The 56933-nt window shown below is 68.4% G+C and carries 50 protein-coding genes and 1 riboswitch (1 of these 51 running past the window's edge); of the genes, 17 read left to right on the forward strand and 33 right to left on the reverse strand.

The features are described 5' to 3' along the window. Positions 1-355 precede the first annotated feature (355 nt). The gene (gene glmS, locus JHD63_RS02780) at positions 356-2284 is read right to left on the reverse strand and encodes a glutamine--fructose-6-phosphate transaminase (isomerizing) (protein WP_198969134.1); all 1929 of its coding nucleotides are present in this window, start codon (positions 2282-2284) and stop codon (positions 356-358) included. A gap of 136 nt (positions 2285-2420) precedes the next feature. On the opposite strand from glmS, the gene JHD63_RS02785 reads away from it, so the two are divergent. After that, positions 2421-2906: an Lrp/AsnC family transcriptional regulator gene (locus tag JHD63_RS02785; RefSeq protein ID WP_198969191.1), complete on the forward strand. Its 486-nt coding sequence runs from the start codon at positions 2421-2423 to the stop codon at positions 2904-2906. A 39-nt stretch (positions 2907-2945) separates the two neighbouring features. Here JHD63_RS02785 and JHD63_RS02790 read toward each other — a convergent pair whose 3' ends face one another. Then, positions 2946-3710 carry a sensor histidine kinase gene (locus JHD63_RS02790; protein ID WP_198969135.1) on the reverse strand — a complete coding sequence of 255 codons (765 nt, stop codon included), beginning with the start codon at positions 3708-3710 and terminating at the stop codon, positions 2946-2948. Further along, positions 3707-5128 (reverse strand): bifunctional UDP-N-acetylglucosamine diphosphorylase/glucosamine-1-phosphate N-acetyltransferase GlmU, encoded by a 1422-nt coding sequence (gene glmU / locus JHD63_RS02795; RefSeq protein WP_198969136.1) that lies wholly within the window; start codon positions 5126-5128, stop codon positions 3707-3709. The genes JHD63_RS02790 and glmU overlap by 4 nt, the downstream gene beginning before the upstream one ends. Between glmU and JHD63_RS02800 the strand changes: the two genes are divergently transcribed. Beyond that, positions 5127-6047, forward strand: coding sequence for a DUF6279 family lipoprotein (locus JHD63_RS02800; RefSeq protein ID WP_198969137.1), 921 nt, complete (start codon positions 5127-5129; stop codon positions 6045-6047). The genes glmU and JHD63_RS02800 overlap by 2 nt on opposite strands. 21 nt (positions 6048-6068) lie before the next feature. On the opposite strand, the gene JHD63_RS02805 is transcribed toward JHD63_RS02800, so the two are convergent. Then, positions 6069-6365, reverse strand: coding sequence for a hypothetical protein (locus JHD63_RS02805; RefSeq protein WP_198969138.1), 297 nt, complete (start codon positions 6363-6365; stop codon positions 6069-6071). A 129-nt stretch (positions 6366-6494) separates the two neighbouring features. After that, positions 6495-6920: a DUF2917 domain-containing protein gene (locus tag JHD63_RS02810; RefSeq protein WP_198969139.1), complete on the reverse strand. Its 426-nt coding sequence runs from the start codon at positions 6918-6920 to the stop codon at positions 6495-6497. 126 nt (positions 6921-7046) lie between these two features. On the opposite strand from JHD63_RS02810, the gene JHD63_RS02815 reads away from it, so the two are divergent. After that, positions 7047-8030, forward strand: a complete 984-nt coding sequence (locus JHD63_RS02815) for a LysR substrate-binding domain-containing protein (RefSeq protein WP_198969140.1) — start codon at positions 7047-7049, stop codon at positions 8028-8030. An 84-nt stretch (positions 8031-8114) separates the two neighbouring features. Here JHD63_RS02815 and tyrS read toward each other — a convergent pair whose 3' ends face one another. Then, entirely contained in the window at positions 8115-9347 is a 1233-nt protein-coding gene (gene tyrS / locus JHD63_RS02820) for a tyrosine--tRNA ligase (RefSeq protein ID WP_198969141.1), read from the reverse strand. Positions 9348-9553: 206 nt separating this feature from the next. Here tyrS and JHD63_RS02825 point away from each other — a divergent pair, with 206 nt between their 5' ends. Continuing rightward, positions 9554-10888: a M23 family metallopeptidase gene (locus JHD63_RS02825; protein ID WP_198969142.1), complete on the forward strand. Its 1335-nt coding sequence runs from the start codon at positions 9554-9556 to the stop codon at positions 10886-10888. A gap of 46 nt (positions 10889-10934) precedes the next feature. Next, positions 10935-12056, forward strand: coding sequence for an anhydro-N-acetylmuramic acid kinase (locus JHD63_RS02830; RefSeq protein ID WP_198969143.1), 1122 nt, complete (start codon positions 10935-10937; stop codon positions 12054-12056). Between the two features lie 69 nt (positions 12057-12125). Here the strand turns inward: JHD63_RS02830 and mdtD are convergent, their stop codons facing one another. From mdtD to rplM, 4 genes are all read right to left on the reverse strand, one after another. Then, the gene (gene mdtD / locus JHD63_RS02835) at positions 12126-13565 is read right to left on the reverse strand and encodes a multidrug transporter subunit MdtD (protein ID WP_198969144.1); all 1440 of its coding nucleotides are present in this window, start codon (positions 13563-13565) and stop codon (positions 12126-12128) included. A 101-nt stretch (positions 13566-13666) separates the two neighbouring features. Continuing rightward, positions 13667-14035, reverse strand: a complete 369-nt coding sequence (gene erpA, locus JHD63_RS02840; protein ID WP_198969145.1) for an iron-sulfur cluster insertion protein ErpA — start codon at positions 14033-14035, stop codon at positions 13667-13669. 196 nt (positions 14036-14231) lie between these two features. Further along, a complete protein-coding gene (rpsI, locus tag JHD63_RS02845; protein WP_198969146.1) occupies positions 14232-14624 on the reverse strand; it encodes a 30S ribosomal protein S9 in 393 nt (130 codons plus the stop codon). A 10-nt stretch (positions 14625-14634) separates the two neighbouring features. After that, positions 14635-15063, reverse strand: coding sequence for a 50S ribosomal protein L13 (gene rplM, locus JHD63_RS02850; protein WP_198969147.1), 429 nt, complete (start codon positions 15061-15063; stop codon positions 14635-14637). A 169-nt stretch (positions 15064-15232) separates the two neighbouring features. Between rplM and JHD63_RS02855 the strand changes: the two genes are divergently transcribed. Next, positions 15233-16126: a 23S rRNA (adenine(2030)-N(6))-methyltransferase RlmJ gene (locus JHD63_RS02855; RefSeq protein ID WP_198969148.1), complete on the forward strand. Its 894-nt coding sequence runs from the start codon at positions 15233-15235 to the stop codon at positions 16124-16126. 67 nt (positions 16127-16193) lie between these two features. Here JHD63_RS02855 and JHD63_RS02860 read toward each other — a convergent pair whose 3' ends face one another. From JHD63_RS02860 to JHD63_RS02885, 6 genes are all read right to left on the reverse strand, one after another. Next, a complete protein-coding gene (locus JHD63_RS02860; RefSeq protein WP_198969149.1) occupies positions 16194-17237 on the reverse strand; it encodes a porin in 1044 nt (347 codons plus the stop codon). A 99-nt stretch (positions 17238-17336) separates the two neighbouring features. Further along, positions 17337-17894, reverse strand: a complete 558-nt coding sequence (locus JHD63_RS02865; RefSeq protein WP_233167523.1) for a septal ring lytic transglycosylase RlpA family protein — start codon at positions 17892-17894, stop codon at positions 17337-17339. Continuing rightward, positions 17894-18739 carry a methylenetetrahydrofolate reductase [NAD(P)H] gene (gene metF, locus JHD63_RS02870; protein WP_198969150.1) on the reverse strand — a complete coding sequence of 282 codons (846 nt, stop codon included), beginning with the start codon at positions 18737-18739 and terminating at the stop codon, positions 17894-17896. Before metF ends, JHD63_RS02865 begins: the two co-directional genes overlap by 1 nt. After that, positions 18736-19539 carry a TlyA family RNA methyltransferase gene (locus tag JHD63_RS02875; protein WP_198969151.1) on the reverse strand — a complete coding sequence of 268 codons (804 nt, stop codon included), beginning with the start codon at positions 19537-19539 and terminating at the stop codon, positions 18736-18738. The genes metF and JHD63_RS02875 overlap by 4 nt, the downstream gene beginning before the upstream one ends. Before the next feature lie 14 nt (positions 19540-19553). After that, on the reverse strand, positions 19554-20987 hold the full coding sequence (gene ahcY, locus JHD63_RS02880) for an adenosylhomocysteinase (RefSeq protein WP_198969152.1): 1434 nt from the start codon (positions 20985-20987) through the stop codon (positions 19554-19556). A 71-nt stretch (positions 20988-21058) separates the two neighbouring features. Next, positions 21059-21132: riboswitch (S-adenosyl-L-homocysteine riboswitch) on the reverse strand. Positions 21133-21175: 43 nt separating this feature from the next. Beyond that, complete coding sequence (locus JHD63_RS02885) at positions 21176-22243, reverse strand: acyltransferase family protein (protein WP_198969153.1); 1068 nt, start codon at positions 22241-22243, stop codon at positions 21176-21178. A 227-nt stretch (positions 22244-22470) separates the two neighbouring features. On the opposite strand from JHD63_RS02885, the gene JHD63_RS02890 reads away from it, so the two are divergent. From JHD63_RS02890 to JHD63_RS02910, 5 genes are all read left to right on the forward strand, one after another. Next, positions 22471-24099, forward strand: a complete 1629-nt coding sequence (locus JHD63_RS02890) for a peptide chain release factor 3 (protein ID WP_198969154.1) — start codon at positions 22471-22473, stop codon at positions 24097-24099. 177 nt (positions 24100-24276) lie between these two features. Continuing rightward, a complete protein-coding gene (locus JHD63_RS02895; protein ID WP_198969155.1) occupies positions 24277-24681 on the forward strand; it encodes a GtrA family protein in 405 nt (134 codons plus the stop codon). Positions 24682-24688: 7 nt separating this feature from the next. After that, positions 24689-25657 carry a glycosyltransferase family 2 protein gene (locus JHD63_RS02900; protein ID WP_198969156.1) on the forward strand — a complete coding sequence of 323 codons (969 nt, stop codon included), beginning with the start codon at positions 24689-24691 and terminating at the stop codon, positions 25655-25657. Between the two features lie 125 nt (positions 25658-25782). Then, positions 25783-27297, forward strand: coding sequence for a glycosyltransferase family 39 protein (locus tag JHD63_RS02905; protein WP_198969157.1), 1515 nt, complete (start codon positions 25783-25785; stop codon positions 27295-27297). A 63-nt stretch (positions 27298-27360) separates the two neighbouring features. Further along, on the forward strand, positions 27361-29187 hold the full coding sequence (locus JHD63_RS02910; protein ID WP_198969158.1) for a hypothetical protein: 1827 nt from the start codon (positions 27361-27363) through the stop codon (positions 29185-29187). A 15-nt stretch (positions 29188-29202) separates the two neighbouring features. Here JHD63_RS02910 and JHD63_RS02915 read toward each other — a convergent pair whose 3' ends face one another. After that, a complete protein-coding gene (locus tag JHD63_RS02915; protein WP_198969159.1) occupies positions 29203-30561 on the reverse strand; it encodes a DUF6056 family protein in 1359 nt (452 codons plus the stop codon). A gap of 2 nt (positions 30562-30563) precedes the next feature. Then, entirely contained in the window at positions 30564-31001 is a 438-nt protein-coding gene (locus JHD63_RS02920; RefSeq protein ID WP_198969160.1) for a hypothetical protein, read from the reverse strand. Positions 31002-31413: 412 nt separating this feature from the next. Here JHD63_RS02920 and JHD63_RS02925 point away from each other — a divergent pair, with 412 nt between their 5' ends. Both JHD63_RS02925 and JHD63_RS02930 read left to right on the forward strand, forming a co-directional pair. Beyond that, positions 31414-32775 (forward strand): hypothetical protein, encoded by a 1362-nt coding sequence (locus JHD63_RS02925; protein WP_198969161.1) that lies wholly within the window; start codon positions 31414-31416, stop codon positions 32773-32775. A 23-nt stretch (positions 32776-32798) separates the two neighbouring features. Next, on the forward strand, positions 32799-33653 hold the full coding sequence (locus JHD63_RS02930; RefSeq protein WP_198969193.1) for an HAD-IIB family hydrolase: 855 nt from the start codon (positions 32799-32801) through the stop codon (positions 33651-33653). On the opposite strand, the gene JHD63_RS02935 is transcribed toward JHD63_RS02930, so the two are convergent. The 8 genes from JHD63_RS02935 to JHD63_RS02970 all read right to left on the reverse strand — a co-directional run bounded on the left by JHD63_RS02935 (position 33631) and on the right by JHD63_RS02970 (position 40621). After that, positions 33631-33960, reverse strand: coding sequence for an I78 family peptidase inhibitor (locus JHD63_RS02935; protein ID WP_233167524.1), 330 nt, complete (start codon positions 33958-33960; stop codon positions 33631-33633). The two genes, JHD63_RS02930 and JHD63_RS02935, sit on opposite strands and share 23 nt — an antisense overlap. A 25-nt stretch (positions 33961-33985) precedes the next feature. Beyond that, positions 33986-35179 (reverse strand): Yip1 family protein, encoded by a 1194-nt coding sequence (locus JHD63_RS02940; RefSeq protein WP_198969162.1) that lies wholly within the window; start codon positions 35177-35179, stop codon positions 33986-33988. A gap of 149 nt (positions 35180-35328) precedes the next feature. Beyond that, on the reverse strand, positions 35329-36063 hold the full coding sequence (locus tag JHD63_RS02945) for a lysophospholipid acyltransferase family protein (RefSeq protein WP_370590382.1): 735 nt from the start codon (positions 36061-36063) through the stop codon (positions 35329-35331). A 466-nt stretch (positions 36064-36529) separates the two neighbouring features. Further along, a complete protein-coding gene (locus JHD63_RS02950; protein ID WP_198969164.1) occupies positions 36530-37834 on the reverse strand; it encodes a dihydroorotase in 1305 nt (434 codons plus the stop codon). A gap of 142 nt (positions 37835-37976) precedes the next feature. After that, entirely contained in the window at positions 37977-38939 is a 963-nt protein-coding gene (locus JHD63_RS02955) for an aspartate carbamoyltransferase catalytic subunit (RefSeq protein WP_198969165.1), read from the reverse strand. A 13-nt stretch (positions 38940-38952) separates the two neighbouring features. Next, on the reverse strand, positions 38953-39483 hold the full coding sequence (gene pyrR / locus JHD63_RS02960) for a bifunctional pyr operon transcriptional regulator/uracil phosphoribosyltransferase PyrR (RefSeq protein WP_198969166.1): 531 nt from the start codon (positions 39481-39483) through the stop codon (positions 38953-38955). Between the two features lie 105 nt (positions 39484-39588). After that, positions 39589-39999: a Holliday junction resolvase RuvX gene (ruvX, locus tag JHD63_RS02965; RefSeq protein WP_198969167.1), complete on the reverse strand. Its 411-nt coding sequence runs from the start codon at positions 39997-39999 to the stop codon at positions 39589-39591. Between the two features lie 22 nt (positions 40000-40021). Then, positions 40022-40621, reverse strand: coding sequence for a YqgE/AlgH family protein (locus JHD63_RS02970; RefSeq protein ID WP_198969168.1), 600 nt, complete (start codon positions 40619-40621; stop codon positions 40022-40024). A 111-nt stretch (positions 40622-40732) separates the two neighbouring features. On the opposite strand from JHD63_RS02970, the gene JHD63_RS02975 reads away from it, so the two are divergent. Both JHD63_RS02975 and JHD63_RS02980 read left to right on the forward strand, forming a co-directional pair. Next, positions 40733-42244 (forward strand): cryptochrome/photolyase family protein, encoded by a 1512-nt coding sequence (locus tag JHD63_RS02975; RefSeq protein WP_198969169.1) that lies wholly within the window; start codon positions 40733-40735, stop codon positions 42242-42244. Between the two features lie 239 nt (positions 42245-42483). Beyond that, positions 42484-44148 carry a sulfatase-like hydrolase/transferase gene (locus tag JHD63_RS02980; protein WP_198969170.1) on the forward strand — a complete coding sequence of 555 codons (1665 nt, stop codon included), beginning with the start codon at positions 42484-42486 and terminating at the stop codon, positions 44146-44148. Here JHD63_RS02980 and JHD63_RS02985 read toward each other — a convergent pair. From JHD63_RS02985 to JHD63_RS03015, 7 genes are all read right to left on the reverse strand, one after another. Beyond that, a complete protein-coding gene (locus JHD63_RS02985; RefSeq protein WP_198969171.1) occupies positions 44142-44636 on the reverse strand; it encodes an AAA family ATPase in 495 nt (164 codons plus the stop codon). The two genes, JHD63_RS02980 and JHD63_RS02985, sit on opposite strands and share 7 nt — an antisense overlap. A 164-nt stretch (positions 44637-44800) precedes the next feature. Beyond that, positions 44801-50680: an Hpt domain-containing protein gene (locus tag JHD63_RS02990; protein ID WP_198969172.1), complete on the reverse strand. Its 5880-nt coding sequence runs from the start codon at positions 50678-50680 to the stop codon at positions 44801-44803. Positions 50681-50710: 30 nt separating this feature from the next. Next, positions 50711-53002, reverse strand: a complete 2292-nt coding sequence (locus JHD63_RS02995) for a methyl-accepting chemotaxis protein (protein ID WP_198969173.1) — start codon at positions 53000-53002, stop codon at positions 50711-50713. 23 nt (positions 53003-53025) lie between these two features. Beyond that, positions 53026-53580: a chemotaxis protein CheW gene (locus JHD63_RS03000; protein WP_198969174.1), complete on the reverse strand. Its 555-nt coding sequence runs from the start codon at positions 53578-53580 to the stop codon at positions 53026-53028. Positions 53581-53593: 13 nt separating this feature from the next. Beyond that, positions 53594-53959, reverse strand: a complete 366-nt coding sequence (locus tag JHD63_RS03005) for a response regulator (RefSeq protein WP_198969175.1) — start codon at positions 53957-53959, stop codon at positions 53594-53596. Further along, the gene (locus JHD63_RS03010) at positions 53959-54357 is read right to left on the reverse strand and encodes a response regulator (RefSeq protein ID WP_198969176.1); all 399 of its coding nucleotides are present in this window, start codon (positions 54355-54357) and stop codon (positions 53959-53961) included. The genes JHD63_RS03005 and JHD63_RS03010 overlap by 1 nt, the downstream gene beginning before the upstream one ends. A gap of 63 nt (positions 54358-54420) precedes the next feature. Then, the gene (locus JHD63_RS03015) at positions 54421-54594 is read right to left on the reverse strand and encodes a rubredoxin (RefSeq protein ID WP_198969177.1); all 174 of its coding nucleotides are present in this window, start codon (positions 54592-54594) and stop codon (positions 54421-54423) included. A gap of 157 nt (positions 54595-54751) precedes the next feature. Between JHD63_RS03015 and thiD the strand changes: the two genes are divergently transcribed. Both thiD and hemL read left to right on the forward strand, forming a co-directional pair. Then, on the forward strand, positions 54752-55702 hold the full coding sequence (gene thiD, locus JHD63_RS03020; protein ID WP_198969178.1) for a bifunctional hydroxymethylpyrimidine kinase/phosphomethylpyrimidine kinase: 951 nt from the start codon (positions 54752-54754) through the stop codon (positions 55700-55702). Beyond that, on the forward strand, positions 55686-56933 hold the 5' portion of the coding sequence (hemL, locus tag JHD63_RS03025; RefSeq protein WP_198969179.1) for a glutamate-1-semialdehyde 2,1-aminomutase. Its footprint extends 78 nt past the window's final position; only the first 1248 of its 1326 coding nucleotides appear in the window; the start codon lies at positions 55686-55688; its stop codon lies off the right edge, out of view. The genes thiD and hemL overlap by 17 nt, the downstream gene beginning before the upstream one ends.

The raw sequence follows: 56933 nt of genomic DNA on the forward strand, positions 1-56933 counted from the left end.
GCAGTAACCGCGAAGGCCCGCATGCCGGTCCACGTGACCCAGGCCTTCGCTCAGGTGCTCCAGATAGCTATCGAAGCGCTCGGCTGCATTCATCGATCCTCCAAATCGAAGTCCGGAAGATCGAATTATGAAATTTATGACACAGTAAGATTAGATGGGAGCCTCATCAGCGAATGCCATCAGGGCCAGCGGGCATACCAGCCTGCACAACAGGCCGGATATAAGACTGCAGCCCTGCCCCCTGATTCTTCACGCACAAAGGTTACTTGTAATCCGAGAGGCTTCCATATAAGCCGCTCATAAAAATGACCACATCTATTGTGACTTTATGACGCCGCGGACCAGTGCCCTCCCCTCACTCCACCGTCACACTCTTCGCCAGGTTCCGCGGCTTGTCCACGTCCGTGCCGCGCGCGCAGGCGGTGTGGTAGGCCAGCAGTTGCAGCGGGACCACGTGCAGCAGCGGGCTGAGCGGGCCGTAGTGTTCGGGCATGCGGATCACGTGCATGCCTTCTGCGCGCTCGATGTGGGTGTCGGCGTCGGCCAGCACGTAGAGCACGCCGCCGCGGGCGCGGACTTCCTGCAGGTTGCTCTTGAGCTTTTCCAGCAGCGCGTCGTTGGGCGCGACCGTGACCACCGGCATGTCGCTGGTGACCAGCGCCAGCGGGCCGTGCTTGAGTTCGCCGGCGGCGTAGGCCTCGGCGTGGATGTAGGTGATCTCCTTGAGCTTCAACGCGCCTTCCAGGGCGATCGGGTAGTGCAGGCCGCGGCCCAGGAACAGGGCGTGGTCCTTGGCGGCGAAGGCCTCGGCCCAGCCGATGATCTGCGGCTCCAGCGCCAGCACGGCCTGCAGCGCGGCGGGCAGGTGGCGCATGGCCTTGAGGTGCCGGGCCTCGGCCTCGGCGTCCAGATGCCCGCGCACCTGCGCCAGCGTGAGCGTGAGCAGGAACAGGCCGGCGAGCTGGGTGGTGAAGGCCTTGGTGGAGGCCACGCCGATCTCGACGCCGGCGCGCGTGATGTAGGCCAGCTTGCATTCGCGCACCATGGCGCTGGTGGCGACGTTGCAGATGGTCAGGGTCTGTTCCATGCCCAGGCTGCGCGCATGCTGCAGCGCGGCCAGGGTGTCGGCGGTCTCGCCGGACTGGCTGATGGTGACGACCAGCGTGCGCGGGTCGGGCACGGAACTGCGGTAGCGGTACTCGCTGGCGATCTCGACCTGGGTCGGGATCCTGGCGATGCCTTCGAGCCAGTACTTGGCGGTGCAGCCGCTGTAGTAGCTGGTGCCGCAGGCCAGGATCAGCACGCGGTCGATGTCCTGGAACACGCGCCAGGCGCTGGCGCCGGTGCCGCCGTGCGGGGCGACGCCGTCGAACAGCTCGGGCACGATGCCTTCTATGCCTTCGAGCGTGTCGGCGATGGCGCGCGGCTGCTCGAAGATTTCCTTCTGCATGTAGTGGCGGTAGGGGCCCAGCTCGGCCGCGCCGCTGTGGGCGAGCACGGTGCGCACCGGGCGCGCGGCGGCGTCGAGCGGGCGCAGCACGCCGTCCTTGCCGCGCTGCACGATCCAGTACCGGCCCAGCTGCAGGTCGACCACGTCGCCCTCTTCCAGGTAGACGATCTGGTCGGTCACGCCGGCCAGGGCCATGGCGTCGCTGGCCAGGAAATGCTCGCCGCCCTGCGGGCCCACGCCCAGGATCAGCGGCGAGCCGGCGCGCGCGCCGACCACGCGGTGCGGCTCGTCGCGGCAGAACACGGCAATGGCGTAGGCGCCGCGCAGTTGCAGGATGGCCGCCTGCACCGCCTCGAACAGGTCGCCGTCGTACAGGCTGTCGATCAGGTGGGCGATGACTTCCGTGTCGGTCTGGCTGGCGAACACATAGCCGCGCGCCTCCAGCCGGCTGCGCAGCGCGTCGTGGTTCTCGATGATGCCGTTGTGCACCAGCGCGATGCGGCCGGGGCGCGCGGCGGAGCCATCGACCGCGCCCGGGCCATGGCTGAAGTGCGGATGCGCGTTGTGCACCGCGGGCGCGCCGTGCGTGGCCCAGCGGGTGTGGGCGATGCCGGTCGTGCCCTGCACCGCGCCGGCATTGACCTGCGCTAGCAGTTCGGCCACGCGCGCGGTGCTGCGCGCGCGCATCAGCGGCCCCTGTGACGAGAGCGCCGCGGCCGTGTCGTACACCGCCACGCCGCAGGAGTCATAGCCGCGGTACTCCAGCCGCTGCAGGCCCTGCACGAGGATGGGAACGATGTTGCGCGTGGAAACCGCGCCGACGATGCCGCACATGGAGTGGCCTTGTTGACTGATGAATACGCAATGCTAGGGCCGCCCAAAGGAAATTAATCAATAAAACTCGCATGAATATGACCTAGGATTTCACCATCCACACCCCAGGCAATATTCATTCATGCAATCTCCACAGATGAACGAAATCACGCTTGATGCGACCGACTGGCGGTTGCTGGAATTGCTGCAGGAAGACGCCTCGCGCAGCAACCAGGCGCTGGCCGAGGCGGCGCACGTGTCGCCGCCGACCTGCCTGCGCCGCGTGCGCCGGCTGGTGGAGGCCGGCCTGATCGCGCGCCAGGTGGCGCTGCTGGACGGCGACCGGCTGGCGCCGCTGCTGGGCCACGGGCTGACGGCGCTGGTGGAGATCACGCTGGACGGCCAGGACGCCGCCCGGCTCGACGCCTTCGAGGCGCGCGCGGTGGCCGAGCCGGCGGTGCAGCAGTGCTACCGCGTGTCGCCCGGGCCGGACTTCGTGCTGGTGGTGCGCAGCCGCGACATGCCGGACTACCTGGCGCTGGCGCAGCGCCTGTTCCATGCCGACGCGCACGTGCGCAACGTCAAGGCCTTTTTCAGCCTGAAATGCGCAAAATTCAAGCCAAAAATGCCTCTAGCCCATTAAATACCTGGGCTATTAGCTATTATTAATATAGCAATCCACTCATGCCGGAACGCCCAGCCGGACGTAGACCGTGCAGCCCGCGTCCGGCGCCGCCTCGGCCCGCGCACTGCCGCCGTGGCGCTCGGCGATGCGCCGCACCGCCGCCAGGCCCACGCCCAGGCCCTCGAACTCCGCCGCGCCGTGCAGGCGCTCGAACACGCCGAAGAGCCGCCCCGCGGCTGCGGGATTGAAGCCCACGCCGTTGTCGCGCATGAAGAACTCCACCGCGCCCCCCGCGACGTACTGCCCGCCGACCGCGATCCGCGCCACCGGCTGGCGGCGCGTGAACTTGAGCGCATTGCCCAGCAGGTGCTGCAGCAGTTGCCGCACCAGGGCCGGGTCACCGTGGCAGGCCGGCAGGTCGGGCGCGATCTGCCATTCCACGCTGCGGCCGGCGGCTTCGGCGTGGAGGTCGTCGCGCACCTCGGCCGCGAGCGCGGCCAGGTCCAGCGGCAGCACGGTGAGCGGAGCTCGGCCGATGCGCGAGAGCATCAGCAGCCCGTCCACCATGCGCCCCATGAGCGCGGTGGACTGGTCCATGGTGGCCAGGAACTCCAGCGCCTCGGCATCCCCGCCCAGGTCCTGCAAGCGCTCGCGCAGCAGGCCGCCGAAGGCCTTCAGATGGCGCAGCGGCGCGCGCAGGTCGTGCGAGGCGACGCGGAAGAAATCCTCCAGCTCCGCCCGCGCGGCGGCCAGTTCGGCCTCGCGCGCGGCCAGTGCGGACTGCAGCGCGGCCACGTCCCGCAGCGGGGGCGCGGCGCTCATCGGCCTTGCGCCGTGCGCACCGGGCGCTTCCAGTGCTCGATGCTCACCTGCCGCCCGCGCGCGACGGCCAGCGCGCCGGCCGGCGTGTCCTTGGTGATGGTGGAGCCGCCCGCCACGGTGCTGCCGGCGCCCAGCGTGACCGGCGCCACCAGCACGCAGTTGCTGCCGACCTGCACGTCGTCGCCGATCACGGTGCGGTGTTTGTGCACGCCGTCGTAGTTGGCGGTGATGCTGCCCGCGCCGTAGTTGACCCGCGCGCCCACCGTGGCGTCGCCCAGGTAGGCCAGGTGGTTGGCCTTGGCGCCCTCGGCCAGGGTGGAATTCTTGACCTCGACGAAGTTGCCGATGTGCACCTGCGCGCCCAGCCGGGCGCCGGGGCGCAGCCGCGCGAACGGGCCGACCAGCGCGCCCTCGCCCACTTCCACGGCACCGCCCTTGTCCACCGCACCGCCGGCGACGTGGCTGAACGGGTGGATCACCGCGCCGGCGGCGATGCGCGCATCGGCGATCACGCAGTGCGCACCGATGCGCACGCCCTCGCCCAGGCTCACCTCGCCCTCGAAGACGCAGCCGACGTCGATCTCCACGTCCGCGCCGCACTGCAGCGTGCCGCGCAGGTCGAAGCGCGCCGGGTCGGCCAGGCGCACGCCGGCTTCCATCAGCCGCTCGGCCTGGCGGCGCTGGAAGGCGCGCTCCAGCGCCGCCAGTTGCGCCGGGCTGTTGACGCCGGCGACTTCCACCGCGTCCTCGGTGGTCACGGCGCGCACCGGCACGCCGTCGGCCACGGCCAGGGCCACGATGTCGGTGAGGTAGTACTCGCCCTGGGCGTTGCGGTTGTGCAGGCGCGCCAGCCAGCCGCGCAGGCGCGCGCCCGGCACGGCCATCATGCCGGCGTTGGTCTCGCGGATGGCGCGCTCGGCCGCGCTCGCATCCTTGTGCTCGACGATGGCGCGCACGGCGCCCCGGGCGTCGCGCACGATGCGGCCATAGCCGCTCGGGTCGTCCAGCGCGATGGTGAGCACGGCCAGCGCGCCGTCGGCCGCGGCAGCGGCCAGCGCCCGCAGCGTGGCGGCGGTGATCAGCGGCACGTCGCCGTTGAGCACCAGCACCGTGCCATCTTCCGGCAGAAGCGGCGCGGCCTGCTGCACGGCATGGCCGGTGCCCAGTTGCGGCTCCTGGCGGGCGAAGTCCAGCGCAAACGGCAGGGCCTGGCCGGCCCCCGGGCGCAGCGCGGCCTCGACCGCCTCGGCGCCGTGGCCGGTGACGAGCACCACGCGGCGCGCCCCGAGCGCCGCCACCGCATCGAGCACATGGCGCACCATGGGCCGCCCGGCAAGCCGGTGTAACACTTTGGGCAGGCGGCTTTTCATCCGCGTACCCTTGCCCGCCGCCATCACCACCACGTCCAGCCCCGCCATGCCCGCTCCTTCTCGCCTGCCATCGACACCGCCCCGGCGCGCCGCCGGAGCCTGGCTGCGGATTATCGGCGCGGCCGCCGGCGCCCTGCTGGCGGTGGCGCTGCTGCAGGCCTGCAGCGCCATGCGGCTGGCCTACGACCAGTCGCCGCAACTGGCCTACTGGTGGCTCGACGGCTACGTGGATTTCGACAGCGGCCAGTCGCGCCAGGTGCGCCAGGAACTCGACGCGCTGCTGCAATGGCACCGCAGCGCCGAGCTGCCGCAGATCGACGCCCTGCTGCAGCAGGCCCAGGACGCCGCCGCGCAGGACATCACCGCCGACAGCGCCTGCCGCCTGGTGGACGAGCTGCGCGAGCGGCTGCAGGCCCTCATGCGGCGTGCCGAAGGCCCGGTGGCCGTGTCGGTACTGAACCTGCAGCCCGGGCAGATCGACAACATCCGCAGCAAGTTCGACAGCAACAACGCCAAGTACCGCAAGCAATGGATGGACGCCACGCCGGCCGACCAGCAGTCGCGGCGCGTCAAGGAAGTGCGCGAGCGCAGCGAGATGCTGTATGGCCGCCTGAACCCGGCGCAGCGCGAAGCCTTGCAGGAACGCCTCGCGCGCACCGGCTTCGACCCGCAGCGCCGCTACGCCGAGCGGCTGCAGCGGCAGCAGGAACTGCTGCAGGCCCTGGGCCGGCTGGCACAGGACAAGCCGCCGCCGGAGCAGGCGCGTGCCGAAGTGCGCGCGCTGCTCGAACGCGCCCTGGACTCGCCCGACCCCGCCTACCGCCGCTACCAGGCCGCGCTGCAGCGCGAAGGCTGCGAGACCTTCGCCCAATTGCACGCACTGGCCACGCCGGCGCAGCGCCAGACCATGGTCGAGCGCCTGCAGGGCTACCGCCACGATCTGCGGCAGCTGCAGGCGGGGCGCTAGAAGCTGACGCGCGCCCTCGTGTCAGGCGTCCTGGTTGAGGTTGGATTCTTCGACGTAGGACTTGACTTCGCGCGGATTGCGCAGGCCGCTGCCCGGGGGCTGCGCCGGCTGTTCACCGGGCGTGCCCACGGAGGTGCTACCCGGGCCGGCCGGTGCGCGCGGCACGCGGGCGGGCGGCGCCTTGCGGATGCCGCTCTGGAATTCGGTGGCACCTTGTTGCTGCTGCAGGCGGTTCAGTGTCACGGCGCCGCGCGGGGACTGCTGCTGCAGCCGCAACGCCGGGCGTGCGCTGGTGGTGGATGGCGGGGGGGTGAACATGGCGTCTCCGGAGGGTTCGGGCGGCCCGCCGGGGGCCGCCGAGTAGGCCTCCAGACTAGGGAGCGCGGCGCCCCGCGCATGTCGTCTGGGACGGGAGTTGCCCGTCAGCTCCGGCCTACAGCGGTCCGTTCACTTGCGCACCACCGCGGCCGGCCGGCCGCGCGAAGCCAGCGCATGGGCGGTCCAGCAGGCCACGCCGCGCGCCAGGGCCGCTGCGGACAGCATGCACCGCTGCAGGGCGTGCAGCGCGCCGGGCGCCATGGCGCTGGCGGGCCGCCAGTCGAAGCGGATACCCGCCGCGTCGAGCGACTCCACCACCACCCGGCGCCCGGCGGGCACGCCGAGCCGGTCGCCCTGGGCCAGGAACCAGTCCCCGCCGCGCGGCGCCACCCCGTGCCGGTGCGGCGGCGTGGCCGCACCGCCGGCGTCGATGGTGACCCACGCAGCGCCCTGACGCAGCACCAGCATGCCGCCGCCGGTGGTGCGGAACGCACCGGCGCGAGCACTGCCGACGGCGTGCGATTCTTGTTCTTTGATTGACAATGCGTGGACCATGACGGGCTCCTGCGGAGGGTGGGAGAGGCATTCATAATCAAGGCCTTCACATCCCTGGTCCAATGAAATCGCGGCGCGGCATTGATTCTTCATGCGCATCAATGACGGCCGCCCGGCTGCCACCCCATGACTCCCCATCTGCCACTGCGTACCCGCCCGATCAGTCTGGGCTGCCTGCGCGCCTTCGAGGCCGTCGCCCGCCACCTCAACTTCCGCGCCGCGGCGGAGGAGATGTCGCTGACCCAGTCCGCGGTGAGCCGGCAGATCCAGTCGCTGGAAGAGGACGTGGGCGTGCCGCTGTTCCTGCGCCACACGCGCGCGGTGGAACTGACCGGCGCGGGCGCCCAACTGCTGCGCGCGGTCCAGCCCAGCCTCTACAGCATGGACAGCGCGGTGCAGCAGATCCGCCAGACGGCGGGGCGCCGCAGCGTGTCCATCAGCACCTGGGCCTCGTTCGCGTCGATGTGGCTGATCCCCCGGCTCGAAGCCTTCCAGCGCGACCACCCGGACATCGACATCCGCATCGACGCCACCGACGTTCCGGTGGACCTGGAAACCACCGACGTCGACGTGGCGCTGCGCTACAGCGTGCCGGCGCGCATCGCCTCGGGCGCGGAGCGGCTGTTCGGCGAGCAGTTGGCCGTGGTGGCCAGCCCCTGGCTGCTGCAGGACGGCACGCCGCTGCGCGAACCGGCCGACTTGAACCGCTTCACCCTGATCGAGGCCGGCGACCTCTACCACTCGCACCACACCGAGTGGCTGAGCTGGCAGCGCTGGGCCGAGGCGCACGGCGTGGGCAGGCTGGCGCCGCGGCGCTGGCTGTACTTCAACTACGCGCACCAGATCGCGCAGGCGGCGCTGGCCGGCCAGGGCGTGGCGCTGGCCCGCATGCCGCTGGTGGCCGACAGCCTGGCCGCAGGCGACCTGGTCGAGGTGCTGCCGCAGCACAAGCTGGACTCGCCGCTGGCCTACTGGCTGCTGATCGCCCCGCGCCGCGCCGCCCGGCCCGAGGTCAAGGCCTTCCGCGACTGGCTGCGCATGCAGGCGGCCATGACGCGCCAGACCATCGGCGACGTGCCGGACCCCGATACCGAGACCGATCTGGACTGAGGACAAACGCTACAAAATATATAGCATAAAGCCCAGGAATTACCTGGGCCACAGCCATTTTTCCCTCAAAAAACCAGCGGAAAATCAGCCCAGGCTCACCCGCACGAACTTGCGCTTGCCGACCTGGACCACGTAGACGCCGGCACCGAGCTTGAGCCCCCGGTCCGACACCGGGCTGCCATCCACCCGCACGCCGCCGCCGTCGATCAGGCGGTTGGCCTCTGAGGTCGACGGCGCCAGCCCGGCCTGCTTGAGCAGCGCGGACACCGCCAGCGGCGCGCCGGACAGCGAAGCCTCCGGGATCACGTCCGGCACGCCGCCCTTGCTGCGGTTCTGGAAGTCCTGCTCGGCCGCGTCGGCCGCCGCCGCGCTGTGGAAGCGCGTGGTCAGCTCCCTGGCCAGCGCCACCTTGGCATCCTTGGGATTGCGGCCGGCCGCCACCTCGGCCTTCAGCGCGGCGATCTCGCCCAGCGAGCGGAAGCTCAGCAGCGTGTACCAGCGCCACATCAGCTCGTCGGAAATCGACAGCGTCTTGGCGAACATGCTGTTGGCGTCCTCGCTGATGCCGATGTAGTTGTTCTTGCTCTTGGACATCTTCTGCACGCCGTCCAGGCCTTCGAGCAGCGGCATGGTGAGCACGCACTGCGGCTCCATGCCGTTCTCCTGCTGCAGATGCCGCCCCATGAGCAGGTTGAACTTCTGATCGGTGCCGCCGAGTTCGAGGTCGCTCCCGAGCGCCACCGAGTCATAGCCCTGCAGCAGCGGGTACAGGAACTCGTGCAGGCTGATCGACAGGCCGCCCGTGAAGCGCTTGTGGAAATCGTCGCGCTCCATCATCCGCGCCACGGTGTACTTGGACGCCAGCTGGATCATGCCGACCGCGCCCAGCGGCGCGCACCATTCGCTGTTGTAGCGGACCTCGGTCCGGGACGGGTCGAGCACCAGGCTGGCCTGCCGGTAGTAGGTGTCGGCATTGGCCTTGATCTGCTCGGCCGTCAGCGGCGGCCGCGTCGTGTCGCGCCCGGAAGGGTCGCCGATCAGCGTCGTGAAGTCGCCGATCAGGAAGATCACCTGGTGCCCCAGGTCCTGCAGCTGGCGCATCTTGTTGAGCACGACGGTGTGGCCCAGGTGGATGTCCGGCGCGGTCGGGTCCAGCCCGAGCTTGATGCGCAGCGGCGTGCCGGTGGCTTCCGAGCGGGCCAGCTTCCGCACCCACTCGGACTGCGGCAGCAATTCGTCGGCCCCGCGCAGCGAAATCTCGAGCGCCTGTCCTACACGATCGGTGACGGGATGGCTTTTAGCGACTGGTTGGTTCATAAGGGTTTTTTCAGATGCCGCGGGTTGGGGCGTCGGTATACTTCCGGCCAGCCCGCCACGCGGATTTTAAGTGGCCCGCTTTTTGCACCCCGCTGCCGAGGCGTGCAAAGAACACCTCCCAAGAACATTGCAGGGCCGCCGGCATTGGCCTCCCGCCCCGCTACAGCGAATTCCTTCTGGGGATAGATCTTTTGAACAACGGTTTCATGGCCGTCGGGCAGGCATTCCTGACCCGCGCGGCCCACAGCATCCAGCATCCCCAACGCGTCGCCGCAGCGGTCGGCGCACTGCTGCTGTTCGGCGGCGGAGGCGCTTTTGCCGTGGCCAACCTGGCCCCCGACCCGGCCGATCTGCCTGTCAGGCAAATCCTGCAATCCGTCCAGCCCCTGCCCGCCACCGCGCCTCTGGAAGCGCTGGATGCGCACCCGATGCGCCTGTTCCGCACGGAGACCACGCGCTCGACCGACACGGCCGACTCCCTGCTGCAGCGCCTGGGCGTGAACGACCCGGCGGCGGCCACCTTCCTGCGCCGCGACGAGCGCGCCCGCCAGGCCGTGCTCGGGCGGGTCGGCCGGCTGGTGTCGGTCGAGGCCTCGGACGAGCATCAACTGCTGCGCCTGACGGTGCGCTGGAGCGCCGACGACGCCGAGCAGTTCCAGCGCCTGGTGGTGGAGAAGACCCAGGACGGCTTCGCGAGCCACATCGAGTCGGCCCCGACGACGGTGTCCAGCCGGCTCGGCAGCGGCGTGATCCAGTCCTCGCTGCTGGCCGCCACGGACGCCTCCAGCATTCCCGAGTCGGTCGGCAGCCAGATCGCCGAGATTTTCTCCAGCAGCATCGACTTCCGCCGCAGCCTGCGCAAGGGCGACCGCTTTACCGTCGTTTACGAAACGATAGAGGCGGACGGCGAAGTGCTGCGCGCCGGCCGCGTGCTGAGCGCCGAGTTCGTCAACGACGGCAAGGCACTGCAGGCCATGTGGTTCCAGCCCAAGGGAGAAAAGGGTGCGTACTACAGCCTGGACGGCCAGAGCCTGAACCGGGCCTTCCTCAGCGCACCGCTGCAGTTCACGCGCGTCTCCAGCGGTTTCTCGAACCGCTTCCACCCCATCCTGCACCAGTGGCGCGCCCACCTGGGCACCGACTTCGCCGCGCCGAGCGGCACCCCGGTGCGCACCGTGGGCGACGGCGTGGTCGAATTCGCCGGCGTGCAGAACGGCTATGGCAACGTGATCTTCGTGCGCCATCGCAACGACTACGTCACGGTCTACGCCCACCTCAGCCGCATCGGCGTCACCCGTGGCCAGAGCGTGGCCCAGGGCCAGACCATCGGCAACGTCGGCCAGACCGGCTGGGCCACCGGCCCGCATCTGCATTTCGAGTTCCGCGTCCGGGGCATGCAACAGGACCCGATGGCCATGGCGCGCCAGAGCGAGGCCACCCAGCTCAGCGCCGCCGCGCGGCCCGAGTTCGACCGCCTCGCCGCCACGATGCGCATCGAACTGCAGACCGCCAACCAGTCCACGCTGGCCAGCGCAGACTGAAGGCGCCCGCCCGCGCCAACCGGCCGTTGCGGGCACAGCGCACACTATGCAGGCGGCTTGCTACATCGGATTGATGTCCGGCACCTCGCTCGATGGCGTGGACGGCGTGCTGGCGGAGTTTCCCCAGGAGGGGTCCGGCGCGCGCGTGCTCCGGCATGCGACGGCGCCGCTTCCGGCGGACTTGCGCGCCGAACTGCTGGCCCTCAATCACAGCGGCACTGACGAATTGCACCGCGCCGCGCTCGCCGGCAATGCCCTGTCCCGGGTCTACGCAGCGGTGGTGGCGGATCTGCTCGCGGCCAGCGGCCGGCCGGCCAGTGCCGTGCAGGCCATCGGCGCCCACGGGCAGACGGTGCGGCACCGCCCGCTGGAATTCGACGGCACCGGCTATACGCTGCAGCTGCAGAACCCCGCGCTGCTGGCAGAACTCACCGGCATCGACGTGGTCGCCGATTTCCGCAGCCGCGATCTGGCGGCGGGCGGCCAGGGCGCGCCGCTGGTGCCGGCCTTCCACCAGGACTGGTTCGGCCGCGCGCAGGCCGCGGTCGCGGTCCTCAACATCGGGGGCATCGCCAACCTCAGCGTGCTTGCGGCTTGCGGCGCGGCCCCGATCGGCTTCGACTGCGGCCCCGGCAATGCGCTGCTGGACTCGTGGTGCCGGCAACACACCGGCCAGCCCTTCGATGCCGACGGCGCCTGGGGCGACACGGGCCAGGTGCTGCCCGCGCTGCTGGAGGCGCTCAGATCCGAGCCCTTCTTCGCCCGCACGCCGCCGCGCAGCACGGGCCGCGACCTGTTCAACGCCGAATGGCTGTCGGCCCACCTGGCGCGGCACGGCGCCGCCCGGGCCGAAGACGTGCAGGCGACACTCACCGCCCTGACCGTCCAGACCTGCGCCGAGGCATTGCTGCGCCACGGTGAAGCGTGCCGGCAACTCTTCGTCTGCGGCGGCGGCGCGCTCAATGGCGCCCTGATGCGAGGACTGGCCGCCGCATTGCCGGGCGTGCGGGTGCAGTCATCCGCGCAGGCGGGACTGCCGCCGCTGCAGGTCGAGGCCACGGCCTTCGCCTGGCTGGCACGCCAGGCCATGGAGCGCCGTACCGCCAGCCTGCCCTCGGTGACCGGCGCCCGCGGCGCACGCATCCTGGGCGCCGTATATCCGGCCTGAAGCCCGGGCGCGCCTCGCACTGCACCGCGCCGCAGGCTTTCGCGGGGGCGAAATGAAGGATGACACGCCCTAGACGTTGTCCACCGCATCCGTCTCCACGGGCACCAGCTTGGCAGGAATGCCCTCCGGATCGGGTGGCAGCTGCCAGAAGATGCTCGAGGCCGCCAGGGTCATGAGGCCCATGGTCGCGAACGTGGCGCGGAAGGCCGACAGGGTGTGGGCTCCTGCCGCACCGGCACCAAAGTAGTCGCCGAAGCCGGCCAACACCGCCCCGGCGGCCGCCACCCCCAGCCCCATGGCGAGCATCTGCACCATGGACAGCAAGGTGTTGCCGCTGCTGGCCATGCCGCCATCGAGATCCTTGAGCGTGACCGTGTTCATCGCCGTGAACTGCATCGAATTGACCGCGCCGAAGCAGGCCAGCTGCAGGATGCGCAGCCACAGCGGCTGCTCAGGCGACACCAGCGCGAAGCTGGTCATGACCAGTCCGACCATTGCGGTATTGCCCACCAGCATGCGCCGGTAGCCGATGCGGGACACCAGGCGCGTGACCACGGGCTTGGCTGCCATGCCGGCCAGCGCCACGGGCAGCAGCATCATGCCGGCCTGCGAGGGCGAATAGCCCATGCTCACCTGCAGCAGCAGCGGAATCAGAAAGGGCATGCAACTGCTGCCGATGCGGGCGAACAGGTTGCCCAGCAGCCCGACACGCAGCGACGGCACCGAAAACAGCTCCGGCGCAAACAAAGGATCGGGCCGGCGCAGGGCCCGCAGCCAGTAGGCCGCCAGGCTTGCCAGCCCGAAGATCAGCAGCAGCACCACGGTGGCCTGCCGCAGCCCCAGCTCCGACAACCCGTCCAGCGACAGCGAGATCGCCACCATGCCGAAGGCCAGCAGGCAATAGCCACCCAGGTCGAAGCGTGCCATCACCATGCTGCGCCCTTCGGGCATGTAGCGCAGCGTGGCGATACACCCCAGCAGCGCCACCGGCAGGTTGATCAGGAAGATCCAGTGCCAGGACGCGTACTGCACCAGCCAGCCGCCCAGCGTCGGCCCCAGCAGCGGCCCGATCAGACCCGGTATGGCGACGAAACTGATGGCGCGCAGGAACTGCTCCCGCGGAAAGGCCCGCAGCACGGCCAGCCGCCCCACCGGCAGCAGCAGCGCCCCTCCCAGGCCCTGCAACACGCGCGATGCCACGATCTGGGTCAGGTTCTGGGACAGCGCGCAAAACAGCGAACCGATGGCAAACAGCAGGATGGCGCCAAAGAACACGCGCCGGGTGCCGAAGCGGTCAGCGATCCAGCCCGAAGCCGGGATCAGCATCGCCATGGTGAGCGAGTACCCCACCACCACCGACTGCATGCGCAGCGGGCTCTCGCCCAGGCTGCTGGCCATGGCGGGCAAGGCGGTGTTGACGATGGTCGCGTCCAGCGTCTGCATGAAGAAGCCGACGGCCACCAGCCAGAGCAGCGGTGTTCCAGAAGCGGAAGTGGGAAAACGGATCATCGGATGCGGCCGGAATGGGCAGAGGGAAGGCGGCGCCAACGAAAAAGCCGCCCGGAGGCGGCTTGTGGACGGTGTGCGGAGCGACGCACCGTCACGCAGGATCAGGCGGAGAAGCTCGAGCCGCAGCCACAGGTCGTGGTGGCGTTGGGATTCTTGATCACGAACTGCGCGCCCTGCAGGTCTTCCTTGTAGTCGATCTCGGCGCCCACCAAGTACTGGTAGCTCATGGCGTCGATCAGCAGCGACACGCCATTCTTGGTCATGGTCGTGTCGTCCTCGTTGGTGATCTCGTCGAACGTGAAGCCGTACTGGAAGCCCGAGCAGCCGCCGCCCTGCACGAAAACGCGCAGCTTGAGGTCGGGGTTGCCCTCTTCCGCGATCAGCTCGGCCACCTTGGCGGCCGCGCTGTCGGTGAACAGGATCGGGGCGGGCATTTCTTCAGTGGGGACGGCTTCGGCAAGGGCGCTCATGGAAGGCTCCGGTGGAATGTGCGATGACGCTAGACGGACATGCTAGCGTAAAGCGCAAGATCAGGCCGCCCGCCGGGATTTGCCGGTACAACCAGCAGGGCGATGCGGAAAAACAAAACCGCCACGAGGGCGGTTTCGACAGCAGGCGAAATGCTGTGATCTGCACCGCGGCCCTGCAGGTCCGCAGTGGCCAGCATCAGCGCTTCGAGAATTGCTTGCGGCGGCGTGCAGAGTGCAGGCCGACCTTCTTGCGCTCGACTTCACGCGCGTCGCGGGTCACGAAGCCGGCCTGGCTCAGGACGGGCTTGAGCGTCGCGTCGTAGTCGATCAGGGCGCGGGTGATGCCGTGGCGGGTGGCGCCGGCCTGGCCGGATTCACCGCCGCCGTGCACGTTGACCTGAATGTCGAAGGTTTCGACATGGTTGGTCAGCACCAGCGGCTGCTTGGCGATCATGATCGAGGTCTCGCGGCCGAAGTACTCCTGTACGTCCTTGCCGTTGACCGTGATCTTGCCGGAGCCCTTCTTCAGAAACACGCGGGCCACGCTGGACTTGCGGCGGCCGGTGCCATTGTTCCATTCACCAATCATCGTGGGCTCCTTAGATTTCCAGCACTTGCGGCTGTTGGGCGGTGTGCGGATGCTCCGCGCCGCCGTAGACCTTGAGCTTCTTGATCATGGCGTAGCCGAGCGGGCCCTTGGGCAGCATGCCCTTGACGGCCTTCTCGAGTGCGCGGCCGGGGTGCTTGGCCTGCATGTCGCGGAAGTTGGTGGCCGTGATGCCGCCGGGGTAGCCCGAGTGACGGTAGTACACCTTGTCGAGCGACTTGGTGCCGGTGACCTTGAGCTTGGAAGCGTTGACGATGACGATGAAGTCGCCAGTATCGACGTGAGGCGTGTAAATGGCCTTGTGCTTGCCGCGCAGACGGAGGGCAACTTCGCTGGCTACCCGGCCGAGGACCTTGTCGGTCGCGTCAATCACAAACCACTCGTGCACCACGTCAGCGGGCTTTGCGCTGAATGTAGACATTGCTGATAGCTTTCGAGTGTAGAGGGCCCTTTTCCACGGTCGGTGTCTCTCTGAAGGAAACCTCTTAGGTGGGGGTGAAACCTCGCCGCGGGACCCATCGAGCGCTGCGAAGCCTTCCATTATAGGAAGTTTTCACGTCGGCCGGCAAGGCCGCTTACCATAGGCGGCTATGTTCAGCTACCGCCACGCCTTCCATGCGGGCAACCACGCCGACGTGCTCAAGCACACGACGCTGGTCGCCATCCTCGACCATCTCGTACAGAAGGACGCGGTGCTGACGGTGCTCGACACCCATGCCGGCGCCGGGTTGTACCGGCTCGATGGCGACTACGCGACCAAAAGCGGCGAGGCGCAAGAGGGCATCTTGCGCCTGTACGGCAGCCCGCCGGCCGACTGCGCGCCGGCGCTGCAGGCCTACCTCGACCTGGTGCGGGGCTTCAACGGCAGCGGCAACCCCAAGGTCTACCCCGGCTCGCCGTTCCTGCTGGAGCGGCTGCTGCGGCCCCAGGACAAGCTCAAGCTGTTCGAGCTGCACCCCACCGATGCCCGGGCGCTGGCCGGCAACATCGCCCAGCTCGATGCCGGCCGCCGGATCGCGGTGCTGAGCGAGGACGGCTTCGAGGGCGTGAAGAAATTCCTGCCGCCGCCCGCGCGGCGCGCCCTGGTGCTGTGCGACCCCAGCTACGAACTCAAGCAGGACTACGCCAGGGTGGCGGCCCTGGTGGCCGACAGCCTCAAGCGCTTCGCCACCGGCACCTATGCGGTGTGGTATCCGCTGATCGCGCGGCCCGAGGCGCACGAGCTGCCGCGGCGGCTGCGCACGCTGGCCACGCAGGCCGGCAAGCCCTGGCTGCACGCCACGCTGACGGTGAAGTCGTCGAAGATGGCCAGCGCGGCCGTCGCCGGGGAAGGCGCCAAGCGGCCCGGCCTGCCGGCCAGCGGCATGTTCGTGGTGAATCCGCCCTACACCCTGAAAGCCGCCCTGGCGCCGGCCCTGCCGCAGATGGTGGCGGCGCTGGGCCAGGACCGGCACGCGGCCTTTTCGCTCGAGTCCGGCGGCTGACGCGGAAGGGAAAAAAAAGAGGCCCCGGTCTGCCGGGGCCTCTTTTCCATGGGTGCGGCAATGCGCTTCAGAACCGGTGGCGCACGCCGATGCCGACGCTGGTGCCGCTGCTGAGGGACGTGACGCTGTCATGCATGAGCATGGCGTAGACGTCGGTGCGCTTGGAAAGGAAGTAGTCGTAGCCCACGGTGCCGGTGGTGCGGGTGCCGTTGTAGGAGCCCGACACCTCGGTACGCGCCACGCCGGCCTTGACCGAACCGCCGCCCAGGGGCACGTCCACGCCGAGCGAGGTGGTCTTGCCGGTGAAGTTGGCGATGTCGGCCTTGGACTGGCCGTAGGTCAGGAAGGCCTTGAGGAAACCTGCGTCGTAGGCACCGCCCAGCATCCAGTTCTTCTTGGTGTCGGGCACGCCGCCGGTGGTGATGACGCCCGGATTCACGGGGTTGGAGATCTGGGCGCGCTCGTAGAAGCCGACCAGGGTCACCGGGCCGCCGAAGTACAGCGCGTTGATGCCGAGGTTGCGCTTGCCGTCGTTGCCGGTGTTGCTGGACTGCTCGCCGAACTGATAGTGCAGGTTGGCCTTCAGCCCACCGAAGCTTGGCGTGCTGTAGAGGATCTGGTTGCTCCACCCGGTGTCGGACGGGGTGGTGGGGGTGGTCCAGCGGGCGGTGGTGACGTTGGCGTGCAGCACCAGCGGCGAGAAGGTGAAGGAGTCGCCGAACGGGTTGGCGATGATGGTGGGCAGGAAGTTGGGCGCCAGGCCGCGGCCCAGTTGCACGTTGCCGAAGCCGCCGCCCAGGCCGACGCTGGCGTCGCGCGAGAAGAACGGGTCGCCATTGAAGCGCCCCATGCTGCCGGTGTCGACGCGCATGAACGAGGTCAGCTTGAAGCTGGCGTTGAGCCCGCCGCCCAGGTCCTCCACGCCGGTGAAGCCGAACCAGGAGGTGGTGAGGCCGCCGCTGCCGAGCACGTTGGTGCGGCCAGGGTCGCCTGCCATGCGCATGGAGCCGGCATAGGCATCCATCAATCCAGAAATGGTCACAGAACTTTGCGCCTGTACGGTGCCGGCACACGCCAGCAAGGCACCAAAGGCGATCAAGGTCTTTTTCATAGGGTAGATTCCTCTGTTGGTTTGTGGGATGACCATTGAGTCACGCAAATCCCATGCCTGACATGAGGCCTTTCCCGGATGGCCTGCGCGGCAGCGCGCTCAGCGCACGCATTCGCCTGTGGCCGTTGGGCGGCTGAGCACCACCTGCTTGAAGCCCAGGCCGACCATGTCCAGTGCCCTGGCGGCGGCGTAGCTCAGGTCGATGATGCGCTGCGGCGACGACGGCCCGCGGTCGTTGACCCGCACCACGACCGAGCGGCCGTTGACCAGGCTGCGCACGCATACCAGGGTGCCGAAGGGCAGCGTGCGATGCGCGGCGGTGAAGGCCTCCATGTCGAAGGCCTCGCCGCTGGCGGTGCGGCGCCGGTGGAAGCGGCCGCCGTACCAGGAGGAGCCCCCACGGCCGATCTCCTGGCCCGCCTCCGGGTCTTCCTGCGGCGCGTCGGGCTCGTCCGGCGCGGGCGGCGCCATCACGAACGCAACGCCGGATGCGGGGGCATCCTCCGGGATGTCGCGCAACCGCAACAGCGGCCGCAGCGGCGTCTCGGCCTTGGCCACGGGCGCCGGGGCCGCCTGCTGCGGCGGCGGCGGGGTCGCGCAGCCCGACAGCAGGACCAGCAGCCCCGCGAGCGCCCGGGTGCGCCGCCGCGCCGTCATCAGAGCCGATCCAGCAGAGCCAGCGTCGCGGCCGACTGGTTCATGGTGTAGAAGTGCAGCGCGGGCGCGCCGCCTGCGCGCAGGCGCGCACAGAGTTCGGCCACCACGTCCAGGCCGAAGGCGCGGATCGAGGCCGCGTCGTCGCCGAAGGACTGCAGCCGCAGCCGGATCCAGCGCGGGATCTCGGCGCCGCAGGCGTCGGAGAAGCGCATCAGCTGGGTCGAGCTGGTGATCGGCATGATGCCGGGCACCACGGGCACGCCAAGGCCCAGCGCCGCCACCTCGTCCACGAAGCGGAAGTAGGCGTCGGCGTTGTAGAAGTACTGGGTGATCGCGGCGTCCGCCCCGGAGCGCACCTTGGCGGCGAAGGCCTGCAGGTCGGCCGCGGGCGAACGCGCCTGGGGATGGGCCTCGGGATAGGCCGCCACCTCGATGCGGAAGGTGCTGCCGGTCTCGGCGCGGATGAAGGCGACAAGGTCGCTGGCATAGGCGAATTCGCCGCCGGCGCCGTAGCCGCTGGGCAGGTCGCCGCGCAGCGCGACCAGGCGCTTGACGCCCATCTGCGCCAGCGTGGCGAGTTCGGCCCGCACCGAGGCGCGCGTGGCGCCGATGCACGAGAAGTGCGCGGCGGCCTCGACGCCTTCGGCCAGGATCTCGCGCACGGTGCCGAAGGTGCCTTCCTGCGTGGAGCCGCCGGCGCCGTAGGTGACGGAACAGAATTCCGGCTGGCGCGCATAGAGCGCCTGGCGCACCAGCCGCAGCTTGGCCGCGCCCTCGGGCGTCTTGGGCGGGAAGAATTCGAAGCTCACCGGCAGCGGCGAACGCGGGGAAACGGGTGCGGTCATGCCGCCCTCCTTGCATGGATGAAGAACTCGCGGTTGCCGTCGCCGCCCTCGATCGGGCTGTCGAACCAGTGCCCCACCACCAGGCCCAGCGCATCGCAGGCCGCGCGCAGGCGCGCCTCCACCACGGCGTATAGGGCCGGATCGCGCACGATGCCGCCCTTGCCGATCTGGCCGGGCTGCAGCTCGAACTGCGGCTTGACCAGCATCAGCAGGTCGGCGTCGGCCGCCATCAACGGCACCAGCGCCGGCAGCACCAGCGTTTGCGAGATGAATGACAGGTCGCCGACCACCAGGTCGAAGCGTGCCTCTGAATTCACGGAAAAAGTGCTTATAGCCCAGGCAGCAGCTGGGCCATTAGCTACAAAATCAGTAGCACTCAGGCTGCGCGCGTTGACGCGTTCCACGGCGGTCACGCGCGCGTCCTCACGCAGGCGGGCGTGCAGTTGGCCATGGCCCACGTCCACGCCGACCACGTGCCGGGCGCCGTGCTGCAGCAGGCAGTCGGTGAAGCCGCCGGTGGACTGCCCCACGTCCAGGCACAGCTTGCCGGCCGCGGCAATGCCAGCGGCCTGCAGCGCGCCTTCGAGCTTGAGGCCGCCGCGCGAGACATAGCGCGACTCGGCCGCGTCGAGCAGTTCCAGTTCGGCGGACGCGGGGATGTCGTCGCGGTTCTTGCCGACGACACGCCAGGCAGCGCCGCTGCCGGCCTCGCGCCAGCGCAGGCCGCCGGCAATGAGCCGCACCGCCTGGGAACGCGAGGCGGCCATGCCGCGCTCCACCAGCAATTGATCCGCGCGCATCGGCCGGCGCCGTATCAGTAGCGGTAGCTGTCGGGCTTGTAGGGGCCGTTCTTGTCCACGCCGATGTAGGCGGCCTGGGCGTCGGTCAGTTCGGTCAGCATGGCGCCGACCTTCTTCAGGTGCAGGCGCGCGACCTTCTCGTCCAGGTGCTTGGGCAGCACGTAGACCTTGCCGGCCTGGTAGGCGTCGGGCTTGGTGAACAGCTCGATCTGGGCGATGGTCTGGTTGGCGAACGAGGACGACATGACGAAGCTCGGGTGGCCGGTGCCGCAGCCCAGATTCACCAGCCGGCCCTTGGCCAGCAGGATGATCTTCTTGCCGTCGGGGAACCTGATGTGGTCGACCTGCGGCTTGATCTCTTCCCACTCGTACTGCTCGATCGAGGCAACGTCGATCTCGTTGTCGAAGTGGCCGATGTTGCAGACGATGGCCTGGTCCTTCATGGCGAGCATGTGCTCGTGGCGGATCACGTCGCGGTTGCCGGTGGTGGTGACGAAGATGTCGGCCTTGTCGGCGGCGTATTCCATCGTCACGACCTTGTAGCCTTCCATGGCGGCCTGCAGGGCGTTGATCGGGTCGATTTCCGTCACCCACACCTGCGCCGACAGCGCGCGCAGCGCCTGGGCCGAGCCCTTGCCCACGTCGCCGTAGCCGGCCACGCAGGCCACCTTGCCGGCGATCATCACGTCGGTCGCGCGCTTGATGCCGTCCACCAGCGACTCGCGGCAGCCGTACAGGTTGTCGAACTTGCTCTTGGTGACCGAGTCGTTCACGTTGATGGCGCGGAACAGCAGCGTGCCCTTGGCCGACATCTCGTTCAGGCGATGCACGCCGGTGGTGGTTTCCTCGGTCACGCCGATGATCTCGGCCGACTTGCGGGTGTACCAGGTGTCGTCGACCGCCAGCTTGGCCCGGATCGCGGCGTAGAGGATGCGTTCTTCCTCGCTCGTCGGGTGGGCGAGCACGCCCAGGTCCTTCTCGGCGCGCTGGCCCAGGTGCATCAGCAGGGTGGCGTCGCCGCCGTCGTCCAGGATCATGTTCGGGCCTTCGCCTTGCGCGCCCTTGGGGCCGAACTCGAAGATCGCGTGGGTGTAGTCCCAGTAGTCCTTGAGCGACTCGCCCTTGATCGCGAACACCGGCGTGCCCTTTTCGGCGATGGCGGCAGCGGCGTGGTCCTGCGTCGAGAAGATGTTGCACGAGGCCCAGCGCACCGTGGCGCCGAGCGCCTGCAGCGTCTCGATCAGCACGGCGGTCTGGATCGTCATGTGCAGCGAGCCGGTGATGCGCGCGCCCTTCAGCGGCTGGCTCCTGGCGAACTCCTCGCGGATGGCCATCAGGCCCGGCATTTCGGTTTCCGCGATGCGGATTTCCTTGCGGCCCCAGGCGGCAAGGCTGATGTCGGCGATGGCCTGGTCGGGGGACGTGGCGGGCTTGAGGACGGCGTTCATGGTCGGCTCCATAGGAGTAGTTCGATGACCACGTCCCGCAATGGGCAGACAAGCGCTCAAGGCACACGGAACGTGGGCGAGCGTCGTTGCGAAGGTGGGTTTCCGAGCCTCACGCCATGGCGGCGCTGCAACGCTCCTCGGAAGGTGCGGATTATAGAAGCCCTGAGCAAGGGCGTCGGGACATGAGACTACCGATCGACCGGCCTGCCAACCACAGCCGAGGCGCTGGCGCGATGCGGCGCGCCGGCGCCCAAACGATCTTTCCAGAGCAGCGCGGGCCGCTCTACAAGATGCCACGACAAGAAGGCCAGCGCGACCGTCACAGGCACGGTGAAGCAGGCACCTTCCAGCACAGAGAGTCGATTACCCGTGACCCAGATGATGGTCTGCTGCACCGGAAACGCATAGATGTAGAGGCCATAGGAGATATCGCCAAACCGGCCAGCCCGTCGCAGTAATGGCGTGGCGCAACTACCAAACACCACGGTGGCCAACGGCAGACCCAGGGTCATGGCCACTTCCTGCCAGCCACCGAACCAGAGCGCAGCGATGGTCAGCGCCGATAGCAGTGCGAACCACCGCCTGTGCGGCAACCAGTGGGAGCGCAGCACACACAGACAAGAACCGGAGAAGAACACCACGCCCATCTGCAGCTTCATGCGCAGCGGGTTGTCATAGCCCATCTTCAAAAGAAAGAAGAACCAGACCGCCGACGCCGCGAATGCCGCCACCAGCAGCAGCCCGCTGCGCCGCATGAAGCCCAGAACCCCGACCAGGGCCAGGAGCGCATAGCACTTCACCTCGATCGGAATGGTCCACAAGGAGCCATTGGCGCTTTGCGGCACGGGGTTGCCGGCAAAAATGCCGGGCAGTTGCGACTCGAACTCCCATAGCCCCAGCAAATTGAGGTACGTCCAGGTCACGGGCGAGGAAAAGTACTCGGTGCTGCCCAGCGAACTGACCAGCGGGCCGAGGACGAAAACCACCAGCACGGTCGCAACCGCCAGCCCAGGCCATATCCGGAGAAAGCGTCGAACGGCGAAACGCCAGAGATGCGGATCGCGCACCCAGCTGCCCGCGATCAGATAACCGCTGATGGCAAAGAACACCAGCACGCCAAGCCCGCCCCAACTGCTGTTGATGAACAAGGGCTCAGGCCGCCCCGACAAAGCGAACTGGTGGCTGAGCAGCACGCCGGTTGCCGCCGCCAGGCGCAGAAAGTCGAAGTTGTTGTCCTTGTCGCGGCCAGGCTGCATGGTCGGGTGATGAAGTTGGGAGACGGGACCGCCCCAGGTTGAACACGGAGCCTGAGCAAAAGCGGGCGCTGGCCTCTGCGAAAGCCACAAACGCCGGAATTGTAGGAGGCGATCCGGAATGCAGGCCCGATGCGGCCGGCCCTGGCACGACGCCGCCCGCCGCCCGCCGCCCGCCGCCCGCCGCGTCTGAGAAAATCACGGATTACGCTTCTCCCACCTGCCCACCCGTGTCCTTCCTCTCCGAAACCCGCCGCCGCCGCACCTTCGCGATCATTTCCCACCCCGACGCCGGCAAGACCACGCTGACCGAGAAACTGCTGCTGTTCTCCGGCGCGATCCAGATCGCCGGGTCGGTGAAGGCGCGCAAGGCCAGCCGCCATGCCACCTCCGACTGGATGGAAATCGAGAAGCAGCGCGGCATCTCGGTGGCCTCGTCGGTCATGCAGATGCTGTACCGCGACCACGTCATCAACCTGCTCGACACGCCCGGCCACAAGGACTTCTCGGAAGACACCTACCGCGTGCTCACCGCCGTCGACTCGGCGCTGATGGTGATCGACGCGGCCAACGGCGTTGAAGCTCAGACGCGCCGGCTGATCGAGGTCTGCCGCCAGCGCGACACGCCCATCATCACCTTCGTCAACAAGATGGACCGCGAAGTGCGCGAGCCGCTTGACATCCTCGACGAGGTCGAGCGCGAACTCGGCATGCCCTGCGTGCCCATGACCTGGCCGGTGGGCCAGGGCAAGACTTTCCGCGGGATCATGAACTTGCGCACGCAGGCGATGACGGTGTTCGAGTCGGGCAGCGAGCGGCTACCGCAGGACTTCGAGACCCTTGCGCTTGGCGAGCGCGACATGCTCGTCAAGCGCTTCGGCGCAGATTTCGAGACCGCCATGGACAGCATGGAGCTGGCCACCGGCGCCTCCCCCACCTGGGACCGCGAAGCCTTCCTGGCCGGCAAGCAGACGCCCGTGTTCTTCGGCTCCGGCGTGAACAACTTCGGCGTGATGGAAGTGCTCGACGCGCTGGTCGACCTGGCGCCTTCGCCGCAGTCGCGCACCAGCACCACCCTGGTCAACCGCCAGCCGGTGGTGAAAGAGATCCAGCCCGAGGACAAGGACTTCGCGGGCGTGGTCTTCAAGGTGCAGGCCAACATGGACGCCAACCACCGCGACCGCATCGCCTTCGTGCGCATGGCCTCGGGCAAGTACACGCCGGGCATGAAGCTCAAGGTGCAGCGCACCGCCAAGGAACTGCGCCCCACCAGCGTCGTGACCTTCATGAGCCAGCGCCGCGAGGCGGTGGAGGAAGCCTACGCGGGCGACATCGTGGGCTTCACCACGCACGGCGGCGTGCAGTTGGGCGACACCATCACCGACGGCGCGAGCCTGCAGTTCACCGGCCTGCCCTTCTTCGCGCCCGAGCTGTTCATGACCGTGATCCTGAAGAACCCGCTGCGCACCAAGCAGTTGCAGCAGGGCCTGGCCCAGCTCGGCGAAGAAGGCGCGATCCAGGTGTTCCGCCCCGAGATCGGCGGGCCGATGCTGCTGGGCGCCGTCGGCCAGTTGCAGTTCGAAGTGGTGCAGCACCGCCTGAAGGCCGAGTACGACGCCGATGTGCGGCTCGAAGGCTGCCAGTACACCGGAGCGCGCTGGATCACGGCCGACACCCCGGCCGAGCTGCGCGAGTTCGTCAACGCCTATCCGCAGCGCATGGCCAGGGACGCGGCGGACACGCTGGCCTTCCTGTGCACCTCGCCGTACGACGTGCGGCTGGCGCAGGAGCGCTTTCCGAAGATCCACTTCCATCCGCTGCGCGAGCATGCGGGCCTGGCGCTGCAGCATGCTGGATGAGATGAGACCACCCCCAGGCTACGCGCTGCGCGTCTTCGCCTTCCCCCTGCGAGGGGGCACATCCTGCGGACCGGCAAAGCCGGATCCGCGGATGTTTGCGCATGGCCTGCTCCGCGGCCTTTCGTTCCTTTGGGTTTCGTTCGCTGCGGGTGTCGCGCGGCGCCGTGGACGACTGCCATGAAACTCCCGCGCCAGTTCCTGGCCTTCTGCGTGGTCGGCACCATAGGCTTCGTGGTCGACGTGGCCATCCTGTATGCGCTGGCGCCCTGGCTGGGCTGGTTCGCCGGGCGCGTCGTGTCATTCCTGGGCGCAGCCACCACCACCTGGGCGTTGAACCGCGCCTTCACCTTCAGTGCCCAGGCCGCCAGCGCCCGCTACAGCGCTTGGCAGCAGTACTGGCGCTACATGGTGGCCATGCTCGGCGGCGCGCTGGTGAACTACCTTGCCTACACCCTCACCCTGCTGTGGAGCAGCGCCCCGTGGGCTCCCACGCTGGGGGTGGCGCTGGGCAGCGTGGCCGGCCTGGTGGTGAACTTCGTCAGCGCACGCAAGGTGGCATTCCGCAGCGCACACAAGTCATGATGCGCCCATGCAGCAGAAACTGATCTCCATCATCGTTCCCGCCTACAACGAAGAAGCGGTGCTCGACATCTTCCACGAGCGCATCAGCGCAGTGCTGGCCAGCCTGCCGGACTATGCGTGGGAGATCATCTTCATCAACGACGGCAGCACCGATGCCACGCAGTCGAAGATCGAGGCACTGCAGCGCCAGGATCCGCGCGTCGGCTGCGTCCTGCTGTCGCGCAACTTCGGCAAGGAGATCGCCATGACGGCCGGCCTCGACCATGCCAAGGGGGATGCCGTGGTCATCATCGACGCCGACCTGCAGGACCCGCCCGAACTCATGGCAGACTTCATCCGCGAGTGGAAGAACGGCTACGACGTGGTCTATGGCCGGCGCACCCACCGCGACGGCGAGTCCTGGGCGAAGAAGGCCACGGCGCGCTATTTCTACCAGGTGATCGGCAAACTCTCCAAGGTGCAGATCCCCGCCAACACCGGCGATTTCCGCCTCATGAGCCGCAGGGCGGTGGATGCACTGCTCCAGTTGCGCGAGCACCATCGCTTCATGAAAGGGCTGTTCGCCTGGGTCGGCTACCCGTCCATCGCGGTCGAATACCGGCGCCCGCCACGGGCCGCGGGCGTGTCGAAATTCAACTACTGGAAGCTGTGGAATTTCGCCCTGGAGGGCATCACTTCCTTCACCATCCTGCCGCTGAAGCTCGCCACCTACCTGGGCGTGTTCATCGCGCTATTTTCCGTCTTGGCCGGTTCTTGGATCATCCTGAAAACACTGCTCTGGGGCGAACGTGTTGCCGGCTACCCGACCCTGATCGTCACGATCCTGTTCTTCGGGGGAGTGCAGTTGTTCTTCATCGGCGTCATTGGCGAATACCTGGGCCGCATCTACAACGAAACCAAGGTGCGCCCTCTGTATGTCGTGCAGGAAGTTTTACCCCCCGGTACCGGAAAAAGCAGGGCGGCCAACACAAGCTGATGCCGCTGGCCTATTGATCGCTGGATGCAGCGCCCGGCGTCCAGGCGATTTTCGGTGCATTTATCCCAGTTTTCCCATGTAAATCAGCAAAATAAGAAATCATGCCTCATTCCGCTGCCTCGCCCATGTCGAAATTCAATGGCAGCAATTTGATAATTATCGCCATCATATTGCTTGCCGCAGCCTTGCGCTTCTACCATATAGATGCGTTCAGCTTATGGGAGGATGAGCTTTTCTCCGTCGCGACGGCAACCCAGTCCGGGCCGTGGTACGGGCCGTTCGAGGCCGGAAAAAGCATGCAGAAGCTGCAGTTGACGGACAACTTCTGGACCTGGAAGTTCTCCGACCCGCATCCGCCGCTCTTTGAAATGCTGCTGGTCGTCTGGATCAAGCTGTTTGGAACCTCGGATTTCGCGCTTCGCAGCCTCACTGCCAGCCTGGGCGTTGGAACCCTGCTGTCGGTGTTTGCGCTGCCACGCACCATCACGGCACCGGGCCGGATCGTCTACGTCGCGCTGCTGGCAGCCTCCGCACCGTTGCTGATCTACAGCCAGGATGTGCGCAACTATTCATTGGGGGCATTCCTTTCGGCGTGGATGTTCGCATTTCTGCTGCGCCAGATGGATGAAGACGAAGCGGGCCTGCGAGCCGGCAGGCCCCATTTCCTGCTGCTCGCCGCAGGCGGCTTGCTCGCATTGACGCATTATTACGGCCTGATCATGACGCTCAGTTTTGCCGCCATCATGACGCTCAGGGTGCGCAGCATCAGAGCTTTTTGCAGGGCGTCGGCCTCATGGCTCCTGGCCTTGGTGCCGATCGGCATCTACATCGCACTCGGCTGGGCAGGCATTGCCACCAAGATGAATGCAGCGCCGCCCGAGGCTCTCTCACTGGCGATGACCTTCAAGCGCAACACCATATCGCTGCTGCACAACATCTATCCCCATGTCAATACGAAGGGGTTTTGGATTTCCATGCTGGTCGTGCTGGCAACGCTGCTGATCTACAAGCGCATGCGCAGCGAGCAGCACATCCTCGCGCCATCGGCAGGCGCAATCGCGGGCATCCTGACCTTGTTCTTCCTGGTGCTGATCCTGGCGACGCGGCGTGCGGAATTCTTCTCGACGCGCTACGTGATATTCATGTTCCCCGGCATCTTGCTGATGCTATCCATCTTTACCCTGGTAAAGGGGTGGCCGAGGGCGGCAAGCCTGCTGCTTACGGCATTTCTGATACCCATGGGAATCTGGGCCTGGCAACTGTCGCCCAAACCCCAGAATGGAGGGGACTGGCGTGGGGCAGCGGAGTTGGTTGCCCGCCTGTACGGCCCGAACGACATCGTCATCATTCCGCTGATCGACCCGACGATGCGCTCGCATTTCGTGCATTACCTGCGTAAGAAACTCCCCCAAGAACAGCTTGACACTCGCGTTCTGAGCATCACCAATCCAGATCTCATGCCTGCGCGGCTGCAAGCTCTGGAACACCGACCTGCGAGGATCATTTTTTTCACCCATGCTTCCTTTCAATACGAAGGAAACGCCATGATGGATTGGTTGCAGAAGAACTACTCATGCACCGCTGAATCGTGGCAGAACGTACAGGCTCTGCGCGTCGCCGTCGTATCGTGCCCGCCGTGAAGCGGATGCTTGCGTGCAGGGCTACTCCATCAAGAACCATCTGTTGAATGAGCAGGATTGATCGTGAAGAAAATAAAGTTCATCTCCCTGGCAATGGCCACCGCCTTTCCATTGCTGGGTTCGGCACAAATGCCCTTGCCTGAGCGAAGCACTTTCTATATAGCGCCCGTGATTGAAGGTCTCGCCATCTGCCTGTCCGCCCAACGCTCGGAGCAGGTACGCAAGGGAATCGCGCCCAACTCCCATTGCGGAAAATACAAGTTCGATTCCCCGGCCATGCTCACCCATCTTCTGAACGATTTCGAAGCGGGCGGAGCGGCCGGCAAGGTGCAGGTGGGTTATACAGCGACCATTCCGTTGCTCGGGCTGTACGAGAAGAAGAATGGCAAGTGGGTGATCAACGCTGCCAAGGTGGACGACAACCTGTCCTTGATTGCCAAAGTGAATCGCCCGGTCGTCGTCTATCTCGCAGCCAACCATTTCGATACGCAGGGCCCGCTGAGCGAGGAACTAGCCAGGGACAAGCGCAACCTGCTGCTGCTGGCCAACGGCGCGCCCCCCGACACGTCCTATTTTGGTTATGCCGTCACTCCGTTCACGCTGCTGACGGACGAGACGATTCCGGTCAACCACTACCGCTTCGAGGCACTGCGCTATGTCGCGCAGAAAGTGGCCAGACTCCCGGCTGCGGTGCAGAATCGCATCATCGCCGTCACGCTGGCCGGGGAGTTGCACCAGATGTTCAATGATTTTGAAAACGGCATGGGCGTTTTCGAGAAAGCGAGCGTCACCGACTACAGCCCTGCGTCAGCGGCGGAGTTCAAATCCTGGCTGTCCAAGAAGTACCGCACGGTGGAAGCCTTCAACAAGACCACGGGCTTCACGTTCGCCGATTTCGGTGCTATCCCTCTGCCCGGAAAGAACATCCGCACGGACTCACTGACATCGTTCGCCGAGCACTACGACGGCTTCGCGGACGGCGTGCTGCCGGTATCTGGCTGGCTCTGGACAGCCGAAGGCCAAGTGGAAAAACTGGAGCTTTATGTAGATGGCCAGCGCGTGGCGGACGTGCCCCGCCGGCTGAACCGCCTCGATGTGTACCGCGCGGTGGAAGAGATCAAGACTCCGAACGTCGGCTTCCGCTACGACTATGCCTTTGACAAACTGCCGGTGGGCCGCCATGTGGGCCAGGTAGTGGCCCATGCGGCCGGCAAACGCTACGAAGTCGCGCAATTCGACTTCAACGTCATGGCACGTGACCAGTCCCGACTGCCCGCGAGACCGGTCGCAACGCTGAAGTCGCTCGAAAAACTCGACAAGCTCAAAGGCGCCAGAGCCTGGCTCGATATTCCGCGCCAGCAGCAGGACGTCTACTTCAACCCGCTGGCACGCGACTGGGACGAATTTCGCGCGACACAGGTTAACGCACTACTGAACAAGTTCTACACGATCGCCAGGCAAGCCGGCATTCCGGCGTCGCTGCTGTATTCGCACCAGATCGTGCCCCAGGTCAATTCCACCTGGAACGCACAGCTGTTTGCGGTGGACACGACGTTTGCCGGTGACACGTCCTGGCATGATGGCATGAACATGTACGGTGGCGCGGCCAACAGTGACTGGGTGCGCAATTTCATTGCCTCCCGCAAGATCCAGGACTACGGCGTGCCGGAATTCAACCCGCAGCAATGGAAGCAGCCCGGAGTACACCTGGATGCGATGGTGTCCCAATACAAGAATGGTGCACGCTTCATCAGTCCCTATTTCATCTCGGTCACGTCTGACCAGGATAGCCCGCGCAGCGCAGTTACCAATATGGAAATCCGGCCCGACAACCCGGCGGAGGGATCGGCACAGTTCTACCGCGCGATCCGGGAGCTTTCTGCGCAATGATGCACGGTGGCCCTATCAGGGTTTTTTTAAAATATGCCAGAGCGCGACTATCATGCCCAGTGTGAATATGCCATTCACAATGCGTTTTAGTCTTTCTCCTTCTACCTGCATGAACACCAGCGTGGCCAGCAGCAGGACCAGCATGTTCTGGAAGAAGAATATCCGTGCACCCGACGCATAGAGCGTCGGCGAAAGTCCCATGATTGCCGCCGACAGGATAGCAGCGATGAAGATGAGAACCGCCGCACCTGGGGCGATGAACCTGGATCGGATTGATGCATTGGAAATGCTGAAACCGACACAGCATACACCCAACATCACCAAGAAGAAGTGGCCATAGAAAACCGAGTTCACGGCGGCCTGGAAATAATCTCCCACGCCATACACATGAAAACCTTCGGGCGTCTTCTGGAACGACCATATCTCAGCGATCGTCTGCACCCAGCTTTGTGAGGATGCCCGCAGCAGCCTGGGCACCGCCTGCAAAAGATAGAGCAGAACGGGCACCAGTGCAATCAGGCGCTTGGCAGGACTCCTGGTCCGCTGGAAAACCAAAATGCATAATAGTACAACAAAAGCAATGGAAATGATGTTTTCGCTTCTGAAAAAATGGCTGAACGCCAGATCAAATCCTGCAAAAATCCGTTCATCTAGATGCCATTCGGAATACTCAGGAAACCAGTAACTCGTGACCACGCTGTAGCGCGCCGAAGTGCCGGGTGCGGCAACGACGCCAATCAGTGCCAGCAGCGCAACGAGCATCAAAACCGCATGCCTCCAGCGAAGTTGCCCAGTACGCAGCAACCCTATGCCAGCCAGAAGCTGAAACCCCAACAACAGCAATCCAGCCTGCTCCTGCGAGGCCCCATACAGCGCTGCAGGAAGGGCCACGATGAAAAGGCGCGGCAATAATTCAGGCCGTAGAAAAGGCAGCAAAGCCAATGACGCCGCGGCCCAGGGCCACAGATAATTGAACGAGCCCGTCATCCACCAGACAGCCTCGCTCATGACCCCGCGCGGAAGCAGGAAAAATCCTTGGAACAGGAAAATGAGTCCCAGGACTCGTTGATCGGCTTGCGTGACGTGGGCCATGAGCCCCAATGACAGCAGCAGAATGAACAGCATGAGGCTGCGCCACAACCATTCATGCGGGATGACGAGCAGGGTCAAGGCATCGACTGCCGCGCGCCCGGACCAGATGGTATAGCGCTCGGTCAGATAATTCACCAAAGACCGGTCCTGCAGTGCCTTGGCATACATGACATCATCCCCGGCCGATCTGAGTCCCTTGAAGGACAAAACCATTAGCAGCAGCATCGCCAGCAGCAGGAAACACAGATGAAATACCTGTCTTGGTTTATTCAGAATCAACATGCTCATACATCCACTGGCAGGCTGCGACCGGTGTCGACGAGCACACGTTTTCCATTCCTCTCAACGGAAATCATGATGCGGGCGCCATCCTCGACCGGTATGTATTTTTTCCGGATGACGGCGCGAAACCCCATGAAATTGAGCCCTTCGGCAATGCCCATTTTTGCGCTGATGTCCTTTCGCAGCACCATCCGGGTTCGAATCTCTATGGCCTTGTTCTGATGGAGCGGAACCAGCACGATGCGCGGCTTGAGCCAGAAACCATTGCGGGGTTCGTCGGTGATCCAGCCCGCGATTTCATACCTGCCGTCCTTCAAGCGAATTTCGTCGAAGGACCATTTTGGCGCCTCTGCCGCGGCCACGTAATTCCCCGCCACCTCCGTGCGCGTGTAATTGCGCTTCTTGTACTGGTAGAAAAATACACTGATGACGGCAGGCACGAGAAGGCAGAATGCGATCTGACACGCAGACGAATGCGCGGCTCTCCGCAAGAACCGCCCCATGTCCCGCAAAGCCACAGAACCATTATCAAGAAATAGCTTCATTTTATTGGGGTGCATTGTCGCTTTCCCGGCGATTGTATAGACTCGCGGCCTTACCCATGGCCCATGGCTCTCGACGCAATGCGAGGGTCGAATGCGCAGATTCAAGCCGAACAAACCAGAAAATCATGATGGTCGCCCTGAAAAGGCCAGCCCGAACCCCTGGTTCACGGCGCAACGCGAGATCACCGCAGCCTACGCTGCGCCCTAAATCCATCTCACGCCACGGCAGTGCCGCATCGTGCGGCGTGCAGTTCCGCAGCGCGCGCCACTTCTTGGTGCGCGGGGGCTGGCCGGCGGGCAACGCGCCATGAGCGGGGCCGCTGCGCAGGCCGAGCGCTCCGGGCGCGCGTTCCTCGTGGCGCTGGCCGCGCTGTGCCTGGCCTACGGCGGCTGGCTGCTCGCGTTCTGGCCCGGCGTGCTGGGGCCCGACAGCTATGCGATCCTGCTGGAGTTGCAGACGCAAGGCGGCTTCCAGTCCGGCAAGCCGAGCTTCTGGTACTACTTCGTCCATCTTTTCTACGGCAGCACCCGGCGGGTGGAAGCACCCATCGCCTTCCAGTTGCTGTTCGCGGCGCTGGTGTTCGCGCGCATGCTGTCCTGGTGCTGGCGGCAAGGGTTCTGGAAGATCACGCTGTTTTGTGCCGTCTTCATCTGCTTTGCGCCGCACATCATGTTTTTCACGGGCACGCTGTACCCCGACGCCTTGTTCTCCATCGCGGCGGCGGGGCTGCTGTTCGAACTGTGGCTGGCGGCCAGGGCCGGGCGGCTGGCGCCGTTCCAGCTCGGGATGGTCTTCATCACCCTGCCGTTCGCGCTGTTCTGCCGGCAGAACGGCTTCGTCTTTCTTGCGTCGCTGGCCCTGGCGTCGCTGGCCCTGCGCTGGCCGGACCGGCTCAGGCTGTGGGGCATGGCGGTGTTCTGGAGCGCGCTGGTGCTGCTGGGCGGGCGGCTGCATGCGACCGAATCGCACAGCGTGCTGTTTCCCTTGGCGGCGTTCGAAACGGTCAACTTCCTGCAGCCGCGCCCGATGAACCTGCCGCGCGCCGAGCCCCGGGTGTCCGAGGCGACGATCGAGGCGCTGACCCGGCGGCACGACCTGCAGAACATCATCCGCCACTATGACCGCGACTACTGGGACCCGCTGGTCTACCAGCCGGACGGGCCGGAGCTGATGCGGATTCCGCCCGAGGACAAGGCGGTCATCGTGCGCGAATTCTTCCGCTACAACCTCTGGCGCAACCTGCCCGCCTTCCTGGGCAGCCGGGTCAACATCTTCATGACCTCGCTGCTGGCCCAGGGCGGCATCCTGCCGTTCGATTACACGCAGCAGGTGCTGGCCCAGGTGCAGACGAAGTCGCAGATGCGCAGGTTCCACCTGGACCGGCTCGAAGCCGTGCTGCTCAAGCTGCACAAGGCCAGCCTGGCCTGCCGCTGGCTGCTGTGGACGCCGGCGCTCGGCATCCTGCTGCTGCTCTGGGGGTTGCCGGGCGCGCTCAGGCAAAGAAGGGTGGCGGAACTGCTCGTGCTGCTGCCTCTGCTGGCCCAACTGGGCGGCATCTTCGTTTTTTCCATCGCCGGCGAGTACCGCTACCTGCTGCCCTTTGCCGTCGCCCCCGTCCTTCTGCTGCCCATGCTGCAGAGCCGCCGCGGCGCGGCCCCCTCTTCGTGAACCCACCTGCCCCTGGCCACCGCCTGCAGCCCCTGTCCACCTGGCCCGAGGCCGAACGCCGCGGCATCGTCGGCGTGCTGACCGACATCGACGACACCCTGACCACCGAGGGCGCGATCACGCCCGATGCGCTGGCGGCCCTGGGCGCCCTCCAGGCGGCGGGCCTGCACGTGGTGCCGATCACCGGCCGGCCGGTGGGCTGGAGCGCGACCTTTGCGGCGACCTGGCCGGTCGATGCCGTGGTGGCGGAAAACGGCGCCGTGGCGCTACTGCCCACGCATGAAAAAGGCCTGAAGCCCAGGTGCGATCTGGGCTCTTTGCTATCAAAGATATACCAGCAGGATTCGGCCACGCGCAGCGCCAACTTCGCCCGCATGCAGGCCGTGGCCCGGCGCGTGCTGCGCGAGGTTCCCGGCACCGCGCTGGCCACCGATTCGCCCGGCCGCGAGACCGACATCGCCATCGACCACAGCGAGTTCGCGCGGTTGCCGCCCGAGACCATCGCGCGCGTGGTGGCGCTGCTGCGCAGCGAGGGCATGAACGCCACGGTGAGCAGCATCCACATCAATGGCTGGTACGGCGAGCATGACAAGCTCGCCGGTGCGCGCTGGATCGTGCGCACGCTCTGGCAGCGCGACCTGGACGCCGAGATCGGGCGCTGGGTCTACGTCGGCGATTCGAGCAACGACCAGACGATGTTCGAGCGCTTTCCGCACAGTGTGGGCGTGGCCAACATCGCGCGCTTCCTGCCCATGCTCGAACACCTGCCGCGCTACCTGAGCCGCGGCGCGCGCGGCGCCGGCTTTGCCGAGGTGGCCGCTGCGCTGCTGCAGGCGCGCGGCGACGGCCCCGGCCTCAGCCGCAGTGCGCCCGGGTGACGACGCCGCGCGCGTCCGCGTCCAGCGTCAGGCGCGAGGCGTCGAACTCCCGCGTCACGATCTGCCCGGGCCGCAGCACCCGCACCACCTTGGCATGGGCGCGGCCGCGCGCCTCCTCGCCCAGCCGCTCGTCCACCGTCTTGCCCAGGGCGAACTGCGCGCCGGCGGCATCGCAGACGGTGCCCTCGGAGATGACCTCGACCTCGGCGGGCACGGACGACGGCTTGAAGAAGGCGCAGCCCTGCACGCCGAAGGCCAGCGCCAGGCAGGCAGGAAGAGAACGCAGCATGGGAATTCCTCGGGTCATGGGGCCGATCTTCGCATGCGGGCAACTATGGGCCGCTCTGGCGCTGCAAGCCTTCCAGCGTCGCCAGGTCGAGCAGGCTGGAGGCGGCCTTGACCTCGTCCAGGCTCATCTTCTGCCCGGTGAGTTCGACCACCACGCCGTTGCGCAGGGTGGTGGTGTACTGGGCCTGGCTGCCGTCCTTGCGGAAGCTCTCGTGCAGGGTGCGGCCGTTCTCCTGCCAGGTGCGCTCGGACAACTGGCCGTTCTCGCGCTCGCCCTGCACCACGGCGCCGGCCTCGGCCATGAGCTTGCTCATGCTGCCCAGGTCCAGCATCTCGATGCGCAGGCGCTGCTCGTCGCGCACATAGTCGGCGCGGGCATTGCTCGTGGCGCGCCCCGCCATGTGGCCGCCCTGCATCTCGATGGCGGTGCGGCGGAAGGCCCCAAGCATCTCGGGCAGCGCAGCCTTCAGAGCGGGCGCGGGCACGGCGCCCGCGTCCGGATCGCCCCCGATCAGCGGGGGCGTGCTGGTGGCGGGCGGCTGTGCGCCGGCCTGGCGCTCGCTGGCGGCCTCCATGCGCTCGGCGGCGTCGGCCATCTTCTGCGAGGCGGCGCCCAGGGCCTGGGCATCCAGGGCCAGCTTGCCCCCGGGCGTGTGCAGCTTGACGACTGCCGAGCCCAGGGTGAAGTAGGAAATCGCGGAGGACACCAGCAGGCCCGCCACCGCCCCCGCGAGCACGATGACCGCGGTATAGGGCGCGGTCTTCTGCGGCGCACTGCGCATCAGCACCGGCAGGCCGGTGAACACCAGGTAGACCGAATAGAGCGCGCCCACCAGCATCAGCGGGGCCATGGGCGGCACCAGCAGGAACACCCCGGCCAGCAGCACGGCACTGCTGGCATGCACCGCCAGGGAAAAGGCCCGCAGGCGGTCGGCGTTGCCGCCGAAGGTGGGGGCCACGATGGCCATCACCAGCGCCAGCAGCCAGACCCCGAGCACCAGCAGCAGATAAATGGCCGCAGCCTGGGCCAGGCCGGCGACCCAGGGCAGGTGCACCGTCAGGCCGGCACTGCCGGCACCGACGGCAGCCATGCCGATGCAACTGCACACGGCCGGAATCGCGGCCAGCAGCAGCAACTGGCGCCACAGCGGGCCGGCGGAAACGGAGACTTCGTCGATGCGGCGCCACGCCACGCGGGGCTGGAGCAGCAGGTTCTGGATGCGTTGGATCAGGATCATGGAAGTGAGGCAGGAAGGACTGCGGCGGCATCGCCGCCGCCCGCGGCGCGTCAGCGCGCAAGGGCCCGCATGATGTGCGCCAGGCGCGCCGGCTGCCGTGGCGCAGGGCCGCTTTTTTGTTTCAGTACGTTGCAGCCACGGTGGCCGCGCTACCTCAGAACATCCACCTGCGCGTGCAAGGCCTCGGCCCAGGCGCGCCGGTCGCGGCCTTCGGCGTGTTGCGGCTCGCCCAGCCGCACCATGGCGACGATCGGCTCCGAGGTCAGCGTGCGCCAGATCGAGGCCAGCAGCGTGTCATCGCCCACGTAGGAGGCCGCCTGCGAACGGCGACCCGTGGCCGCGTCGATGAAGCGGATGCCCAGCGGCTGCACCGGCGCCCCGGCCGAGATCGCGGCCTGCAGCAGGTTGCCGTGAAAGGGCAGCAGCCGCTCGCCGTCGCCCGTGGTGCCTTCGGGGAACACGGCCAGCACGTCGCCCGCGCGCAGGCGCGCGGCCATGTGATGCACCACGCGCAGGGCATCGCGGCGGGATTCGCGCGCGATGAACAGCGTGCCCGAGCCCGCGGCCACGGCGCCGATCAGCGGCCAGCGCCGGACCTCCGCCTTGGACACGAAGCGGCAGTTTCGCGTGGCCTGCATCACCAGGATGTCGAGCCAGGACAGATGGTTGGCCACCACCAGCAGCGGCCCGCCAGCCTGGCGCGGGCCCTCGACCCGCAGCGTGACGTTGAAGATGCCGAGCATGTGGCGCGCCCACTGCTCGATGCAGGCCTCGCGCTCGGCCGGCGAGAAGCCCGGGAAGCGCCAGCGCAGCAGCCACAGGCCGCGCAGCCCGTGCCCGACGGCGCGCACGATGCGCAGGCCCGCGCCGGCCTGGCGCAGCAGGCTCATGGACGAGACGCCCCCGGCAGCGCATGAAACCCAAAGGCACGAAAGCCCGCGCAGCAGCCCATGCGCAGACATCCGCGGAACCGGCTCCGCCGGGCCGCAGGATGTGCCCCCTTGAGGGGAAGCGCGCAGCCTGGGGGTGGTCCCATTCCAGCAACACCCGCAGCGAACGAAACCCAAAGGAACGAAAGGCCGCGGAGCAGGCCATGCGCAAACATCCGCGGAACCGGCTGCGCCGGTCCGCAGGATGTGCCCCCTCGCAGGGGGAAGGCGAAGACGCGAAGCGCGCAGCCTGGGGGTGGTCCCATTCCAGCGCCACCCGCAGCGAACGAAACCCAAAGGAACGAAAGGCCGCGGAGCAGGCCATGCGCAAACATCCGCGGATCCGGCTTTGCCGGTCCGCAGGATGTGCCCCCTCGCAGGGGGAAGGCGAAGACGCGCAGCGCGCAGCCTGGGGGTGGTCTCATTTCTGTTCGAAAGCCACCGTGCCCCCCACCAGTGTCCAGCGCACCCGCGCGGGCAGCTCGTAGCCGGAGAACGGCGTGTGCTTGCCCTGGCTGCGCAGCGCCTCGGGCGTGACAGTCCAGCGCGCGGCGGGGTCGAAGATGCACAGGTCGGCCACGCCGCCCGGCACCAGGCGGCCCAGGCTGGCCTCCAGCGTGCCGAGCGCGCCGCCCAGCACCGCGGCGGGCGCCTGGGTCACGGTCGCCAAGGCGCGCCGCAGGCCGGCGCCGCCGGGCGCGGATGCCTCGCCCCATTTCACGGCCAGGCTCAGCAGCAGCTCCAGCCCGGTGGCGCCGGCCTCGGCCTCGGCGAAGGGCAGCACCTTGGCGTCCTCGTCCACCGGCGTGTGGTCCGACACCAGGGCGTCGATGGTGCCGTCGGCCAGCGCGGCGCGGATCGCGTCGCGGTCGCGCTGCTGGCGCAGCGGCGGGTTCAGGCGCGCGCGGCTGTCGAAGAAGCCGATGTCGGCATCGGTCAGGTGCAGCGAGTTGATGCTGACGTCGCAGCTCAGCCCGAGCCCCTCGGCCTTGGCCTGGCGCACCAGCGCGATGCCGGCGGCGCTGCTGATGCGGCACAGGTGCACCCGCGCGCCGGTGGCCTTCTGCAGTTCGAAGATGGTGTGCAGCGCGATGGTCTCGGCCGCCACCGGCACGCCCGACAGGCCCAGGCGCGTGGCCAGCGGGCCGCTGGCGGCCACGCCCTTGCCCAGGTGCAGCTCCTGCGGCCGCAGCCAGACGGTGTAGCCGTAGGTGGCAGCGTACTGCAGCGCGCGCTGCAGCACCTGGGTGCTCTGCAGCGCCACTTCGGCCTGGCTGAAGCCGACGCAGCCGGCCTCGGTCAGCTCGGCCATCTCGGTCAGCACCTCTCCGGCCAGGCCGCGCGTGAGCGCGCCCAGCGGGAACAGCCGCGCCTGGTGCAGCTTCTCGGCGCGGAACTTGAGCATCTCCACCAGGCCGGGCTCGTCCAGCACCGGGTCGGTGTCGGGCGGGCAGACCAGGCTGGTGACGCCGCCGGCAGCGGCCGCGGCCATTTCGGATTCGAGCATGCGTTCGTGCTCGTGGCCGGGTTCGCGCAGGCGCGCGGCCAGGTCCACCAGGCCGGGCATGACGATGCAGCCGGTGGCGTCGATGACGCGGTTGGGCGTGAAGTCGGGCGCTATGTTTTCAATAGCTAGAAGCCGGCCAGCGGCGATGGCTACGTCGGCTTTTTTATCAAAACCGGTGGCCGGATCGATGACGCGGCCGTTGATGATGGAGATCTTCATTTCAGTGCCCGGATCAGCGTTGGCGAAGCGCATTGCACTCCGGGGAACACCCCGGAACCGGCTTTGCCGGGCCGCTGGTGTTGCCCCCTGCAAGGGGGTTGGCGGCCACACGAAGTGTGGCAAGCCTGGGGGTGAACCAAGTTCATGCTTCGTTCCCCGCCACGATGGACATGACCGCCATGCGCACCGCGATGCCGAAGGTCACCTGCGGCAGGATCACGCTCTGCTGGCCGTCGACCACGGCGGAGTCGATCTCCACGCCGCGGTTGATCGGGCCCGGGTGCATCACGATGGCGTCGGGCTTGGCCAGGCGCAGCTTCTCGGGCGTGAGGCCGAAGCTCTTGAAGTACTCCTGCGAGGACGGCAGCAGCGCGCCGCTCATGCGTTCGTTCTGCAGGCGCAGCATGATGACCACGTCGCAGTCGCGGATGCCGTCTTCCAGCGTGTGGAACACCTTCACGCCCATCGGCGCCATGTCGCCGGGCACCAGGGTCTTGGGGCCGACCACGCGCACCTCGGCGCAGCCGAGCGTGGTCAGGCCGTGGATGTCGGAGCGCGCCACGCGCGAGTGCAGCACGTCGCCCACGATGGCCACGGTGAGGTTGCTGAAGTCCTTCTTGTAGTGGCGGATGGTGTACATGTCGAGCAGCCCCTGCGTGGGGTGCGCATGCCGGCCGTCGCCCGCGTTGATCACGTGCACATGCGGCGCCACGTGCTGGGCGATCAGGTAGGGCGCGCCCGATTCGCTGTGCCGCACCACGAACAGGTCGGCCGCCATGGCGCTGAGGTTGGCGATGGTGTCGAGCAGCGACTCGCCCTTGGTGGCCGAGGAGCGCGCGATGTCCAGGTTGATCACGTCGGCGGACAGCCGCTTGGCCGCGATCTCGAAGGTGGTGCGGGTGCGCGTGCTGTTCTCGAAGAACAGGTTGAACACGCTCTTGCCGCGCAGCAGCGGCACCTTCTTGACCTCGCGGTCGCTCACGCTCACGAAATTCGCGGCGGTGTCCAGGATGTGGGTGACGATGTCCCGGGGCAGCCCTTCGATGGACAGCAGGTGGACCAGCTCGCCGTGCTGGTTGAGTTGGGGGTTGCGTTTGTAGAGCATGGCGTTCAGCGGATCAGGCGCTTTCGACGTGGAAACTGAAGCGGCCGTCGGCGCCTTGCTCCAGCGCCAGTTGCTGGGCGGCGGGCAGGGCCACGCGCGCCGCGGCGAAGTCGGCCTGCACCGGCAGCTCGCGCCCGCCGCGGTCCACCAGCACCGCCAGCCGCACGCTGGCCGGGCGGCCGTAGTCGAACAGCTCGTTCAGCACGGCGCGGATGGTGCGGCCGGTGTAGAGCACGTCGTCCAGCAGCATCAAGTCGGCGCCGTTGACGTCGAAGGGCAGCGCGGTCTGCGCGCCGGCGGCCAGGCCGCGCCGGGCGAAGTCGTCGCGGTGCATGACCGAGGAGATGGTGCCCGGCGCGTCGGCCAGGCCCAGGTCCCGCTGCAGCCGCGCGGCCAGCCAGACACCGCCCGAGGCGATACCGACCAGGCGCGTCTGCGGCGTGAGCATCTGCCGCACGCCGCGCAGCAGTTCGCGGTACAGGGCCTCGGCGTCGAGCACGAGGCTCCTGGCGGCGGGGAAGGAGGAGGCGTCAGGAATCGTCATAGGGGTTCTCCATTGCGCCGCGGAGCCGGCTCTGCCGGGCCGCTGGATGTGCACCCTTCGCGCGGCAGAAGGGGGGTGGCGCAGCGCGCAGCCTGGGGGGATGTCTCATTCGAGGCTTCTCAGGAACTGTTCGAGGATGATGCAGGCGGAGGCGGCATCGGCATCCTGCGCGCCGGCGGAACGGGCTTCCGTGGTGCTGTAGCGCTCATCCACCTCGTAGACCGGCAGGCCGAAGCGGCCACGCAGCTGCCGCGCGAAGCGGCGCGCGCGCCGGGTGTTCTCGTGCTCGGCGCCGTCCGGGTGGAACGGCACGCCGACCACCAGCGCATCGGGCTGCCACTCGCTGATCCAGGCCTGCAGCGGCGCGAAGCGGGCGTCGCCCTCGGCCCGCACCGTGCCCTGCGGCGTGGCGGTGCGCAGCAGGCGGTTGCCGGTGGCCACGCCGGTGCGCTTCTGGCCATAGTCCAGTCCGAGGAAGCTCTGCAGGTGCAGGGGAACGGGAAGGGCGTCAGTCACAGAGGATGCCGTACCGGCGGATTCACGCGCGCCCCGCGCTGGGCGAGATCATCCAGCTCTGCAGCCCGAGCAGCGCCAGCGCGCGGTCGTAGCGCTCCTGCACCGGCGCGTCGAAGATCACGCCCAGGTCGGCGCCCACGGTGAGCCAGCTGTTCTCGGCGATCTCGCTCTCGAGCTGGCCCTCGCCCCAGGAGGAATAGCCCAGGGTGACCAGCACGCGGCGCGGGCCGGCGCCGGTGGCGAGGGCCTCCAGCACGTCCTTGGAGGTGGTCATCTCCAGGCCGCCGGGGATGGCCATGGTGGAGGCGTAGGCCGATGCGTCGGAGGCCTCGCTGCCCGGGAACATGGGCTCGTGCAGCACGAAGCCGCGCTCGGTCTGCACCGGGCCGCCCTGGAACACCGGCGCGTCGGAGAGGTCCTCGCGCCGCAGCGACAGGTCGACCTTGTCGAACAGCCGGCGCAGGTTGATGTCGCTGGGCTTGTTGATCATCAGCCCCAGCGCGCCGCGGGCGCTGTGCTCGCACAGGTAGATGACGCTGCGCGAGAAGGACTCGTCCTCCATCCCGGGCATGGCAATCAGGAAGTGATGTGTCAGGTTGATGGGATCGGAATCAGCGGCCATGGGGTCTGATTTTAGGGCGATCCCCGGCGCCGGCGCTTCCGGCCGCGGCGCGTGCGCCACGCGCCTGTTTTGCTGCTCCAATGTGGGGACAGCCCCTCCGAGCCGCCAACCATGCCCCACACCGCCCCCCCGAGATTCGACACCGGCCTGATGTGGTTCCGGCGCGACCTGCGCACCGACGACAACGCCGCGCTCTACCACGCGCTGCGCAACTGCCGCCGGGTGTACTGCGTGTTCGTCTTCGACACCGCCATCCTGGAGCCGCTGCCGCGCGCCGACCGGCGGGTGGAGTTCATCCAGGCCTCGCTGGTGGAACTCGACCAGGACCTGCGCCGCCTCGCAGACGATCCGGCCGCCGGCCTGATCGTGCGCCATGCCGACGCGCGGCAGGACGTCGCGCTGCTGGCCCGCTCGCTCGGCGTGCAGGCGGTGTTCGCCAACCACGACGACGAGCCGGCGGCGCGCGAGCGCGACGCCCAGGTGCTGGGCGCGCTGGCCAATGCCGGCATCGTGCTGCGCCTGCACAAGGACCACTGCATCTTCGAGCGCGACGAGCTGCTGACCCAGTCCGGCACGCCCTTCAACGTGTTCACGCCCTACAAGAACGCCTGGCTGAAGAAGCTCGACGACTTCTACCTCCGGCCCTATCCGGTCGCCCGCTATGCGCAGGCGCTGGCCGCGCGGCCCGAGGCGCACCGCCAGCCGGTGCCCTCGCTCACGGCCATCGGCTTTGAGGCCACCAACCTGTCGCAGTTGCCGATCCCGACCGGCGCGCGCGGCGCCGAGGCGCTGTTCGACGACTTCTTCTCGCGCATCGACGACTACCACCGCACCCGCGATTTTCCCGGCACCAAGGGGCCGAGCTACCTGGGCGTGCACCTGCGCTTCGGCACCGTGTCGGTCCGGCGCCTGGCCACCACCGCGCACAGGCTCATGCTCGGCGGCAGCCCGGGCGCGGCCACCTGGCTTGGCGAGCTGATCTGGCGCGACTTCTTCTTCCAGATCCTGCACCACCACCCGCACGTGGTGGGACACGCCTTCCGCCCCGAATACGACGCCATCAAATGGGAGCACGGCAAGCACGCCGACGCCCTTTTCACCGCCTGGTGCGAGGGCCGCACCGGCTACCCGCTGGTGGACGCGGCCATGCTGCAGCTGCTGCGCAGCGGCTACATGCACAACCGCCTGCGCATGGTGGCCGCGAGCTTCCTGGTGAAGGACCTGGGCATCGACTGGCGGCGCGGCGAGGCCCACTTCGCGCTGCACCTCAACGACTTCGAGCTGTCGTCCAACAACGGCAACTGGCAGTGGGCCGCCTCCACCGGCTGCGACGCACAGCCCTGGTTCCGCATCTTCAACCCGGTGACCCAGAGCCAGAAGTTCGATGCCGAGGGCCGCTTCATACGCCGCTACCTGCCGCAACTGGCCGGGCTGCCCAATGACCTGATCCACACGCCCTGGCGCGCCCAGCCGGTGGACCTGGCCGCCGCCGGACTGGAGCTGGGGCGCGACTATCCGCTGCCCATCGTCGAGCACGCTCTGGCGCGCGAGAAGACGCTGGAGCGTTACGGGGCGGTGAAGAAACAGACGGAAATCCAGCAAAACCATAGCAAGAAGCCTTAGATCCATCTTGATTTCAAGCACAAATGACCTTTAATCCAAGGTGAAATCTCGGCTTCACGCTATATTTTTTGAAGCGATCCGTCGTATCCTGATGGCCGCGCGAGCAAAAGCCCCCGCGCGGCCCTGCCTCATCGCCCGGCAGGCGGCGGCGCGCTGGCAGAATGCGCCCGCCCCGCGACACGCGCAGCGCGCCCGCACGGGAGGCGCCCGCCACGCGGCCGATCCCACGCTGCCGCTCCATGCCCCTGCCTGCCGACCACCGCTCATCGCTCCTGCCGTCCCGCACCTGGCTCGCGCCGGCGCTGGCCGTGGCGCTCACGCTGCTGCTGATCGCGCTGGGCCACGAAGGCCGCCGCGTCATCCAACTGGCGGCCCTGGCCGCGCCCGGACTGGCCTGGCTGTTCTGGCCGGTGCGGCGCAAGGGGGTGCATCGCCTGCGCGCGGGCCTGGTCTGGTGCTGGGCCATGGCCTTCGCCGTGGACGGACTGGCGCGCGCCTATCTGCTGGACGTCTACCAGGCCGCGCCCGACAGCTCCATGGTGCTGGGCGCCGCCGCCAACACCAACGCCCGCGAAAGCGCCGAATACCTGGGCATGTACTGGCGGCCCCTGCTGCTCCAGTGCGCCCTGCTGCTCGGCGCGGGCGTGCTACTGGCCTTCTGCGTCGCCCGCGGCCGCCGTAGCCCGCCCGGGGCGGCCGCGGCCCCGCGCCGGCCGCGCTGGCTGCGCGCCACCTGCGTGCTCGGCTGCACCGCGCTGGCGCTGCTCAGCGCCGCCGGCTATGCCAGCAAGCCCTGGCGCCGCCTGCACCCGGTCGCCTACTGGATCGACTGGGACGCCAAGGTCGACATGGTGCGCGCCGAATGGGCCGCGCAGCAGCAGGCCCGCGAGCGCACCCTGCAGCAGGCGCGCGAGGCCGCGCCCGGCGTGGAGCTGGCCGGCCCCGCCACCGTGGTGCTGGTCATCTCCGACAGCGTCAACCGCGACAACATGGCGCTCTACGGCTACGGGCGCCCGACCACGCCGATGCTGCTGGAGCAGCAGCGGCAACTGGAAGACCGGCTGCTGGTGCTGCGCCACGCCTGGTCGCGCGACGCCACCACCCTGCCGGCGCTGCGCAACCTGTTCCGCTTCGGCCAGCCCGACAGCGCGCAGCCGCAGCATGCCCTGGCACTGGCACGGGCCGCGGGCTACAAGGTCTGGTGGATCACCAACCACGACGACGTCGGCATCGAGCAGATGCACGCGCGCCTGGCCGACGTGGCGCAGTTCAGCAACCGCACGCCCGGCCGCTCCAGCGCCTCGCTCGACAGCGCGGTGCTGGACGACGTGCGGGTGGCGCTGGCCGACGCCGCCCCGCGCAAGCTGGTCGTGGTGCACCTGATGGGCGCCCATCCGCACTACAACATGCGCTTTCCGGCCAACGCCAACCCGTTCGACGATGCCGTGGACGCGGTGGAGAGCGGCATGCAGCAGCAAGGCCGGCCGGCCTGGCTGCGGCAGATGCGCCACGACTACGACGCCGCCCTGCTCTACCACGACGCCGTGGTGGCAAGTACCCTGCAGATGACGCGCAGCCCGGCCTCGGGTGAGGGCTACCGCGCCTGGATGTACCTGTCCGACCACGGCCAGGAAGTCGCCCACGGCACCGGCCGCGCCGGCCACAGCCCGCAGACCGCCTCGGGCTACCGCATCCCCGCCCTGCTGTGGCGCAACACGCCGCCACAGCCCTGGACGCCCGACCTGGCGCAGCGCCCCTTCCGCGCCGACTGGGCGGCCTGGACCCTCGCCGACCTGCTGCACGTGCGCTGGAGCGGCGACCAGCCGCAGCACAACGTGCTGAGCCCCAGCTACCAATGGCAGGCGCCGGAGATCCCGGCGAAGGTCGAGTCGTTCCTTCAGTAGCGGATGACTTCGAAGCCCTCCTCCGGTGCAGGCGGGACGAAGTGGCTGCTGATCTGGTCGAACTGCGCATCCGTCGTCTGGAAGGGATGCTCGCCCGCTGCGTTCCGGGCGCGCAGGCGTGCCTTGCACACCGCATCCGGCAGGTCCAGGAAGTGCAGCCGGTGGGCAACGCCGGCAGCTTCGAACCGCGCACGCGCCCAGGCCCTGCTGGCCACCGTGTTCGAGGGAAAGTCGAGCACCACCGACACGCCGGCCCTGAGCAGCGCCTCCACGTGGCCGGCCATGGCCTGCCGCAGGCGCCCCGCGCAGCGCACGTAGTCGGGCAACGCCTGGATCTCGCCGGGATAGAGGCAAGCCAGCCAATGGTCCTCGCTGATGAGCACAGTGGCCGGCTGCGCGGCAAGGCGCTGCGCCAACGTCGACTTGCCGGAACCGATCTTGCCGCAGACCAGGTGCAGCGTGGGCGAGAGGGCTTCTGTCATGGTCATGAAAACTCCTGAGTGGAAAAGAACCCCAGGAGGCGGAAAAAACCCGCCTCGAGGGCGGGTGGCGATGGCGGTACAGGCCGAGCGCTAACCCACCATCCTCCGGATGGTGCGAATCGCCGGCGCAATATGCAGGCAAGCCATGGGGCACGACCTACCGTGAGGCATTACGCAGTCCCCTCCAGCGCCGGCACGGCGGAACCCGCCAGCGCGTAGCGCCGCACCAGGCCCAGCAGTTCCTCTTCCGGATAGGGTTTGCCCAGGTAGTGGCTGGCGCCCAGCGACAGCGCGTGCTCGCGGTGCTTGGCGGCGATGCGCGAGGTGATCATGACCACCGGCAGGTCGTGCAGCGCGGCATCGGCGCGGATGTTGCGCACCAGGTCGAAGCCGTCCATGCGCGGCATTTCGATGTCGGACAGCACCAGCGCCGGCCGCTCCTCCTGCAGCCGCTCCAGCGCCTGCAGGCCATCGGCAGCCAGCGCCACGCGGTAGCCTTCGCGGCGCAGCAGGCGCTGCGTGACGCGGCGCACGGTGATGGAGTCGTCCACCACCAGCACCAGCGGCACGCCGGGGTCGGCATCGGCCAGCGGCGAAGCGGGGTCCACGCCGCCCGCGGCCTCGGCGCCGGCGGCATCCGGGTGTGCGTGCGCCGCCAGCTGGGCGCGGATGCGCTCGCCGTGCACATTGGCCAGGGCAACCGGGTTGTAGATCAGGACCACGGCGCCCGAGGGCAGCACCGACATGCCGGAGAGGCCGGGCAGGCGCGCGAGCTGCGGCCCCAGGTTCTTCACCACCACTTCCTGGTGGCCCAGCACTTCGTCCACGTGCAGCGCGATGCGCTGCTGGGCGCTGCGGAAGATCACCACCGGTCGGGTGCGCGTGGGCGGCTCCTGGCTGCGCAGGCAAGCCTGCAGCAGCGCGCCGCTCCAGAAGAAGGGCAGCTCGTCCGCGCCGTGCCGGAAGCTGGCGCTGGCGTAGGCCTGCTCGATCTCCTGGGCGGTGGCGCGGCGCACGATCTCGACCACGGTGGCCGGCACGGCGAAGGCGAGCGCGCCGGCGCGCAGCATCACCACCTGGGTGACGGCGGTGGTGAGCGGCAGGATCAGCCGGAAGCTCGTGCCCTGGCCCGGCTGCGAGAGGGTCTCGATGCGGCCGCCGGCGGCCTGCACCTCGGAGCGCACCACGTCCATGCCGATGCCGCGGCCGGCCAGTTCGGTCACCTCGGTGGCGGTGGTGACGCCGGGCGCGAAGATCAGGTTGGCGGCTGCCGCGTCGTCAAGAGTGTCCGCCGCGCCGATCAGGCCCAGCGCGCGCGCCTTGTCGCGGATGCGCGCGTGGTCCAGGCCAGCGCCGTCGTCGCGGAACTCCAGCGCCACGTCGTTGCCGTCCTGCCGCAGCCCGATGGCGATGGTGCCGGTGGCCGGCTTGCCTGCGGCGGCGCGGGTCTGGGCGTCCTCGATGCCATGCACCACCGCATTGCGCAGCAGATGCTCGAAGGCCGGCGCCAGGCGCTCGAGCACGCCGCGGTCCATCTCGACGGCGCCGCCGGTGATGGTCAGCGTGATCGGCTTGCCGGTTTCCTTGGCGGCCTGCCGCGCCACGGCGTAGAGGCGCTCGGCGATGCCCTCGAACTCCACCATGCGGGTGCGCAGCAGGTCGCGCTGCAGCTCGCGCGCCTGGCGGCCCTGGGCCGCCAGCTCGTCTTCGGTGCCCTGCATGGCGCGCTGCAGGTTGCGCTGGACGGTGGCCACGTCGTCCACCGACTCGGCCATCATGCGGGTGAGTTCCTGCACGCGGGTGAAGCGGTCGAATTCCAGCGGATCGAAGCCGGTGGCGCTGTCCTTGGCCTGCGCCAGGCGCGACTGCATCTGCGACTCGGCCTGCACCTCGATGTCGCGCAACTGGCGGCGCAGGCGGTCCAGGTTGCCGGTGAGCTCGCCGAGCGAGCCCTGCATCTGGCCCAGGCGCGCTTCCAGGCGCGAGCGGCTGATCATGACCTCGCCGGCCTGGTTCACGAGCCGGTCGAGCAGCTGCGAGCGCACCCGCACCGACGGGCCCGCGTTGCCACGCGCAGCCGCCGCCAGCGGCGTGCGCTGGGGCGTGACGACGCCCCGTGGCGCGGCGGCAGCGCCTTCGAGGAGCGGCGCGGGCGCGGCCTCCGGGGCGGCAGCCACGGGCGTTTCGGCGGGAGCGGGCGCGTCGGCCGCGGCCCGCAGCCTGTCGAACTCGCCGCGCAGCGCGTCGGCGTGCACGAACAGGGGCTCGATCTGCTGCGGCTGCAAGGTGTCGCTGCCCAGCTCGTCGATGGCGGTTTCGAAACGGTGGGCCAGTTCGCCCAGGCGCATGGCGCCGGCCAGCCGCGCGCTGCCCTTGAGCGTATGCAGCGCGCGCAGCACTTCCGCGCGCGCGGTGTGGTTGTCCGGATGGGCCGCCCACTGGCGCAGGGCGCCGCCCAACTGGGGCAGCAGTTCCTGGGCTTCTTCCTCGAAGATCGGGAACAGGTCCTGGTCGACCGCATCCACCACGTCGAAGTCGTCGCCCAGCGCGGCGCCGGCACCCACGGCGCGGGCAATGGCGTCATCGACGCGGCGCTCGGCGGCGTTCCGGGGCTCGGCGCACGGCGCGGGCTCCTGCGCTGCCCCGCTCTGCGCCGGCTCGGGCTCGCGCGGGAACACGTCGGAGAAATCATCGAGCGGCGCGGCCGCGGGTTGCGCCTCCGGCTCCCCGGATGGCTCGGGGGCTTCGTCCTCCGACGCGCGCAGGAAGCTCGCCGCCGAGGGCACGGCGGACGTGTCGTCGCTGTCGATGATGGCCTGCAGCGCGCGCAGCAGGCGCGGCGTGGGCTCCTTCAGGAAGCCGGCGGCGAACTGGTGCAGCAGGTAACGGATGTCTTCCGCCGTGTCGACGAAAACGCCCGCCTGGTGGACCGTACCGCCGCCATGCACCTGCACATGCTGCAGCGCCTGCTCGAGCAGGCGCGCCATGCCGGACAGGGTCCTGAAGCCCACCGTGGCGGAACTGCCGGCAAGCGAATGCGCGAGCCCGATCGGCACGTCGGACAGCCGCCGGTGCAGCTCCATGGACCACTCGGTCAGCTCGGTCACCAGGCGGCGCGACCATTCGTCGGCTTCGTTGAGGTAGACGTTGTAGAGCGGGATCGGGATCCGCAGGGCCCCGATCACCTTCACGTCGTCGGGCGCAGGCGCGAGGGCGGCATCGGCCGCCGCGGGCAGCGCTGGCGCGTCGACGGCCTCCGGGGCGGACGCCGGCTCTCGCGGCGTGAAAGGGGGGAAATCGAGCCGGATCTCGTCAGCGTCCACAGGCAGCGCCTCGGCCGGCATGGCCCCAGGCGGCTCGGCCTCCAGCGGCGGCACCGCCTGCATCGCTTCGGGCGGCGCCGCACCTTGCGCCACCCCCTGCCTGTCGCCCTGCCCGGACTCGGCCACGGCCGCGGCAAACTCGGAAAAATCGATCTCGTCGATCTGCAGGTCCTGCTCGGGCTGCGGCATTGCGGCGTCGACCTGTGCGGCCTCCGGCGGCTCGGGTTCGAGCGCCAGCTCGAACGAGACTTCCTCGGCGGGCGCAACCGGTGCCGGACCCTCGTCTTCGGTCGACGATGCTTCGAGCATCGGGATGTCGGCGTCGGCGAACTCGTCCACGCTCAAGCCGGCCAGGGAGTCCGGGCCGCGACCGTCAGGATCGGCATCGGACGGCGCGGCGATGGCCAGCGGCACCGGCGTTGCGCCCAGGCGCAAGGCGTCGGCCGAAGCGCGGAAGGCGGCGGGGTCCCAGGCCTCGTCCTGGTGGTCGGCAATGTCCTCGACCCAGCGGGCCAGGGCATCCAGGGCCTCGCCGGCCAAGCGGCGGTGGCTCTCGGGCATGGGCCGCTGCTCGGCCAGCCAGGCGTTGCACAACTGCTCCATGGCCCAGGCCGCTTCGCCGAAGCGCTCGAGCTGCACCATGCGGGCACTGCCCTTCAAGGTGTGGAAGGCCCGGCGCAGCGCAGTCTGCTCGCTCAGCGCGGCGGGCTGCGCATCCAGCGCGGCCACGCTGGCACGGCCGTTGCGCAGGACTTCGCGCGCTTCGTCCAGGAAGATCTCGCGCAGTTCGATGTCGTCGTCTTCCTCGTCGCTCTGGCGCTTCGGCGGCTGCGGCGCCGTCGCTTCTGCCGGGGCGGTTACCGGGTCGGGCACGGGCTGCGGCTCCAACGGCACGGTGGCCGGCAGCGGCGGCTCGGAGCGCGCGCTGGCGACGGTGCTGGCGGCCTCGGGGGCATCGCCGGCACGGACGCGGCCTCGGCCCATGACGATGCGCAGTTCTCCGCGCTCTTCGTCATAGATGAACAGGCGACGGGCCAGGGTGGGCTGGTAGCCCAGCATGTCGATCAGGAAGCTCAGCGCGCCCAGGCTGTTGCCGAGCCGGTCGAAGACGGCGCTGCGCTCGGTCTCCTCGGCGGGCTGGCCCAGCAGCAGGCGCTCGACGCAGTCGCGCATGCGCACCACCGCCTGCGACGCCTGCTCCAGACCCAGCACCGACAGCACGCCGCGCATCTGCGCAAGCTGGCCCGGCACGGGCGCCAGCAGCGAGGCGTCCTGCGGGGCGCGGAAGAACTGGTCGAGCGACTGTTCGGCCTCGCGCAAGGTGGCGCGCAGCTCCTCCACCACGCTGCCCATGGTCTGGCGGTCGCTCACCCTGCGGTAGAGGTCTTCCATCCATTCGTCCAGCGGCTCGGGTGCGGCGGCGCTGCGGGCGCGGTCGAGCCGCTCGGCCAGCACGGCCGCCCGCTCGGCCATGGTCGCGTCGGAGGTGTCGAGCTCCTCGTAGGCCGCCTGCAGGTAGAGGATGGAGGTGGCGACCTCCATGGCCAGCGCCGTTGCGGGCGGTTCGCCGGTGCGCACGGTGGCCTCGAGCGCCTGGGACAGGGCATGGGCCAGCGGCGCGCTCTGCGGGTGCAGGCGCCGCAGCGAGTCGGCCACCAGATGGAACTGGTCGGCCGCTGCCTTGAGCTTGTGCCGGTCGCCGCCGGCCAGTGCCGACCAGGTTTCCGCCGCCGCCGCGATGCGCTTGCGCGCCTGGGTGAGCAGCACCGGGTTGAAGCGGCCGAAGCGCCGGGCCTCGTAGTCGACCGGTTCGGCCACTTGCATGCGATACGCACTGCGCACCGCGGCGAGCGCGGGCGCTTCCCGGCCCTGCGGCGGGCATGCGTGGCCACAGAAGAACAGCATGTCCTGCAGCAGGCGCTCGCCCGGCGCCTCGTCGCCGCGGACGAAGGCGGCGTACTGCATCAGCACCCGCGAGGCCACGCGTTTGGCATACAGGTCCGGCGGCAGCAGCCCGAGCGCCTGGGCCTCGAAGAAACCGGAGCAGACGCGCCAGAAGGACTGGGCCGCGCCCTCGGGCAGGGCCGCGGCGAAACCCTGGCTGAGTTCGCTGAGCTTGCGTGCCGCGTCGACGTCGCCCTCCTTGACGACCTTGAGCACGGCCTGGTCCAGCTGTGCGCGGGCAACAGGCCCGTAGGGCAGCGGCACCGGTGCGCCCGCGGCCCGCGGCGTGGCCGAGCGCCGCTCGGCAGGCCAGAGATCGGCCGGATGGACGCGCTCGGCGCCGGCCAGGGCCTGCACGTCGCGGTACTGCGGAAACAGTCCGACGGCGGAATAGGTCTTGCCCGCGAGCACTGCGTCGAGGTATTCGCCCAGCGCGAAGCCCGCGCGCTCGATGATGGCCACGGCAGGCTCGTCACAGAGCGCCGGGCGCTGCAGGAACTTCTGTACCGCCGCCTCCATGGCCCGCACCAGGACCGCGCTGGGTTCCATGCCGACCATCTCCAGCGCGCCGGACACCTGGTGCAAATGCTGGCGCGCGGCCCGCACGGCGCTGGTGTCGAGCATGTCGAGGTCGGACTGCTGCGCCGCCTCGGCTTCGTGCACGAAGCGCCGCAGCGACTTCACCGCCGCCTCGATGCCGCGCCGCAGTTCGGCGGCCACCCAGGCCAGGGGGCCCAAGTCGCGTTCGTGGAGAGCCGGCTCGGCGGCGTCGGGAAATGGCATGGCGGCGTTTGCAGTGGCCACGGGCTGGCCTCAGGCGATCTTGAAGCGGGCCACCGACTCACGCAGTTCCTCCGCCATGCGCGAGAGCTCGCGCACCTGCTGGGCGGTGGTGCGCGTGCCTTCGCCGGTCTGCTCGGTCACGGCAAAGATGTGCTGGATGCTGTCGGCCACGCCGTTGGCAAGCTCGGCCTCGCGCGAGGTGGAGGTCGAGATCTGCTCGATCAGCTCGGCCAGCCGGCGCGACACGCGGTCGATCTCGCTCAGGGCGGTACCCGCGCTGTCGGACAGGCGGGCTCCTTCGACCACGCCCTGGGTGGAGCGCTCCATGGCGGCCACCGCATCCTGCGTGTCGTTCTGGATCGCCTTCACCAGCGCGGAGATCTGGCGCGTCGCGTCGGCCGAGCGCTCGGCCAGCCGCTGCACTTCTTCAGCCACCACCGAGAAGCCGCGGCCGGCTTCACCGGCGGATGCGGCCTGGATGGCGGCGTTCAGGGCCAGCACGTTGGTCTGCTCGGTAATGTCGGAAATCAGCTCGGTGATCTCGCCGATCTCCTGCGACGATTCGCCCAGGCGCTTGATGCGCTTGGAGGTGTCCTGGATCTGGTCGCGGATGGAATTCATGCCGCCGATGGCGTTCTGCACCGCCTGCAGGCCCGAGTCGGCGGCCTCCAGCGACAGGCGCGCCACCGCGGCGGACTCCTGCGCCTGCGAGGACACCTCGTTGATGCGCGAGGCCATGTCCAGCACCGAGCGGCCGGTTTCGCGGATCTCGCGCAGTTGCTCGGTCGAGGCGGCCAGCAGTTCGGTCGAGGTGTTGTCCACCAGCGCCGTGGTCTGCGCCACGCGGGTCGCCGTGTTCTGCACGTTGCCCACCAGCAGGCGCAGCTCCTCGACCGTGTAGTTCACCGAGTCGGCGATGGCGCCGGTGATGTCCTCGGTCACCGTGGCCTCCTGGGTGAGGTCGCCTTCGGCGACCGACTGCAGCTCGTTCATCAGCCGCAGAATGGCCGCCTGGTTGGCGTCGTTGACGCGCTTGGCCTCCTGCTGCGCCTGCTCGGCCTGCCGCTGCTGCAGTTCGGCTTCCCGGCGCTGCTGCTCGGCCGCGCTCTGGCGCGCCCGGCTGTCGAGCAGCAGCACCCGCGCCAGGCCGACGCCCGCGGCCAGCATCACCAGCGCCGCGGCCATCATGGCCAGCAGCCGGCCCAGGCCCAGGCCCGCGTCCTGCGACAGGCGCGACTGCAGCGCCTCCAGGCCGCGCCGCAGCGGCTCGCTGTCGGCAATGATCGCGGTCTGCGCCTCGCGGGCAGACACCAGGCCCTGCAGGTTGCCCAGGATGGCGCTGGCCTCGTTGCGGGTCTTGTCGTAGAGGGCCTGCAGCGCCTGCAACTGCTCGCGCAGCTGCGGGTCGCGCGCGGCGGTGAGGCGCAGCTCGGCGCTGCCGTCGAGCAGGCCCTGCGAGATCTCGCGGAAGGAATTCAAGTCCTTTCCCAGCAGGAACACGGCCTCGGGGCTCACGCCTTCGGCGGTCTGGAATTCATTGGCCGACTTGCCGATGCGCTGGGTCAGCATCACGAGCTGGCCGGCCGCGGAGATCTCTGTCGCCGGAGCGTTCTGCTGCAGCTTGAGCGCGGAGATGGTCTCGGCGATCTCCAGCAGGTCGGAGGACTGCAGGTTGATGGTGCGCAGCGCGGCGCCGACCTGGGTCAGGATCTTCTCCTGGCCGAGCACGGTCTTGGCGTTGCGCGCGGCGCGCTCGATCAGGGGCTTGACCTCGTCCAGTTCGGTACGGTACTTGGCGTCCAGCTCGTCGATGCGCATGGACGGGTCGCCAACGTCGAGCGCCCGGCCGGTGCGCGCCAGCACGTCGGCGCTGTTGGTCACGTCCGGGAAGGCCTGCGAGCTGCCGATGATGGCCTGGGTGACGGACTTGGCCAGGCGCTGCGACTGCATCAGTGCCTGCCCGGTCGCGGCAAGCTGCTGGGCGCTGCGGTTGGCCTGGCTCAGTGCCAGGGTCCCGATCACGGCCAGCACCAGCAGCGCCACGATCAGCAGCGTGTAGAGCACGCGCTGGTGGCGGTTGATGGTGGCGCGGCCCAGCACCGGCAGCGCCACGAGTTCGGAATCCTTGAACGGCCGCTCCGGATCGACCAGCCGGGTCTCCTGGAAACCGCCGCCGAGCGCCGCGCCGGCCGGCGGCGCGGAACCGGCCTGCGCGGGCCGCGCCTCCTCGGCCAGCGCCATGGTCGGCGGCACGGGGGAATCCGGCGCGTCCGACGCGGACTTGCGGGTGAAGAGTTTTCCGAGTTGGTCGGCGACGGACATGGTGCGGCCCCGCAAAGATGGAGTCAGCTGCTGATGCTGAGAAAGAAGGGATACCGGGCCAGCGCCTGCAGGTCGATCTCCTGCCATGGCGCGCCCTGCGTGTCGATGTAGACGGGGCCGAGCCATGCCGGCGCATCGTCTGCGCGGGGCTGGACCGAGACGAAGGCCTCGCCGCCCCGCAACCCGGCGAGCCGGTCGACGATCAGCGCGCACTGGACCCCCAGCGCGGCGTTGAACGCCAGCAGGCTGGCCTCGCCATTCAGGCCGTCGATGCGCCGGGGCGGCACGCTCGCGCTGGCGGCGTCCGTGCCCCGGGCGGCGGCGAACTGCAGCAGGTCCACCACGCCGCAGAGGCCGCCACGCAGGTTGGCGACCCCGAGGAACCAGGGCTGGGTGTAGGGCACCGGCTGGATCGTGGTCCAGGGGAAGATCTCGCCCGCCTGCCCCAGCGGGAACAGGAAGGGCCTGCCGCCGATCTCCGCGGCCAGCCACTCCACCGAGGCGCCCTCGCTCTGCGCGGCCTGCAGGCGGCTGGCCAGCCGGCTCTGAAGCTCCCGCAGTGCCTGACGATTGGCCATGATGGGCGCGGCCTCAGCCGAGTGCGGCGATCTTCGCCTGGAGTTCGGCTGGGTCGACCGGCTTGGTGATGTAGTCGCGCGCGCCCTGGCGCAGGCCCCACACCCGGTCGGTCTCCTGGTTCTTGCTGGTGCACATGATGATGGGCACGTCCGCGTACAGGGGATCGCGGCTGATGGCGCGCGTGAGCTGGAAACCGTTCTGTCCGGGCATGACCACGTCCATCAGGATGAGGTCGGGTTTCTCCTGCGCCAGGCTGCGGAACGCCTCCTCGGCGTTCTCGGCGGTGCGCACCTGCATGCCGCACTTCTGCAGCAGATCGGAAAGGAAAACGAGCTCGGTCTTGGAATCGTCCACGACCAGAACCTTATGGATGGCCATCAGGATGCTCCTTGGGAGATTTCGCCGAATTGCTGGACCGCCGCGAGCAACTGGTCCTTGGTGAAGGGTTTGGTGAGGTAGTCCTGGCAGCCCACCATGCGGCCGCGCGCCTTGTCGAACACGCCGTCCTTGGAGGACAGCATCACGACCGGCGTGGCGGCGAAGCACGCGTTGCGCTTGATGATGGCGCAGGTCTGGTAGCCATCGAGCTTGGGCATCAGGATGTCGCAGAAGATCAGTTGCGGCCGATAGTCGTTGACCTTGGCCAGCGCATCGAAGCCGTCGTCGGCCAGCAGCACCTCGTGGCCGCCCTGCTTGAGGAAGATCTCTGCGCTGCGCCGGATGGTGTTGCTGTCGTCCACCACCAGGACCTTGCAGCGGGTTGCGCTGGTGTTCACTCGATGCCGCTCCCTTTGTTTTTGCTCAGGCCGGACGGCGCTCCGGCGGGGCCGCTCCGAGCGTCAAATCTGAACCATCTCGAAGTCTTCCTTGCGCGCGCCGCATTCAGGACAGGTCCAGTTCATCGGCACCTGCTCCCACGGGGTACCGGGCGCGATGCCGTCCTCCGGGACGCCGGCGGATTCGTCATAGATCCAGCCGCAGATCAAGCACATCCAAGTTTTGGGGTCGGTCATCAGCTTAAGGGGGCTTCCAACAAAATGTCAACGATTGTATCGACTCGCGCCATGGCGACTGTCGCCATGGCAAGACGCCGAGGGGCCGGCGCGGGCGTAGCACAATGCATGTCCCTGCGGCCTGCGCGCCGCCTGCGACTGTATACGACGGAGCTCCATGACCCTGCCCGAAGCCGACGCCCCCGATCGTGACGACGACGACCTGCCCGAGGACGACGGCCCGGCCTGCGTAATGGTGTTCAACGCCAGCGACCCGAGCGGCGCGGGCGGCCTGGGCGCGGATGCGGTGACCATCGCCTCGGTCGGCGGCCACGCCCTGACCGTGGCGACCGGCGCATACGCGCGCGACAGCGCGCGCATCTTCGAGTACTTCGCCCTCGACGAGGAAGCCGTGGCCGAGCAGGCGCGGGCGGTGCTGGAGGACATGCAGGTCGACGTGGTCAAGGTCGGCTTTCTCGGCACGCCGGAGAACGTCAGCGCCGTGGCCGAGATCACCGCCGACTACGAGGAGGCGCCGGTCATCGCCTACATGCCCGACCTGTCCTGGTGGCGCGAGGACGAGATCGAAGCCTACCTGGACGCCTTCCGCGAGCTGCTGCTGCCCCAGGCCACGGTGCTGGTGGGCAACCACAGCACGCTGTGGCGCTGGCTGCTGCCGGACTGGACGCACCAGCGCAGCCCGACGCCGCGCGACATCGCCAAGGCCGCCGGCGAGATGGGCGTGCCCTACACACTGGTGACCGGCGTGCCGCTGCCCGAGCAGTTTGTGGAGAACGTGCTGGCCTCGCCGCAGACGGTGCTGAGCACGGCCAAGTTCGAGCTGTTCGACGCGGTCTTCTCCGGCGCGGGCGACACGCTGTCGGCCGCGCTGGCCGCGCTGGTGGCCCACGGCAACGACCTGGCCGAGGCCACGGCCGAGGCGCTGCACTACCTGGACCGCAGCCTGGACGCAGGCTTTCGCCCGGGCATGGGCAACGTGCTGCCCGACCGCATGTTCTGGGCCCAGCCCGAGACCGAGGAAGAATCCGAAACCGACGAAGCCGCCCAGGACCCCGGGAAGCGGGCCCTCGAAGGCTTCGTGATGCCACCCCATGACACCCAGCACTGACTTGCACCCCCCTGCCGTGACCTCCTCCCCTCCCGACCTGAACCTGCCGCTGTTCGAGCGCGCCAAGGCCGTCATTCCCGGCGGCGTCAATTCCCCGGTGCGCGCCTTCCGCGCCGTCGGCGGCACGCCGCGCTTCGTGCGGCGCGCCGAGGGCGCGTATTTCTGGGACGCCAACGGCCAGCGCTTCATCGACTACATCGGCTCCTGGGGCCCGATGATCCTGGGCCACGGCCATCCGGCCGTGCTGGAGGCGGTGCAGAAGGCCGCGCTCGACGGCTTCTCCTTCGGCGCGCCGACCGAGCGCGAGATCGAGCTGGCCGAGGAGATCATCCGCCTGGTGCCCTCGATCGAGATGGTGCGCCTGGTCAGCTCCGGCACCGAGGCCGGCATGAGCGCGATCCGTCTGGCGCGCGGCGCCACCGGGCGCAAGACCATCATCAAGTTCGAGGGCTGCTACCACGGCCATGCCGATGCGCTGCTGGTCAAGGCCGGCTCGGGCCTGGCGACCTTCGGCCACCCGACCTCGGCCGGCGTGCCGCCCGAGGTGGTGCAGCACACGCTGGTGCTCGAGTACAACAACGTCGCCGCGCTGGAGGCCGCCTTCGCCGAGCAGGGCGCGGACATCGCCTGCATCATCATCGAGCCGATCGCCGGCAACATGAACTTCGTGCGCGCCTCGCAGGCCTTCGCCCAGGCCGCGCGCGAGCTGTGCAGCCGCCACGGCGCGCTGCTGATCTTCGACGAGGTGATGAGCGGCCTGCGCGTGGGCCTGGGCAGCGCCCAGGGCGTGCTCGGCATCCGCCCCGACATCACGGTGCTGGGCAAGGTGATCGGCGGCGGCATGCCGCTGGCCGCCTTCGGCGCCTCGCGCGCCATCATGGAACACTTGGCGCCGCTCGGCCCGGTCTACCAGGCCGGCACGCTGTCGGGCAACCCGGTGGCCACGGCCTGCGGGCTGGCCACGCTCAAGGAAATCAGCCGGCCCGGCTTCTTCGAGGCGCTGTCGGCGCGCACCCGTTCGCTGGTCGACGGACTGAGCGCTGCAGCGGCGGCGGCGGGCGTACCCTTCAGCGCCGACTGCGAGGGCGGCATGTTCGGCTTCTTCCTGCTGGACCACCTGCCGCAGAACTACGGCGAGGTGATGAAGACCGACGGCGCGCGCTTCAACACGCTGTTCCACGGCCTGCTGGAGCGCGGCGTGTACATCGCGCCGGCGCTCTACGAGGCCGGC

This window comes from Xylophilus sp. ASV27, from assembly GCF_016428875.1.
In the GTDB taxonomy this organism is placed as follows: Bacteria; Pseudomonadota; Gammaproteobacteria; order Burkholderiales; family Burkholderiaceae_C; genus Xylophilus.

Coding starts and splice junctions, on each gene's coding strand:
- glmS (WP_198969134.1), bottom strand. CDS start 2,284: ATGTGCGGCATCGTCGGCGCGGTTTCCACGCGCAACATCGTTCCCATC.
- JHD63_RS02785 (WP_198969191.1), top strand. CDS start 2,421: ATGAACGAAATCACGCTTGATGCGACCGACTGGCGGTTGCTGGAATTG.
- JHD63_RS02790 (WP_198969135.1), bottom strand. CDS start 3,710: ATGAGCGCCGCGCCCCCGCTGCGGGACGTGGCCGCGCTGCAGTCCGCA.
- JHD63_RS02800 (WP_198969137.1), top strand. CDS start 5,127: ATGCCCGCTCCTTCTCGCCTGCCATCGACACCGCCCCGGCGCGCCGCC.
- glmU (WP_198969136.1), bottom strand. CDS start 5,128: ATGGCGGGGCTGGACGTGGTGGTGATGGCGGCGGGCAAGGGTACGCGG.
- JHD63_RS02805 (WP_198969138.1), bottom strand. CDS start 6,365: ATGTTCACCCCCCCGCCATCCACCACCAGCGCACGCCCGGCGTTGCGG.
- JHD63_RS02810 (WP_198969139.1), bottom strand. CDS start 6,920: ATGGTCCACGCATTGTCAATCAAAGAACAAGAATCGCACGCCGTCGGC.
- JHD63_RS02815 (WP_198969140.1), top strand. CDS start 7,047: ATGACTCCCCATCTGCCACTGCGTACCCGCCCGATCAGTCTGGGCTGC.
- tyrS (WP_198969141.1), bottom strand. CDS start 9,347: ATGAACCAACCAGTCGCTAAAAGCCATCCCGTCACCGATCGTGTAGGA.
- JHD63_RS02825 (WP_198969142.1), top strand. CDS start 9,554: ATGGCCGTCGGGCAGGCATTCCTGACCCGCGCGGCCCACAGCATCCAG.
- JHD63_RS02830 (WP_198969143.1), top strand. CDS start 10,935: ATGCAGGCGGCTTGCTACATCGGATTGATGTCCGGCACCTCGCTCGAT.
- mdtD (WP_198969144.1), bottom strand. CDS start 13,565: ATGATCCGTTTTCCCACTTCCGCTTCTGGAACACCGCTGCTCTGGCTG.
- erpA (WP_198969145.1), bottom strand. CDS start 14,035: ATGAGCGCCCTTGCCGAAGCCGTCCCCACTGAAGAAATGCCCGCCCCG.
- rpsI (WP_198969146.1), bottom strand. CDS start 14,624: ATGATTGGTGAATGGAACAATGGCACCGGCCGCCGCAAGTCCAGCGTG.
- rplM (WP_198969147.1), bottom strand. CDS start 15,063: ATGTCTACATTCAGCGCAAAGCCCGCTGACGTGGTGCACGAGTGGTTT.
- JHD63_RS02855 (WP_198969148.1), top strand. CDS start 15,233: ATGTTCAGCTACCGCCACGCCTTCCATGCGGGCAACCACGCCGACGTG.
- JHD63_RS02860 (WP_198969149.1), bottom strand. CDS start 17,237: ATGAAAAAGACCTTGATCGCCTTTGGTGCCTTGCTGGCGTGTGCCGGC.
- JHD63_RS02865 (WP_233167523.1), bottom strand. CDS start 17,894: ATGACGGCGCGGCGGCGCACCCGGGCGCTCGCGGGGCTGCTGGTCCTG.
- metF (WP_198969150.1), bottom strand. CDS start 18,739: ATGACCGCACCCGTTTCCCCGCGTTCGCCGCTGCCGGTGAGCTTCGAA.
- JHD63_RS02875 (WP_198969151.1), bottom strand. CDS start 19,539: ATGCGCGCGGATCAATTGCTGGTGGAGCGCGGCATGGCCGCCTCGCGT.
- ahcY (WP_198969152.1), bottom strand. CDS start 20,987: ATGAACGCCGTCCTCAAGCCCGCCACGTCCCCCGACCAGGCCATCGCC.
- JHD63_RS02885 (WP_198969153.1), bottom strand. CDS start 22,243: ATGCAGCCTGGCCGCGACAAGGACAACAACTTCGACTTTCTGCGCCTG.
- JHD63_RS02895 (WP_198969155.1), top strand. CDS start 24,277: ATGAAACTCCCGCGCCAGTTCCTGGCCTTCTGCGTGGTCGGCACCATA.
- JHD63_RS02900 (WP_198969156.1), top strand. CDS start 24,689: ATGCAGCAGAAACTGATCTCCATCATCGTTCCCGCCTACAACGAAGAA.
- JHD63_RS02905 (WP_198969157.1), top strand. CDS start 25,783: ATGTCGAAATTCAATGGCAGCAATTTGATAATTATCGCCATCATATTG.
- JHD63_RS02915 (WP_198969159.1), bottom strand. CDS start 30,561: ATGTTGATTCTGAATAAACCAAGACAGGTATTTCATCTGTGTTTCCTG.
- JHD63_RS02925 (WP_198969161.1), top strand. CDS start 31,414: ATGAGCGGGGCCGCTGCGCAGGCCGAGCGCTCCGGGCGCGCGTTCCTC.
- JHD63_RS02935 (WP_233167524.1), bottom strand. CDS start 33,960: ATGACCCGAGGAATTCCCATGCTGCGTTCTCTTCCTGCCTGCCTGGCG.
- JHD63_RS02940 (WP_198969162.1), bottom strand. CDS start 35,179: ATGATCCTGATCCAACGCATCCAGAACCTGCTGCTCCAGCCCCGCGTG.
- JHD63_RS02950 (WP_198969164.1), bottom strand. CDS start 37,834: ATGAAGATCTCCATCATCAACGGCCGCGTCATCGATCCGGCCACCGGT.
- JHD63_RS02955 (WP_198969165.1), bottom strand. CDS start 38,939: ATGCTCTACAAACGCAACCCCCAACTCAACCAGCACGGCGAGCTGGTC.
- pyrR (WP_198969166.1), bottom strand. CDS start 39,483: ATGACGATTCCTGACGCCTCCTCCTTCCCCGCCGCCAGGAGCCTCGTG.
- JHD63_RS02970 (WP_198969168.1), bottom strand. CDS start 40,621: ATGGCCGCTGATTCCGATCCCATCAACCTGACACATCACTTCCTGATT.
- JHD63_RS02975 (WP_198969169.1), top strand. CDS start 40,733: ATGCCCCACACCGCCCCCCCGAGATTCGACACCGGCCTGATGTGGTTC.
- JHD63_RS02980 (WP_198969170.1), top strand. CDS start 42,484: ATGCCCCTGCCTGCCGACCACCGCTCATCGCTCCTGCCGTCCCGCACC.
- JHD63_RS02985 (WP_198969171.1), bottom strand. CDS start 44,636: ATGACCATGACAGAAGCCCTCTCGCCCACGCTGCACCTGGTCTGCGGC.
- JHD63_RS02990 (WP_198969172.1), bottom strand. CDS start 50,680: ATGCCATTTCCCGACGCCGCCGAGCCGGCTCTCCACGAACGCGACTTG.
- JHD63_RS02995 (WP_198969173.1), bottom strand. CDS start 53,002: ATGTCCGTCGCCGACCAACTCGGAAAACTCTTCACCCGCAAGTCCGCG.
- JHD63_RS03000 (WP_198969174.1), bottom strand. CDS start 53,580: ATGGCCAATCGTCAGGCACTGCGGGAGCTTCAGAGCCGGCTGGCCAGC.
- JHD63_RS03005 (WP_198969175.1), bottom strand. CDS start 53,959: ATGGCCATCCATAAGGTTCTGGTCGTGGACGATTCCAAGACCGAGCTC.
- JHD63_RS03015 (WP_198969177.1), bottom strand. CDS start 54,594: ATGACCGACCCCAAAACTTGGATGTGCTTGATCTGCGGCTGGATCTAT.
- thiD (WP_198969178.1), top strand. CDS start 54,752: ATGACCCTGCCCGAAGCCGACGCCCCCGATCGTGACGACGACGACCTG.